This window comes from Nocardiopsis sp. NPDC055551 (genome assembly GCF_053619415.1).
On the sequence record NZ_JBSHJJ010000010.1, the window covers coordinates 114231 to 171901 of the forward strand.

The window sequence follows — 57671 nt, forward strand, 5'->3', positions numbered from 1 at the left end:
TGCCGATATTGCGGACCTTCTCAAGGTCTAGCAATGTCTTAGCCATGAGGCTCGTCCTTCGGTCTGTTCAGGTCCAGCCGCTTTACCAGCGGTAGTGGGCGAAGGCCTTGTTCGACTCGGCCATCTTGTGCGTGTCCTCACGCTTCTTGACGGCCGCACCGAGACCGTTGCTGGCGTCGACGAGCTCGTTCATCAGACGCTCGGTCATGCTCTTCTCACGACGCTGACGCGAGTAGGAGACCAGCCAGCGCAGGGCCAGCGTGGTGGACCGGGAGGCGCGAACCTCGACCGGAACCTGGTAGGTCGCGCCACCGACACGGCGGCTGCGGACCTCAAGCGCGGGCTTGACGTTGTCCAGAGCTCGCTTCAGAACGACGAGCGGGTCCTGACCGGTCTTCTCACGAGCGCCCTCGAGGGCGTCGTAGACGACGCTCTGAGCGATGGAGCGCTTACCGTCGAGCAGCACCTTGTTGATCAGTGCGGTGACGAGCGGCGAGCCGTAAACCGGGTCGGTGATGAGCTGGCGCTTCGGCGCCGGGCCCTTGCGCGGCATGCTTACTTCTCCTTCTTGGCGCCGTAGTGACTACGGGCCTGCTTGCGGCCCCGGACACCCTGGGTGTCGAGCGAACCGCGGACAATTCGGTAGCGGACACCCGGCAGGTCCTTCACACGACCACCGCGAACAAGCACGATGCTGTGTTCCTGAAGGTTGTGACCAATGCCGGGGATGTAGGCCGTGACCTCGATGCCGCTGCTCAGCTTGACGCGAGCGACCTTACGCAGAGCGGAGTTCGGCTTCTTGGGCGTAGTGGTGTAGACACGCGTGCACACACCACGACGCTGCGGACTCCCCTTCAGCGCCGGGGTCTTGTTCTTTGCGACCTTGTCCTGTCGGCCCTTGCGGACCAGCTGCTGGATGGTGGGCACCGCGTCTCCGTCTTCCTCGTGACCTACGCCGGTTCTCGTAGCCGATATCGCTATTGACCTGCTGAATTTCCCGAAACTCCCCGACCCCCGCAGTCGGGCGTGTCGACCTCGTTCCCGAACACGGGAACGGAAGCACACCCGGCCATGAGGCCGATTCGCAGGAGAGGGGTTCACATGCGCCGCGCGCCTCGTATCCGTCCCGTAAAAGGACTGGGGGCACCGCGCACATGTGTGACCCGTCGACTCACGGGCACAATCACACAGGCTACCGCTACCAGACCAGGCGGTCAAAACGGTGTGCGAGTTAGCGAGAACAAACGGAACCGGTTCTCGCGTAGCCGTGGGTCACCCCTAGTCTACGCGCTCTCCGACTCGTTTCGCCCCAGGTTTCCCCTGGAATGTGGCTGGAGGGCCCTCACAAGAGAACGGCCGCTTCCGGAGGGCCCATTCTCCCCCCGAAAGCGGCCGTCTGGCTACAGAATCACCAAGATCGCGACGGAGATCACCGTCACCACGATGCCGGCCACCGCGAATACGGTGCCGGTCGTGATCAGACCGAGTCCATCGAGGGTCCCCCGCGACCCCCGGATCTCCTTCTTGGCCCTGGGTCCCGTGACGAACAACGCGAGGATCGCGGTGATCACACCGAGGAACGGGATCAGCGAGGCGACGCCCAGCCACAGGGTCCGCATCGCACCCGGATCGGTGTCGGCCAGGAAGTCGACGCTCTCGTAACCGGGATAGGAGTCGCCGGCCTCTCCCCCGAGGGGGCGGTCCTCGAAGCCCGGGAAGTCCTCAACGATCCGGTCACGGCGGCGACGGCTCGACCTCGGACGTTCGGTCATCCCGTAGTCGGCGGGGGTGAAGCCGTCCTCGTACTCGGGATCCCCCTCTTCGGCGACCTGTTCCTCCGCGGCCTCGTACCGGGGCTCCGGGCCGTCGTCCGGAGCCTCGCTCCAGGCGTCGGCGGGGCCCTGCGGGTGGGACCCGAAGGGTGACGCCAGGTCGGAGGGGAGCCCGGCCACGGGCGGGGTGGGGCGGTCGTCGAAACCGAGCTCGTCCCGAACCCGATCGTCGTAACCCTGGTCACCGTAGGCGCGGTCCTCGTAGGCGCGGTCCTCGTAGGCCCGGTCGCCGAAGCCCTGCTCCGGGTACCCCGGCTCCCGATGGCCCTGGTCGATGTACCCCTGGTCCGCGTATCCACGGTCGTAGTAGGCGGGTTCGTCGTAGCCGCCGATGTTCCTGTCACCGCCCGCGGGCGCCTCCGGAGCACGGTCGATCGAACGCGCGCCGGCCGTCCCGTAGTCGTCGAGGCCACGACCGTCGAACCCGAGTTCGTCGTGGGGCATCGCGGGTCCGGTACCGGTCCCGTACCCCGACGGTTCCTCGTCGTAGGCGGGCGAGCCGAACATCCGGGTGGCGTTGTCGGCGCCCCGGCTCCAGGAGGGTTCCTCGACCGGGTCCGGGCCGTATCCCCCCGGTTCCTCGGTCTCCCTGGCCTTGGCCCGCGACTGCATGTTCGCGATCGCGGCGAGCGGGTCCTCGGATGAGGGCACCGCCGCGGACAGTGCTCCGGTATCGGGGCCGTTGTCCCCTTCGGTACCGACCTCGTCCAGACCGGTGGGCTCGAATCCGCTCTCGCCACGACGACGCCGCTCGGCGTCCCGGACCACGTCCGGCAACCGCGGGTCGTCGCGGTCGAACGCCCAGGTGTTGCCACTGCCGGTGCCCAGACCCCCGTCGTCTGCGGGCATCGAGTACCTGGAAGGGGCGGAGAGCTCGTCGTAGGGCTCCGTGTACCTCTCGCCGGGCCGCTCCCCCGGCGGCGCCTCCTCGACCGGGGACGCCTCGTGGCGGCGATCCTCCAGGTAGGAGGGAGCGGGGTCGTGCCAACGCTCCGGCTCGGACCCGGCCCAGGGCTCGGCCGCACCGGTGCTCCCTCGATCCGGCACGGGGCTCGGGCCCGGGGTCCAATCGTCCAGACCATCGGTGTCGTACCGGGGCACCGGGTGCTCCGCGGCAGCGGTGTCGGCCGCCCACACGTCCGCGGACCGCGCACCGGGGGTCGCCTCATTCGCCCAGGAGTCCTGGGCGGCAACGGGACCGTTCTCCTCCGATTCCTCGGGCGGCAACGGGACCTGCGCGCTGGCGGCGATGCCCGGATAGCCTCCGGTCCGGCTCTCGCCCTCCTCCGGCTCCCAAGCGGGCTCACGCTCGGGCTCGACGCCCCACGACGGTTCCGCTCCGGGAGGGACCTCGGAGGACACGTTCTCCGGGGGGGAGACCGTGTCCTCGTCGTGCCGGGGCCACGGCGGCTCGGCGGGGTCCCGGGGTTCGGTGGACGGCTCCCAGGACGGCACTCGCGAAGCCGAGGCTCCGGCCGGGATCTCCCCGGTCGGGGCACCCCACTCGGGGTGCGTGTTCGGCACCGAGGGCTCGACCGGCGTCGAGGACGTGTTCGGAGACTCCCAGGCGGGCGGACGCTCACCCGGGATACGTGTCACCGGTTGATAGGCACCACTACCCGCACCCGGGTAGGAGATGCCGGGCGGCCCCTGGGGCTCGGGGCTCACCGCGGGGGGTGTGGGCGGAGCGCCCAGCGCGTCAGGGTAGGGCTCCACCAGGGCCGGACGCGACGTGCTCAGCCCCGAGTACCCGCCGCTGTCGGGAAAGACCGCGGCCGCTTCATTCGGGGCGTCGCCCTCGGGCTCCGCCCCTTCATTGTCCATGGGGTCCTGGTAATCGGACTGTGTTCGGAAACGGTTCTCACTGGGCTTGAACCAGGAGTCCGCGTCCTCTCCGGACGACCGGTTCCCCGGCTCTCCGCCCCCGTTATCGTTCACTTGCCTGCTCTCCCGCCGGCGCCGTGGCGCCCTCTCCCCGTCAACACAGCGGTGTGTCGACCCACAACGACGAAACGGCGGCGGAGCCACCCCCCGTGATGGGGGTGGCCGACCGCCGCCGTCAGCTCAGCCAACGTTCAGTTCGGCTGCTTACCGGTTGTACGGCCCGAAGTCGTACTCCTCCAGCGGCACGGCCTCTCCCGAACCCTGCCCGAAGGTGTACTCACTCGGCTCCTCGTAGCCGGACACCGAGTACATCGAGGCCTTGGCCTCCTCGGTCGGCTCGACCCGAATGTTCCGGTACTGCGGAATGCCCGTACCGGCCGGGATGAGCTTACCGATGATCACGTTCTCCTTGAGGCCGAGCAGTGGGTCGCTCTTGCCGTGGATCGCGTTCTCGGTGAGCACCCGGGTGGTCTCCTGGAAGGAGGCCGCGGACAGCCAGGACTCCGTGGCCAGCGAGGCCTTGGTGATCCCCAGCAGGACCGGACGCCCGGCGGCGGGCTGGCCGCCCTCGGACACCACGCGCCGGTTGATGCGCTCGAACTTGGGCCGCTCGACCATCTCACCGGGCAGCAGCTCGGTGTCGCCGGACTCCAGGATGTTCACTCGCTTGAGCATCTGGCGAACGATGATCTCGATGTGCTTGTCGTGGATGGACACACCCTGCGACTTGTACACCTCCTGGACCTCCGACACGAGGTGCTGCTGCACCGCGCGCGGGCCCTGGATGCGAAGCACCTCGTGCGGGTTGATCGCACCCTGGATGAGCTGCTGACCGACCTTGACGTGGTCTTCGTCGGTCACCAGGAGCTGGGCACGCATCGGGACCGGGTAAGCGATCTCGTCGGTGCCGTCGTCCGGGATGACGACGATCTTGCGGCTCTTCTCGGTGTCATCGATCCGGATCCGGCCCTCCATCTCGGAGATCGGGGCCACACCCTTGGGGATGCGGGCCTCGAAGAGCTCCTGGACACGGGGCAGACCGTGGGTGATGTCCAGACCGGCCGAACCACCCATGTGGAAGGTACGCATGGTCAGCTGGGTACCGGGCTCACCGATGGACTGTGCCGCGATGATACCGATCGCCTCACCGACGTCCACCGGCTTGCCGGTCGCCATGGAGCGGCCGTAGCAGGTGGTGCAGACGCCGATCTTCGCCTCACAGGTCAGCGACGAGCGGATGCGCACCCGGGTGACCCCGGCGGCGACCAGCTTGTCGATGTTCTGCTCGGAGGTGTCGGACAGGGCGGGCAGCACCACGTTGCCGTCGGCGTCCAGCACGTCCTCGGCGAGGGTACGGCCGAAACCGGTGTTCTCGACGTTGTGCTTACGACCGACGACGCCGGCGGCGTTCTTCTCACCGATCTCGTGCCACAGGGAACGGTCGGTGTTGCAGTCCACCTCACGGACGATGACGTCCTGGGCGACGTCCACCAGACGACGGGTCAGGTAACCCGAGTCGGCGGTACGCAGCGCGGTGTCGGCCAGACCCTTGCGCTGACCGTGCGTGGAGATGAAGTACTCCAGAACGGACAGGCCCTCACGGTAGGAGGACTTGATCGGACGCGGGATCGTCTCACCCTTGGTGTTGGAGACCAGACCACGGATACCGGCGATCTGGCGCACCTGCATCGGGTTACCACGCGCACCGGACTGGACCATCATCCACACCGGGTTGTCGGCGGGGAAGTTGTCCTCCATGTTCTTGGCGACCTCGGCGGTCGCCTCGGTCCACAGCTCCGTGAGCTCCTTGCGGCGCTCATCGTCGGTGATCAGACCACGGTCGTACTCGCGCTGCAGCTTGTCGGCCTTGCCGTCGTACCGGGCGAGGATCTCGCCCTTCTGCGGCGGCGCGACGACGTCCTCGATGCCGATGGTCAGACCGGACCGGGTGGCCCAGCGGTAACCGGCGTCCTTGAGGGCGTCCAGGGTCGTGGCGACCTGGACCTTCGGGTAGTTCTCGGCGAGGTCGTTGACCAGCGTCGAGACCTGCTTCTTGCCCACCTGGAAGTTGACGTACGGGTAGTCGACCGGAGTGGCCTCGTTGAAGAGGTACCGACCCAGGGTCGTCTCCAGCACGTACACGTCGCCCTGTTCCCAGCCCTCGGGCGGGGTCCAGTCCTTGGGCGCGGGAGCTCCGTCCGCGATCCGCAGGCGGATCTTCGCCTGCAGGTCGAGGTGGCCCAGGTCGAAGGCCATGATGGCCTCCGACGGCGAGCGGAACGCACGGCCCTCGCCCGCGGCGCCGGCCCTCTCCGTCGTCAGGTAGTACAGACCGATGATCATGTCCTGGGTGGGCATGGTCACGGGCTTGCCGTCGGACGGCTTGAGGATGTTGTTGGTGGCCAGCATCAGCAGCCGCGCCTCGGCCTGGGCCTCGGCGGACAGCGGCAGGTGCACGGCCATCTGGTCACCGTCGAAGTCCGCGTTGAACGCGGTGCACACGAGCGGGTGGATCTGGATGGCCTTGCCCTCGACCAGCTGCGGCTCGAAGGCCTGGATGCCCAGGCGGTGCAGCGTCGGGGCACGGTTGAGCAGAACCGGGTGCTCGGTGATGACCTCTTCGAGGACGTCCCAAACGACCGGGCGGGACCGCTCGACCATGCGCTTGGCGCTCTTGATGTTCTGCGCGTGGTTCAGGTCGACCAGACGCTTCATCACGAACGGCTTGAACAGCTCCAGGGCCATCTGCTTGGGCAGACCGCACTGGTGCAGCTTCAGCTGCGGGCCGACGACGATGACCGAACGGCCGGAGTAGTCGACTCGCTTACCGAGCAGGTTCTGACGGAACCGACCCTGCTTACCCTTCAGCATGTCCGACAGCGACTTGAGCGGACGGTTACCGGGACCGGTGACCGGGCGCCCACGGCGGCCGTTGTCGAACAGCGCGTCGACGGCCTCCTGGAGCATCCGCTTCTCGTTGTTGACGATGATCTCGGGCGCGCCCAGGTCCAGAAGCCGCTTGAGTCGGTTGTTCCGGTTGATGACACGGCGGTACAGGTCGTTGAGGTCGGAGGTCGCGAAGCGGCCACCGTCCAGCTGCACCATCGGACGCAGGTCCGGCGGGATGACCGGGATGCAGTCCAGCACCATGCCCATGGGGCTGTTGGTGGTGTTGAGGAACGCCGAGACGACCTTGAGCCGCTTCAGGGCACGGGCCTTCTTCTGACCCTTGCCGGTACGGATGGTCTCCCGGAGCTTCTCGGCCTCCTCGTCCAGCTCGAAGTTGGACAGGCGGTCCTGGATGGCCTGAGCGCCCATGCCACCACGGAAGTACTTCCCGAAGCGGTCCCGCATCTCGCGGTAGAGCATCTCGTCGCCCTCGAGGTCCTGGACCTTGAGGTTCTTGAACCGGTTCCAGACCTCGTCGAGGCGGTCGATCTCACGCTGGGCGCGGTCGCGCAGCTGGCGCATCTCACGCTCGGCGCCCTCGCGCACCTTGCGACGCGCGTCGCCCTTGGCACCCTGCTCTTCGAGCTCGGCCAGGTCGGTCTCCAGCTTGCGGTGACGCTCCTCCAGGGTGGAGTCGCGACGCTGCTCCAGGTGCTGCTTCTCGACCGAGATCCGAGCCTCTAGCGACTGCAGGTCGCGCTCACGGCCCTCGGTGTCCACCCACGTGACCATGTAGGCGGCGAAGTAGATGATCTTCTCGAGATCCTTCGGCGCCAGGTCCAGCAGGTAGCCCAGGCGAGAGGGCACACCCTTGAAGTACCAGATGTGCGTGACGGGAGCGGCCAGCTCGATGTGGCCCATCCGCTCACGGCGCACCTTGGCGCGGGTCACCTCGACGCCGCAGCGCTCACAGATGATGCCCTTGAAGCGGACACGCTTGTACTTACCGCAGTAGCACTCCCAGTCCCGGGTCGGACCGAAGATCTTCTCGCAGAAGAGTCCGTCCTTCTCGGGCTTGAGGGTCCGGTAGTTGATGGTTTCGGGCTTCTTGACCTCGCCGTGCGACCACTGGCGGATGTCCTCGGCCGTCGCGAGACCGATGCGCAGCTCGTCGAAGAAGTTGACGTCGAGCACTTAATTCGTCCCCTGCTCTCGAAGAATGCGGAAGTTAGACCTCTTCGACACTGCTCGGCTCACGCCTACCCAGGTCGATTCCCAGTTCTTCCGCGGCGCGGAAGACGTCCTCGTCACTGTCCCGCATCTCGATGGACATACCGTCACTGGACAGCACCTCCACGTTCAGACAGAGCGACTGCATCTCCTTGATGAGCACCTTGAAGGACTCAGGGATGCCCGGTTCGGGGATGTTCTCGCCCTTGACGATGGCCTCGTAGACCTTGACGCGGCCCACCACGTCGTCGGACTTGATGGTGAGCAGCTCCTGAAGCGCGTAGGCGGCACCGTAGGCCTCCAGCGCCCAGACCTCCATCTCACCGAAGCGCTGACCACCGAACTGTGCCTTACCACCCAGCGGCTGCTGCGTGATCATGGAGTACGGACCGGTGGAGCGGGCGTGGATCTTGTCGTCCACGAGGTGGTGGAGCTTCAGGATGTACTTGTAACCGACGGAGATCGGCTCGGCGAAGGGTTCGCCGGTGCGGCCGTCGAACAGACGCGCCTTACCGTCGGTGTTGATGAGACGGTTGCCGTCCGCGTTCGGACGGACCGACTTGAGCAGACCGCTGAGCTCGGGGCCCTCCAGGCCGTCGAAGACCGGGGTGGCCACTCGCGAGTTCGGTTCGACCTCCGAGGCGCCGACCGCGTGGAGCGTCTTCTCCCATTCCTCTTCCGTGCCCTCGACGGACCAGCCGTTCTTGGCCAGCCAACCGAGGTGGACCTCAAGGACCTGACCGACGTTCATTCGGCCGGGCACACCGAGCGGGTTGAGGATGATGTCGACGGGAGTGCCGTCCTCCAGGAAGGGCATGTCCTCCTGGGGCAGGATCTTGGCGATGACGCCCTTGTTGCCGTGACGACCGGCGAGCTTGTCACCATCGGTGATCTTGCGCTTCTGGGCGACGTAGACGCGAACCATCTCGTTCACGCCGGGCGCGAGCTCGTCACCGTCCTCGCGGCTGAAGACGCGCACGCCGATGACCTTGCCGGTCTCACCGTGCGGAACCTTCAGGGAGGTGTCGCGGACCTCTCGGGCCTTCTCACCGAAGATCGCGCGCAGCAGGCGCTCCTCCGGGGTCAGCTCGGTCTCACCCTTGGGCGTGACCTTGCCGACGAGGATGTCACCGTCGACGACCTCGGCGCCGATCCGGATGATGCCCCGGTCATCGAGGTCGGCCAGGACCTCCTCGCTGACGTTGGGGATCTCCCGGGTGATCTCCTCCGGGCCCAGCTTGGTGTCACGGGCGTCGACCTCGTGCTCCTCGATGTGGATCGAGGAGAGGACGTCGTCCTGCACCAGACGCTGGGAGAGGATGATGGCGTCCTCGTAGTTGTGCCCCTCCCAGGACATGTACGCCACGAGGAGGTTCTTGCCCAGCGACATCTCGCCCTGGTCCGTGGAGGGACCGTCGGCGAGGACCTGACGCTCCTCGATCCGCTGGCCCTCGTGGACGATGGGGCGCTGGTTGAAGCAGGTGCCCTGGTTGGAGCGCTGGAACTTGCCCATCCGATACGTCTTGCGCGTGCCGTCGTCGGCCATCACGGTGACGTAGTCGGCGGTGACGTCCTCGACCACACCGGCCTTCTCCGCGAGGAGGACCTCGCCGGCGTCGGTGGCGGCGCGGTACTCCATACCGGTGCCGACGAACGGCGACTCGGCGCGCAGCAGCGGCACGGCCTGGCGCTGCATGTTGGAACCCATGAGCGCGCGGTTGGCGTCGTCGTGCTCCAGGAACGGGATCATGGCGGTGGCCACCGACACCATCTGGCGCGGCGACACGTCCATGTAGTCGACCTCGTCGGTGCTGACCTGCTCGAACTCCCCGCCCTTACGACGGACGAGCACACCGGCCTCGGCGAAGCTCCCATCGGCGTTCAACGGGGTGTTGGCCTGCGCGATGACGCACAGGTCCTCCTCGTCGGCGGTGAGGTAGTAGACCTCGTCGGAGACCTTACCGTCGATGACCTTGCGGTACGGGGTCTCCACGAAGCCGAAGGAGTTCACTCGGCCGTAGGCGGCGAGCGAACCGATCAGACCGATGTTGGGACCCTCAGGGGTCTCGATCGGGCACATGCGGCCGTAGTGGGACGGGTGGACGTCTCGGACCTCGAAGCCCGCGCGCTCACGGGAGAGACCGCCCGGACCCAGCGCCGAGAGGCGACGCTTGTGGGTCAGGCCCGCGAGCGGGTTGGTCTGGTCCATGAACTGGGACAGCTGCGAGGTGCCGAAGAACTCCTTGATGGAGGCCACGACGGGACGGATGTTGATCAGGGTCTGCGGCGTGATCGCCTCGACGTCCTGGGTGGTCATCCGCTCGCGGACGACGCGCTCCATACGGGCCAGGCCCAGGCGGACCTGGTTCTGGATGAGCTCGCCGACGGTGCGCAGGCGACGGTTGCCGAAGTGGTCGATGTCGTCGGTCTCGATCGGACGGAGGCCGAGGACGGTCTCCTTCTCGACCTCACCCGCGTGCAGGCGGACGAGGTAGTCGATCGTGGAGACGATGTCCTCTTCGGTGAGGGTCCCCTGCGTGAACTCGGTGTCCAGGCCGAGCTTCTTGTTGATCTTGTAACGACCGACCTTGGCCAGGTCGTAGCGCTTGGGGTTGAAGTACAGGTTCTCCAGCAGCGCCTGAGCCGACTCCTTCGTGGGCGGCTCTCCCGGGCGCAGCTTGCGGTAGATGTCCAGCAGCGCGTCGTCGGTACCCGCGGTGGGGTCCTTCTCCAGGGTGTTGCGGATCGACTCGTACTGGCCGAAACGCTCCAGGATCTGGTCGGTGGTCCAGCCGAGGGCCTTGAGCAGGACGGTGACGCCCTGCTTGCGCTTACGGTCGATGCGAACACCGACGAAGTCGCGCTTGTCGACCTCGAACTCCAGCCAGGCACCACGGGACGGGATGACCTTGCACCCGAACAGGTCCTTGTCGGAGGTCTTGTCGACGGAGGTGTCGAAGTAGACACCCGGGGACCGAACCAGCTGGGACACGACGACGCGCTCGGTGCCGTTGATGATGAAGGTGCCCTTGACGGTCATGAGCGGGAAGTCGCCCATGAACACCGTCTGGCTCTTGATCTCACCGGTGTCGTTGTTGATGAACTCCGCCGTGACGAACATCGGGGCGGAGTAGGTCATGTCCTTGTCCTTGCACTCCTCTTCGGAGTACTTGGGCGGTTCGAACCGGTGGTCACGGAACGAAAGGGACATCGTGCCCGAGAAGTCCTCGATCGGGCTGATCTCCTCGAAGATCTCTTCGAGACCGGACTGCTCCGAAACGTCCTTGCGGCCGGCGGCGCGGGCCGTCTCGCCCCGCGTCTTCCACGTGTCGTTGCCCAGCAGCCAGTCGAACGACTCGGTCTGCAGGGCCAGAAGATTGGGAACCTCAAGGGGTTCCTGGATACGGGCGAAAGAAACGCGGTGCGGACCAAGGGCGTTAGCGGAGGCGTTGCGCGAGGCTGCCAACAGGGGTCCTTCCGAAGGCTTGTGGCGGTTGAAGCGCGCACGCCAGACGATCCGTCACGAGAAGGACCGCCGCAACGCGGTTGAGACGGTCACTTCGAGCGGGAGCGGGCATTGTCGGAGCTTCCGGAGTAACAAACGGAAACGACGAAAAGCCGTTCACCGACACAGGGATCACCAAAGGGCAGCGCAAAAGAGCAGTGTAGCCGAACACTACACCGCTGTCCACTCACGGTCCACGGCGCCACTCACGACACCGGCAGGATCACCCCTGGAGGGCGATCCGTCAAGCCCGGTGGCCGCCGAACGCCACCGCACACGCCCCCGGGGGAAAGGCCCTGGACCATCAGGGTGAAACAGCGCGCCTGCCCTGGCCCCACGGGGGATTGTGAGCCAACGGACACCCGGAAGGATTCCCTCGCCCAAGGCGGGTAAACACTCCCCAACGGGTCCGTCAGGATTCCCGGGACGGGAGATTATCGCGTCCGAGGGACAGTTCGCACACGCGTACCCCTCCGTTCCCGGTTTCCCCTGGTCCGAGGGCCCGGGGACCGCAACAGCTTCGCACACCGAAGTCCCGTGTCCTGGCACGGACACGGCCGCGCCACGACAAAGGGGACGTTCGTTCCCGCTCGACCCGCGTACCGGCCACCCATGGGCCCGGGCCCTTCGACCCCGACCCGAGGATGGACACGGACACGAAAAAACGGCCGCCCCTCCCCGAAGGGAGGAACGGCCGCTCAGCGTAGACCAGCGGGCGTCTGAGGCCCGCGAGGGACTACTTGAGGGTGACGGTGGCGCCGGCGCCCTCAAGGGCCTCCTTGGCCTTGTCGGCGTTCTCCTTGCTGGCAGCCTCCAGCACGGCCTTCGGAGCGTTGTCGACCAGGTCCTTGGCTTCCTTCAGGCCCAGGCTCGTGAGGCCGCGGACCTCCTTGATGACCTGGATCTTCTTGTCGCCGGCGGACTCGAGGACGACGTCGAACTCGGTCTGCTCCTCGGCGGCCTCTTCGGCACCGGCGCCACCGGGGGCGGCGACGGCGACGGCGGCCGGGGCGGCGGCGGTGACGTCGAACTTGTCCTCGAACAGCTTCACGAACTCGGAGAGCTCGAGAAGGGTCATCTCCTCGAACGCGGCAAGCAGGTCATCGTTGCTGAGCTTCGCCATGATGCGATCTCTCTTTCTCTCATGACACGCGCGCCAACGGCACAGCGTGCGAGCCAATGGCCGGGCGCCGTCGGCACCCGCCGTGGTTCAAAAGGTTTAAGCGGCTTCCTCGGTGCGCTTGTCCGCCAGAGCCTGCGCGAGACGCACAGTCTTGGAGGGCAGCGCCTGGAAGACGGCGGCGGCCTGGCCCTGCTTGGCCTTGAGCGCACCGGCCAGCTTCGAGAGGAGAACCTCTCGGGACTCCAGATCGGCCAGCTTGGTGACCTGCTCGGCGTTCATCGACTTGCCGTCGACGACAGCGCCCTTGATCACCAGGGGCGAGTTCGCCTTCGCGAAGTCACGCAGACCCTTGGCGGCCTCGACGACGTCCCCGTGGACGAAGGCGATGGCGGACGGGCCTTCGAGCAGATCGGAGATCTGCTCGTCGACGCCGGCCTCCTTGACCGCGATCTTGGTCAGCGTGTTCTTGACGATGCGAAAACGCGTGCTCTGACCGAGGCTGTGGCGCAGTGCGGAAACCTGCGCGACAGTGAGCCCCCGGTATTCGGTCAGCACTGCGGCGTTCGACTCGCGGAGCTCGTCCGCGAGTTCGGCGACCGCGGCTGCCTTGTCCGGCCTCGCCATGGGACTCCTTCCAACAGTGAACGCTGGTTTTATCCCAAGGACTTCCACGATCGGCGTCAGCACGAGAAAAGCCCCGAACGCAAGGCGCACGGGGCATGTCCGCGTTCTTCCGCCCGTGTGCTCGGCACACGGGACCCGGAACGGGAAAGCTCTGGTGACACCTGCGCGGGCGCCCATCGAGGTGGGTCCTTAGGTCACCCGAGCGGGTGACGACCAGCGGTCTTCGGCAAGACCCAATGCTAACCGACGAATGGGAGTGCTCGACCATCGTTCCCACGCGGAAAGGATGTGATCGCCGGCACCCTCATCACCGTTCGGTGATGATCACGCACCCAACAGGAGAAATGTCCGAAGACACTGGGATCATGAGGCCAACTGGGCGTCCGCACTCATCGAGCGTGCCCACTCCCCCATAGCGAAAGTGATTCTTTCCCATGACGCGCACCCCGGCCCTGCTCTCCGCTGGAGCCTTCTCCCTCGTCCTGATGCTCACGGCATGTGGCAACGACCCCGCAGAGGAGGAGACCACGGTCTCCACCGAGAAGCAGGAGGAGGAAGGCGGCGGGTCCCCCAAGGATCTCCTGGCCCAGGTCTTCGACAGCACCACCGAGATCACCAACTACACCCTCGACATCGACATGACGGCGCCCGACGTGGAAATGGGAATCCTCTACGAGGTGATGAACGATCCGGTGGCCACGCAGGCCACCATGTCCATGCCTCTCATGGGCGAGATGATGTTCGAGCTGATGTCCATGGGCGGTGAACTGCCGGACGGGGTGACCGCCGAAGACCTGAGCACCTACATCGTCATCTTCGAGGAGGGCTCGGACCCCTTGGTCGCCGACACGTACGGTCTCCAAGGGGATGCCCCCTGGATCCGCGGGGACGCGTCCACCATGGAACAGAACCCGAGCGACGCCTTCGACATCGAATCCCTGCCCGACCTCGTCGCCGCGTTCGCCACGCTCGACCAGATCGAGGAGACCGGAACCGAGGAGGTCGGCGGGATCGAGACCACCGTGCTCCAAGGCAGCATGACCGAAGAGGAGATCAACGCCCTCGACGCCGAGCAGAAGCTCGCGGTCATCGAACTCCTCGGCTCGGTCAGCGGCACACTGGACGTCTCCTTGGCGGTCAGCGATGACGGCTTCCCGATGCGCATCGACTTCTCCGACGACCAGGCCGACGTCACGATGGAGTTCTCCGAGATCGGGTCGACCTCCTTCGAGATTCCCGCCGAGGAGCAGATCGGCTGATCCACTCCCCCACCAAGACACGGAACGGCCCCCGTCTCCCGAAGGAGCGGGGGCCGTTCTCATGCTTCACACAAGGCCCGGGAAGGCTTTAGGCGTCGAGCGGGATGCTCGGGCCCATCGTGGTGGAGACCACGGCCTTCTTGATGTAGCGGCCCTTGGCGGCGGACGGCTTGAGGCGGTTCACCTCATCGATCGCGGCCTGGTAGTTCTCGAGCAGCTTGGGCTCGTCGAACGAGGTCTTGCCGATGATGAAGTGCAGGTTCCCGTGGCGGTCCACGCGGAACTCGATCTTGCCGCCCTTGATGTCGGTCACGGCCTTGGCCACGTCCGGGGTGACGGTGCCCGTCTTCGGGTTGGGCATGAGGCCACGGGGGCCCAGGACACGGCCGAGACGACCGACCTTGCCCATGAGGTCCGGGGTGGCCACGACGGCGTCGAAGTCGAGGAAGCCGTTCTGGACCTTCTGGACGAGCTCGTCGTCGCCGACGATGTCGGCGCCGGCGGCCCGAGCCTGCTCGGCACGCTCACCGGTCGCGAAGACCAGGACCCGAGCGGTCTTGCCGGTGCCGTTCGGCAGGTTCACGGTGCCGCGGACCATCTGGTCGGCCTTGCGCGGGTCGACGCCCAGGCGCAGGGCCACCTCGACGGTGGCGTCGAACTTGATGTTGCTGGTCTCCTTGGCCAGCTTCACGGCCTCGGCGGGGCTGTAAAGCCGGTCGCGGTCCACCAGGTTGGCGGCTTTGCGGTGGTTCTTGCTGCGCTTCACTCTGTTCTCCTACGGGAACGTGTGGTCCTTGGGCCGGCGCATGGCCCTGCCACTGTGGTTCTTGCCGTCGAGCAACCCCTGGTCGGGAGCTACTTGACCTCGATGCCCATGGAACGGGCGGTACCGGTGACGATCTTGGTCGCGGCCTCGATGTCGTCGGTGTTGAGGTCGGGCAGCTTGGTCTGCGCGATCTCACGGACCTGGTCGGCGGTGATGGAACCGCTGGTGCTGCGGCCCGGCTCACCGGACGCCTTGTCCATTCCGGCGGCCTTCAGGATCAGCTTGGGCGCCGGAGGCGTCTTGGTGACGAAGCTGAAGGAACGGTCCTCGTAGATGGAGATCTCTACGGGGATGACGTTGCCGCGCTGGGCCTCCGTAGCAGCGTTGTACTGCTTGCAGAAGTCCATGATGTTGACGCCGTGCGGACCGAGAGCGGTACCGACGGGGGGCGCCGGGGTCGCCTGACCGGCGGGCAGCTGCACCTTGACGAGTGCGGCGAGTTTCTTCTTCGGAGGCATATCGGGTCCTTTGCCTGATCTGCGTTGTGTACCGGCCCCTGCCTCCCTGACGGCACGTTCGGGCCGAAGGGCCACGTTCGTGCCGCTGCCGAAGGAGGCTTCCCCGCGCGAGGCGGGGGCCACGGCCCGTCGGGACCGGAAGGGCCGGGCGCGTGTTCGTCGGGCCGCTGGGCCTGCTGTGACACGCGACGGTGGGTCCGCCCTCGTCGAGGGTGGACCCACCAAGTCTACGTCGCCCGGACAGTGCTCCGGGCTGGTCGTGGAATGTACCCCACGACGTCAGATCTTGGCGACCTGGTTGAAGGAGAGTTCCACCGGGGTCTCACGACCGAAGATCGACACGAGCACCTTGAGCTTCTGGGTGTCGCCGTTGATCTCGCTGACGGTGGCGGGCAGGGTCGCGAACGGACCCTCCATGACGGTGACGGATTCTCCGACCTCGTAGGCGACGTCGGAGCGGGCCTCGCCGCCCGCGGTCTTGGCCTGCGGGGAGGATTCCGGCTCCACCTCCGGCTCGGGGGCCAGGAGCTTGGCGACCTCGGTCAGGCTCAGCGGGGCGGGCTTGTTGGACAGGCCCACGAAACCGGTGACGCCCGGGGTGTTGCGAATGGCCGACCAGGACTCGTCGGTCAGGTCCATGCGGACGAGCACGTAGCCGGGCAGGACCTTCTCGGTGACCTGCTGGCGCTTGCCGCTCTTGACCTCGGTGACCTCGTGCTCGGGCACCTCGACCTGGAAGATGTACTCCTCCATGTTGAGGGACTGGGTACGGCTCTCGACGTTCGCCTTGACGCGCTTCTCGTAGCCGGCGTAGGTGTGCACGACGTACCAGTCGCCGGGCAGCAGGACGAGTTCGTTCTTGAACTCCTCGACGGGGTCGAGGCGGGGCAACTCGGGCTCGGCTTCGGCCTCTTCGGCACTCTCGTCGGCTTCAGCGACCTCATCGGCCTCATCGGCGAACCCCGGGACGTCGCCATCGGCGTCCTGGGTCGGCTCGCCCGCCAGGCCGGTCTCTTCCGCCGACGACTGATCCGGCTCCTCTTCGGGGAAGTCGTCAGAGGTCAGTGGGGACTCGGACACGGCTGCTCTTTCTCTCGTCGGATTCGCTAGTGCGTGCGACGCACACCGAACAGGCCGTGCGTCGAACCCAGTTCTGCCAGCTTACGGTCTCTCAGGGCGACGCGGGACCAACGCGCGGACGAGGAAGGGCTTCCAGGGCGGAGTTGACGCGCCCTTGTCCCTGTGAGGATGGGTCGTGCCTTAGACGCTGGGCCGACCGAAGGTGCTGTAGAGCCAGGTGACGGCCTCACCGAAGGCGAAGTCGAGAAGGGAGACGTAGGCCAGGACCAACACGACGAACACCAGAACGACGATGGTGTAAGTGGTCAGTTCCTTGCGCGTGGGCCAGCGGACCTTGCGCAGCTCGTCGACGACCTGCTTGGTGAACGTCACCGGACCGGTACGACGCTTGGGCTCCTTCTCGGGCTTGGCGTCGGCGTCAGTCTGAGTCACCTGGGGTCCTTAGAGTCGCGGGCTGCTTGATTCCCCTGTAGTTCCGTTGCCCTCGCGGCGGGGTGACGACCGTGGTCGCCACCCCGATCCGCGCTCGGACTTGCAGGGCAGGAGGGACTCGAACCCCCAACCGCCGGTTTTGGAGACCGGTGCTCTGCCAATTGAGCCACTGCCCTTAGCGGAAACTGCGTTGCCCACCATAGCCGGTCCTGAGAGTCGTCGCACAACCTCGAAGGTGTGACGCCTGCGTAACGAACCGGCCGACGCGAACGAGTGTACGCCTATCCGAGGCCCACGACCAAACCGGTTCCGCCGGTCCGGACACCCGAGGTGACCTTCCCCGCCCGAGGAAGTGACCTTCCCCCCGACGTCGTGGATGAGCGCATGACACCATGGGAACATGACTGATCGACCCCGTGTCTCTGCACGTATCAGCGCCATTTCCGAGTCCGCCACCCTCGCGGTGGACGCCAAGGCCAAGGCCATGAAGGCCGATGGCCGACCCGTCATCGGATTCGGCGCGGGGGAACCGGACTTCCCGACCCCCGACTACATCGTGGAAGCCGCGGTGGCCGCCGCCCGCGAGCCCCGCTTCCACCGCTACACCCCGGCCGGTGGCCTCCCCGAGCTGAAGAAGGCCATCGCCGAGAAGACCGAGCGCGACTCCGGCTACAAGGTCGATCCGGCCCAGATCCTGGTCACCAACGGTGGCAAGCAGGCCATCTACGAGGCCTTCGCCGCCCTGCTGGACCCGGGCGACGAGGTCATCGTGATCGCCCCGTACTGGACGACCTACCCGGAGTCGATCAAGCTCGCGGGCGGTGTGCCCGTCTACGTCGTCACCGACGAGAGCACCGGCTACCTGGCCTCGATCGAACAGTTGGAGGCGGCCCGCACCGACCGCACCAAGGTGCTGGTGTTCGTGTCCCCGTCCAACCCGACCGGCGCCGTCTACCCGCGCGAGCAGGTCCGCGCCATCGGCCGGTGGGCGAACGAGCAGGGCCTGTGGGTGCTGACCGACGAGATCTACGAGCACCTGGTCTACGGTGACGCCGAGTTCTCGTCGCTGCCCGTCGAGGTTCCCGAGATCGCCGACCGCACCATCATCGTCAACGGGGTCGCCAAGACGTACGCGATGACCGGCTGGCGCGTGGGGTGGATCATCGGTCCCAAGGACGTGGTCAAGGCCGCGAGCAACCTGCAGTCGCACGCCACCTCCAACGTCGCGAACGTGTCGCAGGCCGCCGCCGTGGCCGCCCTCTCCGGCGACCTGACCGCCGTCGACGAGATGCGGAAGGCGTTCGACCGTCGTCGCCGGACCATCGTGCGGATGCTCAACGAGATCGACGGCGTGGTCTGCCCGGAACCCGAGGGCGCGTTCTACGCGTACCCGTCGGTGAAGGGCGTGCTCGGCAAGAAGATCCGCGGCAGGGCCCCGAAGACCTCCACCGAGCTGGCCGAGCTCATCCTGGAGGAGGCCGAGGTCGCGGTGGTCCCGGGTGAGGCCTTCGGCACCCCCGGCTACCTGCGTCTGTCGTACGCGCTCAGCGACGAGGACCTCGTCGAGGGCGTGACCCGCGTGCAGAACCTGCTGGCCGAGGCCGAGTAGCGAACGCGGATGTGACGAGGGAGCCCCGGACCGGGTGGTCCGGGGCTCCCTCGTGTGCGGGGCGGGTCGCGCGGTTGTCGCCGTTCCCGGTGCGCGCGGTGTGATTCATACGGCAGGCTTGGGACATGGAGACACCGACCAGCGCCCGCCGGTTGGACCGGCTGCCCAAGGCCCACCTGCACCTGCACTTCACCGGGTCCATGCGCCACGACACACTCGTGGAGATGGCCGAGCGGCGGGGCGTGCACCTGCCCCAGGCCCTGGCCGAGGAGTGGCCGCCCAAACTGCGGGCCACAGACGAACGCGGCTGGTTCCGCTTCCAGCGCCTGTACGACATCGCCCGTTCGGTCCTACAGCGGCCAGAGGACATGTACCGCCTGTTGCTCGAAGCCGCCGAGGACGAACGGGAGGCCGGTTCGGGCTGGCTGGAGATCCAGGTCGACCCCAGCGGCTACGCTTCCCGCTTCGACGGGCTCACCGCCACCCTGGAACTCATCCTGGACGCGGCCCGCGTCGCCTCGGAGGCCACCGGTGTGGGCATCGGGATCATGGTGGCGGCCAACCGCACCCGGCATCCGTTGGACGCCCGTGCCCTGGCCCGGCTCGCTCGCCAGTACGCGGGCAGGGGCGTGGTCTCGTTCGGGCTCAACAACGACGAGCGCCGCGGTCGCGCGCGCGACTTCGAGGCCGCCTTCCGGATCGCCAAGCGCGCCGGCCTGCTGTCGGCCCCGCACGGTGGCGAGCTGAACGGCCCGCTCAGCGTGCGCGAGTGCCTGGACGAGCTGGACGCCGACCGCATCGGCCACGGGGTCCGGGCCATCGAAGACCCGTATCTGGTGGAGCGGATCGCCACCCAGGAGGTCACCCTGGAGGTGTGCCCGACCTCCAACGTGGGTCTGGGCGTGGTGGAGAAGGTGGACCACCTGCCGCTGCGCAGGCTCTACGACGCGGGGGTGCCGATCGCCCTGGGCACCGACGACCCCCTGTTGTTCGGCCCCCGTCTACTGGAGCAGTACCGGATCGCCCGCGAGGTGTTCGGGTTCGGCGACCCCGAGCTCGCCGATCTGGCCCGCATGTCGATCCGTGGTTCGGGCGCCCCGGACTCGTTGAAGAAGGAGATGCTCTCGGGCGTGGACGACTGGCTGGCGGCTCCGCCCGCCGTTTAGCTCCCCTGGTTCCTCCGCCGGCGCTTGGGCCCATGGCCGAGGTCAGGCGAGGAGGGCCCAAGCGCCCTGGGCGAGCATGGCGGCGCCGGCGACGAAGAACAGCACCGCGGCGCCGATCCTGATCGCCCTCTCGGGCAGCTTCTTGCCGAGGACGGCGCCGATGGCGATCGCGATCCCGTCGGCGGCGACCATGCCGACCGTGGAGCCGATCCACACCGGGAGCCAGTGGTGCTGGGTGCCGACGGTGATGGTGGCGAGCATGGTCTTGTCCCCGAGTTCGGCGACGAAGAAGATCAGGGCCACGGTCATGAAGGCGGAGCGGATCCGGCGGGAGGCGGCGCGTTCCTCGTCCTTGGCGGTCATCTCGTCGCCGCGCAGGGTCCACAGACCGAAGAAGAGGAAGGCCAGACCGGCGGCGAGGGTGAGCCAGTCGGTGGGCAGGGTCGCACCGAGGACCTCCGCGATGAAGACGCTGCCCAGGTGGACCACGGCGGTGGCGGCGGTGATGCCGAGGATGACCGTGAGGACGCGGTGGCGCGAGGCCAGGGACATCGCGACCAACTGGGTCTTGTCACCCATTTCCGCGATGAAGATGGCCACCGTGCTGAAACCGAGAGCGGCGAGAAAAGCCGACATGCTACTCCAACTGTCCTGGTTGGGCAGAAGGAGGCGGAGAACGCCCCTTCAACCCGGTCGATTCCTACCGGGTCAAAGGTCTCGTCCGCCCGCCTGAGCTGGGCTCACGCGGCCGGGACGGAAGGTCCAGTATGTCGACCGCGCGCATTGGGGACTACTCCCCTTCGACACGGCCGACATTACCAGCGGCTTTTTTTATCGGCAATTCGTTGATTCAGCGAATTGTTCAATTCGGCGAGGTGGAAAAGTGAGTTGGGAACGCCCAACTCCTTTCTTCGGAGCGTCGCTCCAGGCCGTATCGGGCGCGGTGCCGGACCTACAGGCTCACACCGACCATGACCGGCTCGTTGACCAGGCGCACCCCGAAGGCGGCCTCGACCCCGGCGCGCACCTCGCGGGCCAGGTCGAGCAGGTCGGCCGTGCTCGCACCACCGGGGTTGGTCAGGGCGAGGGTGTGCTTGCCGGAGATCCGCGCGGGACCGTCGCCGTAGCCCTTGGTGAATCCGGCCCGGTCGATCAGCCAGGCGGCGGAGAGCTTCACGTTGCCCTCGTCGTCGGGGTGCCCGGGGATCTCGGCGTCCGATCCCAGGCGTTCGAGGGCGCGCTCACGGAAGGCCGCGTACCGTTCCGGCGACAGGATCGGGTTGGTGAAGAACGAACCGGCGCTGCGGGTGTCCGGGTCGGCCGGGTCCAGCACCATGCCCTTGCCCCGACGCAGACCCAGGACGACCTCCCTGGCCTTCTCCAGCGGCACCCGCTCCCCCGCTTCGACGCCCATGGTGCGGGCGACCTCGGCGTAGCGCACGGGACGGCTGAGCGGTCCGCGACGCAGTTCGAAGACCACCTCGCACACCACGTAGCGGTCGTGGCCCTTGAAGGAACTGTCCCGGTAGGTGAACCCGCAGTCGGCGTTGGACATGGTCACCAGGTCACCGGTGGCGCGGTCCAGGACCAGCACCTCACGGATGGTCTGGCCGACGTCCTGGCCGTAGGCGCCGACGTTCTGGATGGGGGTGGAGCCGACCCGACCGGGGATGCCGGAGAGGAACTCGATGCCGTTGAGGCCCTCGGCGACGGCCCGTTCGACCAGGGGGTCCCAGTCCACGCCCGCGTCCGCGCGCAGCAGGACGACGGTCTCACCGGTCTCCGGGTCGGTCCCGGCCTCGGTCAGGGTGACCCCCTGGGAGGCGACCAGGATCACGGTTCCGGGGAAGCCGTCGTCGGCGATCACCAGGTTGCTGCCGCCGCCCAGGACGAGCACCCGTTCACCGGCCCGCTCCGCGTCGGTGACCAGGCGGACCAGTTCGTCGGTCGTGGCTGCGGGGTGAAAGGCCTTGGCTGGACCACCCAGACCGAGCGTGGTGTGGTCGGCGAGCATCGTGGACACGGGCGTGGTACCTCTTCGTTCTCTGGAGGGTCAGGCGAGACGGACGACGGCGGTGGCCTTGGCGAGGACCTTGGCGCCACCGGACCGGGCGGTCAGCGCAACGGTGACGGTTCCGTCGTCGTTCTTGGACTTGACCTTGCCGCCGACGGTGATCTCGGCGCCGTCATCGTCGTCGGGGACGACCACGGGCGCGGAGAAGCGTACCGAGTAGTCGACGACGCCGCCGGGGTCCCCCGCCCAGTCGGTGATGACCCGACCGGCCTCGGCCATGGTGAACATGCCGTGCGCGATCACGTCGGGCAGGCCGACGGACTTGGCGAAGCGTTCGTTCCAGTGAATGAGGTTGAAGTCACCGGAGGCACCGGCGTAGCGGACCAGGTCCAGGCGGCGGACCGGGAAGGTCCGCTCCGGCAGCAGCGCGCCGGTCTCGACCTCGTCGTACTTGAGCCTGCTCATCCTCGTGTCCCCGCTTCCTAGGATCCCCGGACGACGAGCATCATGCCCGCCGTCACCACGTGTTCGCCGTCGGCCGCCGTGGCCACCGTCTCCAGGGTGAGCAGCTCGTTGCCGCCCAGGGCCTTGATGTCGGTGATGCGGGTGACGGTGTTCAGGACGTCACCGGCGTACAGCGGGCGCTCGTAGTGGAAGCTCTGGTCGCCGTGGACGACCCGGGAGAAATCGACGCCCAGGTCGGGGTCGGCGATGGCCAGCGCGGAACCGGCCATGCCCAGGATCACCGGGAAGGTGGGCGGGGCGATGACGTCGGGGTGGCCCATGGCCTTCGCGGACTCGCGGTCCAGGTAGACCGGGTTGAGGTCGTTGATGGCCTCGGCGAACTCGCGGATCTTGCCGCGGGTCACCTCGTAGGTCTCGGGGGCGGGGTACTCCCGGCCGAGGTGGTCAGGGTTGATCGCCACGCTCTGCCTCTCGGATGTGGAAACGTCGGGGCTCGGCCGCCGTCGCGGAGAGGACCCCTGGACAACGAACAGCCCGGTGAGCGATTGGCTCACCGGGCTGGAGTCTACGAGAAGCTGTCGTTCCCTGCCTGGGACGACGACCCTCTTGCGGGACCTAGCGGGTCTCGCGGTGGTCGTTGTGCTTGCGGCAGTTCGGGCAGAACTTCTTGATCGTCAGACGGTCGGGGGTGTTCCGACGGTTCTTGCGCGTGATGTAGTTCCGGTGATTGCACTCCTGGCAGGCCAGGGTGATCTTCGGCCTCACGTCTGTGGCAGCCACTTCGGAGTGCCTTTCTCGCTGGAGACATTACCTTGACGCAGTGAAAAACTGCTGAGACCCACGACGACCCCTGAGTTTGACGCTCAGGGGTCAGTGGGTTGGTAGCGGGGGCCGGACTTGAACCGACGACACAGCGATTATGAGCCGCTTGCTCTACCGACTGAGCTACCCCGCCCCGATCAGACAACAAAGACATCCTATCGTGGATGTCTCCTGTTTCGGCCGGCGAAGTTCCACCGGCCGCCCACCTGAGTGGACCGGAACCTCATCAAGTGGTGGAGCCCCTTTACGGAATCGAACCGTAGACCTTCTCCTTACCATGGAGACGCTCTGCCGACTGAGCTAAAGGGGCGCGCTGTGGGACTTTCTCTCGTCCGCCCCGGGGGTGTTGCCCCCTTGCGCTGGTCATGACTATACAGGGATTGAGGGGTGGTCTGCCAAATCGAAGGCCCGGGACCCCTCCCCTCGGCTTGCCCGAGGCCGCACCTGGATCACGTAACCCCTGGTCAGATCAGGTTTCTCGGGTTTCCCGAGAGCCTGTTCCAAGCCTCGAAAAACGGCCCGAATGTGACGCCGTGCACGCGCGCGAGGGGCCCCGGCGCCCCTCAGGCACCGTTCTCGGCGAGCCAGACGTTGGACATGGCGTCGCGGTTGATCGTGCGGATGTCCGCGGCCAGCCCCAGTCGGCGCAGTGCGTCCGACAGTCGGGTGTCGTGGGTGAAGACGATGAGCTGCCGGTGTCGGCCCACCTCGGCCAGAACGGAGGCGAGCCCCTCCACGGTCTCGGTGTCCATGGCCTGGACCGGGTCGTCCAGCAGCAGGAACCCGAACGGGTTGCCCTCGACGAGGGTGCGCGGCAGGCAGATGGACAGCGCCAGTGCCTGGAACTCGCCCTGGCTGAGCAGCCCGGGCGCGCTGGTCTGGTCCTCCACCCCGTCGACGGACACGTCCACCTCGACCCTGCGACGGGCCCCACGGCCGATGAGCCGCATGCCCTGCAGGTCGATGTGGCGTTCCTGGCGCAACCGGAACCAGACCTGTTCGGCCTGGGCCGCGACCGGACCGAGCCGTTCGGCGCGCACCGTTCGGGCGTACTCGGTGAGCTGTCCGAGCGCGGCCTCCGCGTACGAGAGGGACTCGCTCGCCTTGATGGCGTCCTGGGCGTCGTCCAACCATGCGGAGAGCCGTTCGGCGAGGTCCGACCACCCGTCGGTGGGGTCCTCCAGGCGTTCGGACGCGTCCCGGCGCGCGCTGACCGCCGCCGCGCGGAGCCTGCGGCCCACGTCCTCGATGTGATCGGCGAGTTCGGCGAGGTCCTCGATGTCGGAACCGGACTCCCACAGCGACCACAGCTGACCGAGTTCGCTCTCCGGAGGGAGCCATCCGGGCATCGGGGAGAGTAGGAACCGGGCCTGGTCGCGGGCGACGTCGGCGCGTTCGTAGGCGGCCGAGGTGATCGCGGCCTGGGGGCGTAGCGCGCGCAGTTGGGCGTTGGCGCGCCGCACCCAGTCGGCCCCCAGCGCCCCGGTGGTGGCGCAGGTGGGGCAGGTGGTCTCGGTGGGATGGCGCTTGTGGTGTTCCAGCGCCTGTTCGAGGAGCTCGACCACCCCGTGGGCGTGGTCGCCCTTGGTACCGGCCGCCATGGCCAGTTCCATGGAGGCGCCCCGCAGCTCGTTGACGACGTCGCTCATGATGGCGCGTTCGGGGACGCTGAGCCGGCGCAGCCTGCGCATGACGACGTGTTGGGACGGGTCGCTGGGGCCGTCGTCGGCGGCCAGTCGACGCAGGGCGTCCAGGTCCATGTCGGGCGCGGAGAGCAGCCGTACGCTCTGGGCCGCCCGAGGGTCGGCGGAGGCGCCGAGCGCCTCCAGGAGCGGCCTCAGGGCGCGCGAGGGATGGTCTCGGCGGCGGACGAGGCCGTCGCAGACCTTGGCGAGGCGACGCTCCGCCTCCGCGAGCCCGGTGATGCCCAGGAGCGCGGTGAGGGTGTCGTAGAGCTCGGCGGCGCGACCGGTGACGGTACGGCCGAGTTCGTCGTAGGACAGGAAGGGCCGGTAGCGGACCAGGTTCTCGCCCCAGTCGAGGGTGCGCAGCGGCGACACCTCGCCGTTGGGGTGCACGACCTCGCCGCGTGCGGAGCGAACGCTCTCACCGGTCCAGCGGCGACTGATCCGGGTGGGTCCGTGGTCCCCCGCGATGTGGATGTCGACGCTGGCCTCTGTGCGCTCGTCGTAGTGCAGGTTGCGCCAACCGTCTCGCCATCCCGTGGGCATGGCGTCCCAACGGGGGTTGCGACCGGTCAGGGCGGCTTCGGCGGCCTCGGCGAAGCTGGACTTGCCGGACCCGTTGCGGCCGACGATCACGGTGAGTCCGGGGCCGGCCGGGAAGGTGAGTTCGGCCGGGCGACCGATGCCGCGGAAACCCTGGACCCGGATGCCGGTGAGGTAGGCGCGACGCATCGAACCGGGCGGCGGACCGCTCGGGGGCTCGGGAACGGCCTCGGGGAAGTGCTCGCCCCGCAGGAGGGCCTCCAGGGCGTCCTCGCCCCACAGGGCGGCGTTGACCCAGGATCGGACCCGTGAGGGCACCCCGGAGCGCGCCAACGCCTCCAGGAGTCCCTTCGTGGTGGGGTCGTCGGCCCCGGGGGCGACCCCCCGGCCGTCCGGTCCTCCGTTCGCGCCCGCCTCGGGTCCCCGAGTCACCTTCGCCACCCCGCTCCGTTTCAGAACCTGCGTCAGCAGACTAGGGCAGGAAAGGATCAAGCCCGCTGGTGATGCCTACAACACGAGGCGTGGATCACACCCCCACCAGTTTCCTCCGGCTGCCGTCCCAGGTGAAGTGCAGGGTCGCGATTCCGGGCACGTTGGGGTCGCGCAGGCATTCGTAGATGTTGAGGCTGGGCACGCTCGCGAAGCAGCCCCAGACCCGTTCGGAGGTCAGCACGAAGTCGAGGTCGAGTTCGACCAAGAGACCGAGGAGCCTGCCGTGGGTGGGTTCGTCGACCTTGGCGAAGGCGTCGTCCAACAGGATCAGGCGAGGCGCCCAGGGCGCCCGGACCGCGAGGGCGTCGAAGTGGGCGGCCGCCCCCGCGAACAGCACCAGGTAGGCGACCACGCGCTGTTCGCCCTGGCTGAGGGCGGTGCGGTGGCCCAGACGGCGTTCGTCACCCGCGGAGTCGGTGACGTACACGGTGAACGTGAACCAGGACCGGTAGTCCAGGGCCGCGCGCAGTTGGGCACCGCCCGTGGCGGTCGGGTCGAGTCGACGGATCGCCTCGATGCAGCGGCGCAGCGCGTCGCGTAGACGGGTGGTCTGGACGCGGGTGCGTTCCTCCGGCGGTGTGGCCAGCAGGGGAACGACCGCCTCGACGTCGGCGCCCGCGTCGGGGGCCAGGCTCCAGTCCAGCCGCACGCCGAGACCGGCGGAGGTGGTGACGTCCTTGAGGACGTCGTTCATGGTGGTGATGAGGGCGCGGGCCTCGTCGATCTGGTGGGACAGGTGTCCGGCGAGCTCCCCGAGCAGGTGGCGTTCGAAGGCCTCCTCCTCCGCGATGGCGACGGCCTCCTCGGCCTTGGTCACGGACGCCGCGACGTGTTCGGCGTAGGCGGTGACGTCGTGGGCCCCGTCCTCGTCATGGACGGTGAGGCGTTTGACACCCCGGGGTTCGGTGAGTTCGGTGCGGGTCTGCGCCCGGCCGACGGAGGTGAGGAGACGCTGTAGGTCCTCACGGCTGCCGAGGATGGCGCTGTCGTCGACCTCGGTGACGTCGGTCTGCGCGGCCAGGCCGGTCTCCAGCCGTTCGACGAAGTCGGCGAGGAGGTCCAGGCGGGTGTCGGGGCCGACGGGTTCGGTGTCGGCTCCGGTCTCCAGGGCGGCCAGGTAGCGGGTCAGCGGGCCGTCGTCGGCGGCGCTGTCCTCCAGCCCGGCGGCGCGCAGCAGGACGGCGTCGGGACGGGTGTCCTCGGTCCCCTTGACCGCCTTGGCCGCGGGGTCGCCGAGGGTGGTGACCGCGCCGACCAGGTTCTCCCCCGTGGCGAGGGCGCGACGGACCTGTTCGGCCCGTTCGATGGTGGCCGCTTCCAGGCGCGCCTCGGCGGCCACCCGGTCATCGCGTGCTTGTTGGGCGCGGCGTTCGAGTTCGGGAAGGCGTTCAGCGGCCTCTTCGGCTCGGGCGCGGACCTGCTCTCGGGCAGCCTCGATCTGGTCGCCGGGCACTCCCCGCGCGCGATCGCCCAGTTCGAACTGGCGGCGCACGGTGATCATGTCGTCGATGGCGCCGGCCCGGGCGTCCTCGGCGGCCAGACGCGCCGATCGGGTGCGGCTCCAGGCCGCGACGTGACGTTCGTGGTCGGCCAGCTGCCAGGCGAGGACTTCGAGGTCGCGCAGGGCCGAGGCGATGAGGACGCGGAGGTGGTCCATGGCCCGCAGGGCGCTGTCGAGTTCGGCGCGCGTGGTGGGCAGACCCTCCGCCCCAGCGGCGTCCTTGAGGCGACGGCGAAGGTCGAGGAGCTCGGTACGGGCGTCGTCGGCGGTGGCTCGGGCGGTGTCGTGCGCGCGACGGGCCGCGGCGACGTCGGTGCGGCCCACGTCGAGGGTGGCCCAGGCCCGGACCAGGGGGGAGGCGTCCGGCAGGTCCCGCGAGACCTCCAGGAGTTCGGAGTAGGAGTGCTCCACCGCCCACCGTCGTTCGCCGGCTTCGGCGAGGAGGGCCTCGGCGATGGCCATGCGGCGGTCGGTGTTGGCGGTCTGACGGTCGCGGGCGCGTTTGCGGGCGGCCTCGCCGATGTACTCCGGTTCGGTCTTGGTGTGTGCTCCGGAGGCCACGCCCAGTCGCCAGCCGCCGGAGAGCGACATGGAGCTGACGGTGGCCACGGAGCTGTCCCGGCGGTGCTTGGCCTCGGTGTCCTCCGCGGAGGCACCGGTCGACTCCGAGCCCAGGGCGATGGAGGCCAGCAGGGCGCGCAGGTTGTCGTTGTCGACGCCACGGTCGGGGACGGCGACCGGTACGAGCACGTCGAAGAGGGTGCGGCCCTTGGCGGGGCGGGCCGGGGTGATCATGAGGTCGCGGGTGGCGGGGTCGTACAGGGTGCCGTCGGAGCGGATCCAACCGGCGAGCAGACCGCTGGCCTCCAGGGCGGCTTCGAGCCCGGCCTGTTCGCGGGTGGTGAGCCCGTTGGCGAAGTCGACGGCGAGGTGGAAGGGGACTCCGTCGGAGTCTGGGCGCGCGTAGGTGGCCCACGCGGGGCGCTCGGGTGCGGCGTCGGCGTTCTTGGCCTTGCGTTCGGCGAGCTCGGCGAGTTCGTCGGCGAGCTGGCCCTCCTCGTTGACGGCCACGTCACGTCGGGCGCGCAGCTCCTCCAGGAGCGGATCCACGGCGGTGTGGGCCAGGCGGGCGACCTTGGCCGGTACGTCGGGGTCCAGCACGCGCAGCGCGTCGGAGATGGGCAGCTCCACGCTGCCCTCCAGCTCGTGGATGGCGTCGCCCAGGGCGTGGGCGTGGCTGGAGTCGCGCAGGCGCGCGGCCCAGGTGCGAACGCCCTCGGCGTAGGCGGCGCTCTGTTCGCGCAGCCCGGTGATGGCGTCCTGTTCCCGGGTGTGGGTGTGTTCGAGGGTGGCCTGGGCGCTCTCCGACTCGCTGGTCAGGGCGACCAGGCGACGGTCCGCGGCGGTCTCGGCGCTGGTCAGGCCGGTGAGGCGGGCGGCCTGGTCGGTGCGGTCGGCCGCGGTGTCGGCGGCGGCGGTGAGCCGGTCGTGCAGCCGGCCCAGGTTCTCGCGCAGGTCGTCGAGGTCGATGCCGTCGACGGGGGCACGTTCCACGGCCTGTTCGAGGCCTTGGATGTCCACCCGGGTGGTGCTCTCGCGGGGTGCGTGCACGGTGGTGCGGGTGTCGGGGACCCGGCCCAGCGCGCGGGGATCCAGGCCGGCGGCCGTGGCGGCGCGACCGGCTTCGGCGTGGGTCTGTCGCAGGACGTCGAGGGCGCGTTCGACGGCGGAGACGTCCTCGCCCAACCGCTCGATCGCGTGGTCCTCGGTGGTGGCGGCGTGTTCGGCGGCGGCCCAGGCCGCCTCCGCGGCACGGATGTAGGCGCCCACGGCCGCGTCGTAGGCGCGACGTTCGTTGGCGGTGGCGGTGGCCGCGTCCTGCTGGGCGGAGGCGAGGGTTCCGTCGTCGGCCTCGGCGGTGTCGCGGGTGCGGCGGGCCTGGTCGCGTTCCTCGGAGATCTGGCTCTCGTCGGAGATGAGCTCGTCGAGTTCGGCGCGCAGCCGGTCGGTCTCGTCCACTCGTCGGTCACGGGCGTCGAGCTGTTCGCGGACCTCGGCGGCCCGGGCGCGCAGGGTGTGGACCAGGTAACCGTGATAGTCGGTGAGGAACTCGGCGATGCCGCCGTCGGCCTCGGTGAGGGCGTTCTTCTCCGCACGGGCCTGTTCGAGGTCGGAGATGTTGCGGGCCACCTCGTCCAGGACCGACTCGTCCATGGGCGGCAGGGCCTCGGAGAGCACGCCGACGAGTTCGCCCGCTTCCAGGCGGTCGCCGATGGTGGGGCGGCGCAGCCGGTAGAGCAGGTGGATGAGGTTGCGATAGCGGACGGAGTCGTCGATGCCGAACAGGGTTCGCATCACCCGTGCCCGGTAGGGGACCGCGCTGGTGAAGCAGTTGTCCGCGCCGATCTCCGAACGCAGCCGGTCCACGGGCTTGGGTCGGCCGTCCACGACCAGGTCCAGGTCGTATCCGACCCGGCGTTCGGTGACGAAGAAGACGCAGCGCGGGTCGGAGTCGCCCACGGCGAGGACGGCCGCGCCCAGGGTGAGGTAACGGGGTTCCTCGCCCTCGGGTTCGGGTTCCGCGATGGGTTCGGCCTGCGCCGCGAGCAGGGCGGAGGCGGAGTTGGGTCCGGTGGTGTGGGCGGCGGCGTCCAGGCCGCGGTCCCCGCGCGCGGTGGTGAACTCCACCCACAGGTAGCCCAGGCGGGTGGCGGGGCCGGGGGTCGCGTCGCCGTCGTCGGAGGTGCCGTCGACGAGGTCCTCGGGGCCACCGAGCAGGTCCGGACCGGTCTCCTCCTCGATCGGGACACGGCCCGCGCGGGGGTCGTCGGACATCAGCCAACGCAGGCTCGTCCGGTTGGTGCCGGTGGTGTCCAGACGTCGCACGTCCCCGTCCAACAGGAACGGCAGCAGCATCTCCAGGGCCTTGGACTTGCCGGCGCCGTTGCGGCCGCGCAGCAGCAGCCGCCCCTCGGCGAAGTCCAGGACGTGGTCGTCGTACTGCCAGACGTTCCGGATGCCCGCGCGTTCGAGGCGGTAACGGGGGGTGGGGGCGGGGTCAGCCGGAGGCTTCCCGTGGGCCTGGCTCGTCTCCTGTGTCACCACTGGTCGCGCTCACCTTCTCGTTCGCCACCGCTTGCAGCACGGACGCCACCCGGTCGAGGTCGCTACGGGGGTCGTCCCGAGGCTCGGGCTCCTGTCGACCGGAACCGCGCGGTTGTTCTGGGTGTGTCCGGTCTTCGGGATGTGTCCGGCTGTCTTCGCCATTGTCCTGGATCCGGGGGACGCGATGGTCCACTTCCGCGCCGTACCTCGCGGCGATGGCCGTCAGTCTTCGGGCACCGGGTTCGCCCCGGAGCAGTCCGAGCCCGGTGAGAAGTTCCAGGACGAGGGCGAAGAGGCGTTCGGGCTCGGGGATCTCCGGCCCGGCGGTGCGCGCCCACTCCGCGCGCACCGGTGCGTCGGCGCCACCGAGCGCGTCCAGCGCGACCTGGAGTTCTCGCTCGGGGATGGGAACGGACGTGGTCGGGCGGCCGGGGTTCAACAGACCGGAGAGGTGGCGGACCAGGGCCAGCGCGGTGTGTCCGACCGGGTCGTCGGAGGGGAAGCGCGGGCGGGCCATCGCCTCGTCGGGCATGACCAGGGCCACACCCTCGGCGCGGATCTCGGTGTCGCAGCCCAACAGGTTGCCCAGGGCGGACGCGGCGCGCCACTGGTGGGCGGCGAGCAGGTCGCGCTGCCGGTCGGAGAGCTCCTCTCGGTGCACGACGGCGGTCTCGGCGAGCAGGCGTCGCAGGGCGACCTCTCCCGCCTGGTCACTCTCGGGCTCGGGGTCGACCGCCTCGGCGAGGAAGGTGTCGGCGTCCGTGCCGGCCCGGGGCAGGTGCGCGGTGACCGTGCGCAGGGCCTCGGTGTCGGGGTCGAGTTCGGCGTCCATCGCGGCGTCGGCCTGGTGGGCTCCGATGGTGCCGGAGGCCTCGGTGAGCGCGCCGAGGTCGACCAGGTGGAGCAGGGCGGCGCAGTAGGCGCGGCGTTCGCCCAGGCCACGGGCGGGATCGGCGTCGATGCCCGCCTCATGGGCGGTCGCGCGCACGGTGGCGGCGAGGGAGCGCACGCTGACGGGTCCGTCGTGCTCGACCAGGACCGCGAGCGTCAGGGCGAGGTAGGTCAGGGCCCGGGGGGTGAGTCGGGAACCGTCCGCGCGGGTGATCGGTCCGGTGACCTCGTCGACGAGCCCGCGTTTGCCCAGGCGGGCGTGGTCGTCGGCGACGGTGAGCCGGTAGCCGAGCACGCGTTGGAAGCGCTGGACCAGCCACTCGTTGTGCGAGCGCACCAGGGAGAACTCGGCCGGGTGCGCGGCACGGGTGAGCAACGGGTGGGCCATGAGGGCGCGCGCGGCGGCCTGGCGTTCCCCGATGAGGGCGGCGTCTTCGCTGTAGGCGTTCGTCTCCATCACCCCCACCTCCGCGTCCAGGGTGTTTGCGTGGTGATCCCGATGGGACCGGTGTTCTGGGAGTCCGGGTCCGGCCCGGGGAGGCTATCGGTGTCGGTCGGCTCCTCGACAGGGGCCTGTGCGGTGTCCTCCTCCGGAGCCGCGAAGGCCGGGGGCACGGCGTGCGGTGTTCCGGTGGGCGGAGTTTCCGCGGGGGGCGGTTCGAACGGGACCGGTTCCACCGGTTCGGGGGTGTCCGAAACAGGTTCCGGAGGGGTGGTCGGGGTCCGGGCGACCGGATGTTCCGGCGGGTCGGGTGTGACGGCGCGGTCGGCGGGGACGTCGATGAAGTGCTGACCGTAGGGGGTCACGCACAGGCGCAGCCCCTCCAGGCTCAGGTCGCCGCCCTCGCCCCGGGCGGTGACCTCGGCTCCCGGCGCCGCGATGACGTGCAGGCGCAGGCCGAACTCCAGGTCACCGGCGGAGGTGGGACGCCGGGAGGCGTCGCCCGAACCCAGAGCGGCGGTGAGGAGCTCCATGAGGACCTCCATGCCGGCGCCGGACAGGTCCAGACGGGCGTCGTCGCCGGTGGGCTCGGCCAGCAGGGAGCGGATCTGGTCGGCGCCCGCGCGGCGCCAGTGCGCCGAGGACTCGGCGGCGTCCCGAAGGCGGGCCTGTTGGGCGCGGTGGTCCCGGACCGGTTCGGGAGGGCGGGCACCGGGGTGCTCGGTGATGGTGCTGCGGTCGGGTTCCCCCTGCCACCAGCTGGTGGTCGCCGCGACGCTGTCGTCGACGCGTCCTTCCAGGTGACGGGCGGGGTGGAGGGCGAAGGCCGCGGTCGCCAAGGCTTCGGCGCGGTCCGGTTCCGCCTCCTCGAACCAGCCGGCCAGACGCAGCAAGGCGGCGCGTCCGTGCCGTGGCACCGGCCGATCGCCGTTGCCCCGTCCGTCGTCCGCGCGGTCGTTCGTCCACTGGTTGAGTCCCACAACTCAGCAGACTAGAGACCTCTCGGGCCCGCCACGCCCGGTTCGGCTCCCTCCGCCCTCGGTGAGATTCCCTGACACCCGTTCTGAACAGGTGTTTTGTCCCAACTGTGGCGTTTGTAAGGATTCTACGAAGAGCCGGGGAACTCTTCGACGTCACCTCATCCCTGGACGCCTACTGCGGGACCCCGAGCCGGCCCTCGTCCGCCTGGTCGAAGGCCTCACGGGTCTCTTCGGGCATGTCGTCGTCGTAGTCGGTGATCGTGTACGTGGAGAAGTACATGGTGCCGTCGACGTCGACGGGATCGCCGAGTTCCACGTCCACGTCGTAGGGGTCGTCCTGGCACCCCTGGTCCATGCACCAGGTGCCCAGGACCTCGCCCTCTCCGCGGGCTCGACCCTCATCCCACTCGTCCCACTCCATGTCGGTGAAGGTGGTGAACTCGGTGGCCACGTACTCCGTGGGTCGCTGCTCGTCGAACCCGGCCTCGTCGCCGTAGAAGTTGAGGACCTGGACGTCCCCCTGGGTCGCCGCCTCACCCTCTTCGTCACGCTGGTCGTCGTCACGATCGTCGTGGTCGTCGTGCTCGTCGCGGTCACGTTCGTCGTCACCGTTGCCGTCCTCGGCCGGAACGTCGTCCCGGTCCGGCTCGTCCTGGTCGCCACAGGCGGAGAGCGCCAGTGCCAGGACCGCGCCGATCAGTAGTGCACGCTTCATGTCGCCTCCTGGGTCTCAAGTCCCCATCATCCCGGTGTGAACGCGAAAGGCCCCCCGGCACACGCCGGGGGGCCTTCCAACAACCCTGTTCCGTCATCGGGACCGGATCGGACCCGTCGGACTCGGGCTACTAGTAGTAGCCGTTGCCCTTGTCGCCCTCGTGACCCTTGTGGTCCTCGTGGCCTTCGTCACCCTCATCGTCACGGTCGTGTTCGATGTTGGTGCTCGTCGGGCCGTTGACGCAGTCACCGGCGGTCTGCGGCGACAGGATCGGCACGTTGGCGCCGACCAGGCCGACGGCCAGCTCGGTGTTGCACAGCTGGACCGGAACCAACTGCAGGTTCTGGTTGAACTGCTGGTCGCCACCGTGCGAGGCGAAGGCCGGCGCGGTCGCGAGCATCGCACCCATGGCGATACCGGCGATGGCGGTGGCGGCGGTGAACTTGCGCAGCATCTACGGACCCCTAGTCGATGTTGGTGCTGATGGGGCCGTTGACGCAGTCGCCCGTGGTCTGCGGCGACAGGATCGGCGCGTTGACACCGGCGAGGAGTCCGACGGCCAGCTCGGTGTTGCACAGCTGGACCGGGACGGCCTGCAGGTTCTGGTTGTACTGCTGGTCGCCACCGTGAGAGGCAGACGCCGGAGCGGCGGCGAGCATGGCGCCGAAGGCGATACCGGCGATGGCGGTGGCGGCGGTGAACTTACGCATTCTGGGAACTCTCCTAGTCGATGTTGGTGCTGATGGGACCGTTGACGCAGTCGCCCGTGGTCTGCGGCGACAGGATCGGCACGTTCACACCGACCAGGCCCACGGCGGCGCTGGTGTTGCACAGCTGGACCGGGACGGCCTGCAGGTTCTGGTTGTACTGCTGGTCGCCACCGTGCGAGGCGGACGCCGGAGTGGCGGCCAGAATGGCGGAGAAAGCGGCACCAGCGACGAGGCCGGCAACGCCGAGCTTACGCAGCATTGAATTACCTTTCGGAAGAATTTGGGATAGCGTATCGGTCGGACCGATTGCCGGAACTAGCTGATGTTGGTGCCGATGGGGCCGTTCACGCAGTCGCCCGTGGTCTGCGGCGACAGGATCGGCACGGTGACGGCGACCAGACCGACGCTGCCGGTCAGGTTGCAGGACTGAACCGGAACCAGCTGCAGATTCTGGTTGAACTGCTGGTCACCACCGTGCGAGGCGTGCGCGGGAGCTCCCATGAGGAGCGCGCCCATCGCGGCACCGGCGACCAGGCCAGCAGCGGTCAGCTTCTTGATCATGTTTCCCCCGAGAAATCATGCGAGGCATTGACAGAAAAAGACGCAGGCGCTTCTTGCACCTGTGTCGCGGTGGACTGTGGCAATCATTATCCGGCCCCGCTTTTTTGTCAACGCCGAAACTCGGAAGTCATTTTGTCCATATTGCCGGATCAATTCTTTTCGTCAGGCAACCCAAATACGACAATGCGCTGATTTATCAGCCCAGCCGAGCCGCTCCGCCATCCCACGAAAATCACTCAGGGTGATCACTCTGTGGCCCTGGCGTAACACCTTCGCGACCACCCGAATCCCCCGAGCACCACGGCGGTCGCGGCGAACAGGCCCGAAACCACGACGCGTCGTCGCCTCATACCGCCGGCCCTGATCCATCGGCTCTCGACAGTGGTCGCGTGGTCGAGTCGGCGAGCACGCCGCGATGCGCCTGGGAGTCGATGTGGTCGCGCCGCCCCTCGGGGCACCCTCCCGCGAGGCGGTCCTGGGGGGCAGGGAACGCGAAAGGCCCCGGTGGCCAGCGTTTCCGCTGTTCACCGGGGCCTTCCCCAGGGTGGCAGGTGAAGGATTCGAACCTTCGAAGGCTAAGCCGACGGATTTACAGTCCGCTCCCATTGGCCGCTCGGGCAACCTGCCTGGGCTGCGGCGACGTGTGTGTCGCTGCGCATGAATGACAATAGCGGATGATCGGCCCCAACCTGAAATCGGATCCTGAGGCGCGTCCCCCACCAGCGGCTTCGGGTGTGCGCGGCGGGGCGCGGCTAAGCTCTGAAGCCGGCCCGCACCGGGCCGAACAGACGTGCACGGGTATCGCCCGTGACCCACGAGAGCTAGCGGGGTGTGAGAGTACGTGGCCGCCGAATCCAGTTTCGACGTGGTGTCCAAGCTCGACCGTCAGGAGGTCGACAACGCCCTGAACCAGACAGGCAAGGAGCTGGCCCAGCGGTTCGACTTCAAGGGCACCGGGACCACCATCGCCTGGCAGGGTGAGAACGGCATCGAGATCAAGAGCAGCGCCGAGGAACGCGCCACGGCCGCCCTGGAGGTCTTCAAGGAGAAGCTGATCAAGCGCAAGATCTCCCTGAAGGTCCTGGACGCCGTCGAGGAGCCCAAGCCCTCGGGCAAGGAGTACCGCCTCCCGGTGAACCTCAAGGAGGGGATCACCACCGAGGACGCCAAGAAGATCTCCAAGCTCATCCGCGACGAGGGACCCAAGGGTGTCAAGGCGCAGATCCAGGGCGAGGAACTTCGGGTCAGCGCCAAGAAGAAGGACGACCTCCAGAACGTCATGACGCTCATCAAGGAGAAGGACTTCGACCTGGCCCTCCAGTTCGTCAACTACCGCTGACGCACCGACGTTCGACGGCCGCCCGCCATCGGCGGGCGGCCGTCGTCGTGTTCAGCCCAGGTCCCACTTGCGGCGCAGCTCGCGCAGGCGTCGGATCCGCTCGGCGATCGGTGGGTGCGCCGAGAACAACCGGCCCACCGGCCCGGGAAACGGGTTGGTCGTCATCAGGTGCGCCGTGGCCAACAGCACCCGCTCCCGTGGCAGCGGGTGGGCCCGGTTGCCGGACTCCAGCTTGCGCAGCGCGTCGGCGAGCCCCAACGGGTCCCCGGTGAGTTCGGCGGCGTGCTCGTCGGCACGGAACTCTCGGGCCCGTCCCACGCCGCAGTAGACGACCACGCCCGCGAGCGGCGCCAGCACGGCCAGCATCAGCCCTCCCAGGAGGTTGGGCATGTCCGTCTCCTCGGACTCCCCCAACGGCAGCAGGAAGGTCACGAGGGTGAGCGCGGTGATGAGGGTGGTCAAGGTCGCCGCGACCGAGCTGAGCAGTGTGTCGTGCGAGCGGATGTGCGCCAACTCGTGGGCGATCACGCCGCGCAGCTCACGTTCGTCGAGGACGCGCAGCAACCCGGTCGTGCAGCACAGGGACGCCCGGCGCGGACTGCCCCCGGTGGCGAAGGCGTTGGGCGTGCGCACCGGCGCCAGGTACAACTTCGGCATCGGCTGCTTGGCGGCCGTGGCCAGTTCCCGAACGATCCGATACAGCTCCGGGCGCTCGATCTCGCTGACCGGTCGGGCCCGCATCGCCCGCAACGCCAGGGATTCCCCGAACAGGTAGACGAGGATCCCCGCGCACAGCACCAGGGCGATCGCGATCTGGACGCCCTTCTGGGCACCGCAGAACCAGCCGACCACGACGATGAGCGCCGAGGCTCCGGCGAACAGGCCGACCGCGCGGACCGCGTTGACGTGCACGCGCCCTCCCTTCCGGTGTTCGCCGGTGTCCGGCTTTTGATGCGTACATGGTGACAAACGTGCGGGTCGGCGTCTCGCGTTCCCCATGTGACCGGTCGGTGTCGCGGTCCGCGCCATCAGCGCGCGAACACGGGCCGAACGGGCGTGTGTGACAATCGCCACCCGCCCGGCCTCCGACCGGCATCGACGACCTATAGTGCGAACGTGGTCCTCGTCACTACGCGCACCGAGGGGACGGAAGAACTCCGTCCTCGTGGTGGGTGGTGGGCCGTGTCGTCGAAGGTCGGCAGCCACGCGCGATCCGGCCGCGGTACCCGCACCGCACACGCCGCACCGGGTTGGCGCACCCGGCGCGTGTGGGGGCCACGACCGAAGTCCCCGCCCCCGACCATGGCATCCGGCCCGCGACGGTGCGGTCCGGCCGGGGGTGGAACACCCGAGCGCCGCCGCCTCCACGACCGGCGGCTCACCGAGGAGGTCGTCGATCTCAGTGGCCAAACAGATCGAACAGCTCGACCGCGTCATCATCCGCTTCGCCGGCGACTCCGGCGACGGCATGCAGTTGACCGGTGACCGATTCACCCAGGAGACCGCGTCGTTCGGCAACGACCTGTCGACCCTGCCGAACTTCCCGGCGGAGATCCGCGCTCCGGCCGGCACCCTTCCCGGTGTCTCCAGCTTCCAGTTGCACTTCGCCGACCACGACATCGTGACCCCGGGGGACGCCCCGGACGTATTGGTGGCGATGAACCCGGCCGCGCTCAAGGCCAACCTCGGCGACGTGCCCAAGGGCGCCACCATCATCGTCAACACCGACGAGTTCACCAAGCGCAGTCTGACCAAGGTCGGCTACGTCTCCGACCCGCTCACCGACGGGACCCTCGACGGGTTCAAGGTGAGCGCGGTGGGGCTGACCTCGATGACGGTGGCGGCCCTGGCCGATTCCGACATCTCCAAGAAGGACGCCCAGCGCGCGAAGAACATGTTCGCCCTGGGTTTGTTGTCCTGGATGTACAACCGCCCGACGGAGGGGACGACCTCGTTCCTGAAGTCGAAGTTCGCGAGCAAGCCGGACATCCTCGACGCCAACCTCAAGGCCTTCCGGGCGGGGTGGAACTTCGGGGAGACCACGGAGGACTTCGCGGTCTCCTACGAGATCAAACCGGCTCGGCTGCCCTCGGGTACCTACCGCAACATCACCGGGAACCTGGCCACGGCCTACGGGCTCATCGCCGGGTCCAAGCGTTCCGGGCTCCCCCTGTTCCTGGGCTCCTACCCGATCACCCCGGCCTCGGACATCCTGCACGAGTTGTCCAAGCACAAGCGGTTCGGGGTGCGCACCTTCCAGGCCGAGGACGAGATCGCGGGGGTGGGCGCGGCCCTGGGCGCCTCCTTCGGCGGATCGCTCGGTGTGACCACCACCTCCGGGCCCGGCATGGTGCTCAAGCAGGAGACCGTGGGGTTGGCCGTGATGACGGAACTCCCCCTGCTCATCGTGGACGTGCAGCGGGCCGGCCCGAGCACCGGCATGCCCACCAAGACCGAGCAGACCGACCTGTTGATGGCCATGTACGGGCGCAACGGCGAGTCCCCCGTCCCGGTGGTGGCGCCCTCCTCCCCCGCGGACTGCTTCGACGCGGCGATCGAGGCCACCCGGCTGGCGGTGAAATACCGCACGCCGGTGGTGGTGCTCTCCGACGGCTACCTCGCCAACGGCTCCGAGCCGTGGCGACTGCCGGACGTGGCGGACCTTCCGGTCATCGAACCGGACCTGGCCACCGAACCGAACGGTCCGGACGGCACCTACCTGCCCTACCTGCGCGACGAGGACACCCTGGCCCGCCCGTGGGCGGTTCCGGGCACGGCCGGGTTGGAACACCGCATCGGCGGCATCGAGAAGCACGCCCAGAGCGGCGACATCTCCTACACCCCCGGCAACCACGACCTCATGGTCCGCACCCGGCAGGCCAAGATCGACGCCATCGTGCGGGATATCCCCGAACTGGAGGTGTCCGATCCCACCGGGGACGCGGAGGTGCTCGTGTTGGGCTGGGGCGGCACCTACGGGTCCATCACCGCCGGGGTGCGACGGGTACGGCGGGCGGGCGGCAGTGTGGCCCAGGCCCACCTGCGCCACCTCAACCCGTTCCCCGCGAACCTGGGCGAGGTGCTCGGGCGCTACGAGCGCGTGGTGGTGCCCGAGATCAACCTGGGCCAGCTGGCGCTGCTGCTGCGCGGCCGCTTCCTGGTCGACGTCATCGGTTACAACAAGGTCCGTGGTCTTCCCTTCAAGGCGGAGGAGCTCGCGGGTGTGCTGCAGGAGGTCATCGACCGTGACTGAGAATCCGAACGGAACCGGGCACGTTCACGACGAGGACGGCCTCGCCGGACTGCGACTGGTGCCCAAGACCGACGCCCCGTACAAGATGAAGGACTTCAAGTCCGACCAGGAGGTGCGCTGGTGCCCGGGCTGCGGTGACTACGCGATCCTGGCCGCGTTCCAATCGTTCCTGCCGCAGCTGGGGGTGCCGCGGGAGAACATCGTGATGGTGTCCGGGATCGGCTGCTCCTCTCGGTTCCCGTACTACCTGAGCACGTACGGCGTGCACTCGATCCACGGGCGCGCCCCGGCGATCGCGACGGGGTTGGCCACGAGCCGACCGGACCTGTCGGTGTGGGTGATCACCGGCGACGGCGACGGGCTGTCGATCGGCGGCAACCACCTCATCCACGCGCTGCGTCGCAACGTCAACATCAACATCCTCCTGTTCAACAACCGCATCTACGGGCTCACCAAGGGCCAGTACTCCCCCACCTCCGAGGCCGGGAAGATCACCAAATCCTCACCGGTGGGGTCGTTGGACCACCCGTTCAATCCGCTGTCGTTGGCGCTGGGCGCGGAGGCGGGGTTCGTGGCCCGGACCGTGGACTCGGACCGCAAGCACCTGACGTCGGTGCTGCGGGCCGCCGCCGACCATCCCGGCGCTTCGTTCGTGGAGATCTACCAGAACTGCCCGATCTTCAACGACGACGCCTTCGAGCCGTTGAAGGACGCGTCCTCGCGGGACCTGAGACTGCTGCGGATGGAGCACGGTGAGCCGCTGCGGTTGGGGCCGGATCGCGGTGTGGTCGCGGGCGAGTTCGGTGGCCTGGAGGTCGTCGACGTGGCCGAGGTCGGTGAGGAGCGGTTGATCCGCCACGACGCGCACCGGGAGGACCCGGGTTACGCGTTCGCGCTGTCGAGGCTGGACCGGCCTGCCTTCGAACACGTGCCGATCGGGGTGTTCCGGGACGTGCGCCGGCCCACCTACGACGATCTGTTGAACGAGCAGATCGAGGACGCGCGGTCCGAACGCGGCGACGGTGAGTTGGCCGCGTTGCTGGCCGGCGGCGACACCTGGACCGTGGACTAGTGGGATAGGGGCCCGGCGGTCGCCCGATCACGAGGCCGATCGTCAGGTCGCTCCGGATATTCCCCCGGACGTCGTCGAGAAGTTCACAGGCGACGTCCGGGGCGGCCCTCGGTCCACCGCGGGTGAAGGCAATACGCTGCCCCCATGCGAATCGTCATCGTCGGAGGACACGGGAAGATCGCGCTGCGACTGGCCAGGCAGTTGGCCGACCGCGGCGACACCCCCGTGGGCCTCATCCGCAACCCCGACCATTCCCAGGACATCGTCGACGCCGGGGCCGAGCCGGTCGTGATCGACCTGGAGCAGGCCACCGTGACCGAGCTGACCGAGAAGATCATGGGCGCCGACGCCGTGGTGTTCGCGGCCGGCGCCGGACCGGGCAGCGGCGCGGAGCGCAAGGAGACCGTCGACCACAAGGCGGCGGTGCTGACCGCCGACGCCGCCGCCCTCGCCGGGGTGCGTCGCCTGGTCCAGGTGTCGGCGATCAACGTGGACAAGCCGGTTCCGGAGGACACCGGTGAGGTCTGGAAGGCGTATGTGGCGGCGAAGAAGGCCGCCGACGACGACCTCCGTCAGCGCGACCTCGACCTGGACTGGACGATCCTGCGCCCCGGAGGTCTGACCGACGACGCCGGAACCGGTCGGGTGGACCTGGGTGAGGAGGTCGAGCGCGACACGGTGACCCGTGACGACGTCGCCGCCGTGATCGTCGCACTTTTGGACGAACCAGGAACCGTCGGCCGGGTTCTCAACCTGGTGAACGGTGAGACACCCGTCGTCGAAGCCGTCCGCGCCGCCGCCGGCTGATCCTTGACCGCGTATCGCGGGGGCGGGGATCCGTTCGGTCTCTGTGGCCAGATGCACCTATAGAAGGCATGATGGTTTCGGAGCCCGGCGGAATCCCGCCACGGTGGACGCGGACGACCGGGAACGCCCCGACGGGTGAATCAGCTCCGCAGAGCAGATGGGTACGGTTTTCATGAGCGTCACACAGGTCGTCAGGGATAGCACGGTCGTCGAACACGCCAAGGTCGCCGCGCAGCAGAAGCGCCGGATGTTCATCATCCAGCTGGACGTCAACGCCTACGACGAGGCTTCGAGCAAGCTGCGTCCTGGGCTGACCCGCATCCTTGAGGGGATCGAGGAGGCCGGCTGGCGTCTGGACCTGATCACCCCGAGCGAGAACGGGGAGTCCCAGGCCGCCCGCCTGTTCATCTTCCGCCCCGACGCCGAGGCGCTGAAGGCGAAGGAGTCGGCGCAGGCCGAGGCCCAGCAGCCGCAACAACCCCAGCATCCGCAGGACGGGACGGGGCAGCAGGTCGCCTACCCGCAGCACCCCACGGGTGCGCAGCAGCCGGACCCGTACGCGGGTTACGGCCAGGGTTACGGTCAGCAGCCGCAGCAGTACCCGGGCTACGACCAGCAGCAATACCCCGGATACGGGCAGCAGCAGCCGGGCTACGGGCAACAGCCCGGCTACGGCCAGCAGTACCCGGGTTACGGCCAGCAGGGCTGGTAGTCCCACCAGGTCCTCGGGCCCGTACGGCGGATCCGCCGTACGGGCCTTTTTGTGCGTTCCATGCGCTTCGCACCCCCGCGCCGTGTCCGACATGACCCTCTATGAGCGGACAGCCACGGATTCCGATGCATTCGCCAGAAGCCTGTTCTAGTCGTGCTTTCGGTTGTGTAACGCACTGGTGGTTCCATGCGGTGACATGTCGGTCATACCGCCTGGGAAGCCGAGGAAACTCTGGGGAAACTCTGGAATCTTCGCGGAAACTACTTCAGGCATGCATCCGGCTACGCTAAGTTAATTACGGCGGCCGCAGCCAACCCGTTTTAGTACTTCCGAAAGGTGACTCACATGTCCCGTATCGCCAAGCTTTCCGGATTCGTCCTGGCCACCGGCCTCGCCTTCGCCGCCTTCACCGGCACCGCCGCGGCCGACAACAACGCCGACGTCCAGAACATCACCATCCCGATCTGTCTGGACGTCCTGAAGGCCTCCGGCGTCAGCGCCAGCGGCTGCAACGTCGTCGACTGGGACGCCACCTCGGGCATCGCGGTCGGCGACTGATCACCCGGTAGTCATCCGGGTCGGCTTCATCCGGCCACCGTCACCACCTGTACACAGCGAACCGCAAAGGAACACTCACCATGAAGCGCATCACCGCCGTCTCCGGTCTCATCCTCGCCACCGGCCTCGCCCTGGGCGCCATGTCCGGCACCGCCGCGGCCGACAACAACGCCGACATCCAGAACATCACGGTGCCCGTCTGCGCCGACGTCATCAGCTTCGCGGGCTTCAGCTCCGAGGGCTGCAACGTCATCGACAACGACTTCAACTCCGGCATCAGCGTCATGGACTAGTAGTCCACGCTCCTCCGGCGACGACGCGGGGCACGGCGAATCCATCGCCGTGCCCCGCGTTCTGTTCCCTCACCGCCCCGCGCACGCGGAACCGGTTCAGCCCTTGCAGGGCCCCTCGGGACTCCAGGTGTCCGGGTCGGTCACCAGGCGCGCGTGCGACGCGGTGTCGTAACGGGAGGTGCCGTACCGCAGCTTGGCGCGCTCGGTCCCCTCCGGCAGCAGCCCCGCGCGGCCCAGCGCCAGGCACGAGCCCGGGTTGTCGAGTCGGTGTCCCGCCTCCACCCGGAACAGGCCCAGCCGGTCGAACGCGAAGCGCGAGGCCAATCTCGCCCCGGCCGTCGCGACCCCTCGTCCCTGTTCCGCCGGGTGCGTCCAGAAGGACAACCAGCCCAGCTCGTGTCGGCGGCTGGTCACCGAGATCTGCACGTGCCCCAACGCCTTGTCCCGGTCATCCACCACGGCGAACCCGTGGACGTCGCTCTTCCCGGCCAGTTCGGTCCGGTACTCGATCCACTCTCGGGCCTGGTCCGGGGTTCGGGGGAGGTCGCCGGGCTCCTGCCAGACCAGTTCCTCCCAGGCGAAGGCCTCCAGCAGTCGGTCGACGTCCCCTCGGTTCCACTCACGCAGTCGGTACAACGACGCTTCCCCTCCTCGAATCCACCGACCGCGCCGACCTGGAGCGCGTTCCGCGTCGGTCGGGGGTCACCGTTCGGTCCCTCTCCGCGGTCTGAGAGGCGTTTCGGAGAATATCGGACGGGGACGTGTCACGGACCGCGCACGGTGGTACGTCTTCCCTGTCATGACGACGACAGAGGTCTTCGAAGAGCATCGCTCCCTGTTGAACGGGGTCGCCTACCGGGTCCTGGGCAGCGCCAACGACGCCGAGGACGTGGTCCAGGAGGCCTGGCTGCGCTGGTCCGGGGTCGATCCCACCGAGGTCGACGACCCGCGTGCCTACCTGGTCACCGTGGTCTCGCGGGTGGCCATCGACCGGTTGCGGCGGGCCGGTTCCCGACGTGAGTCCTACGTGGGCGAGTGGCTTCCCGAACCGGTCAGCGACCTGCCCGACGGCGCCGAACGGGCCGAACTCGCCGACTCGGTGGAGTTCGCCCTGATGGTGGTGTTGGAGACGCTGAGTCCGTTGGAACGTGCCGTGTTCGTCCTGCACGAGGCCTTCCAACTGCCCTACGCCCAGATCGCGCAGGTCATCGGGCGGGGTGAGGCCACCACCCGACAGTTGGCCAAACGCGCCCGCGACCACGTGCGGGATCGCCGACCCCGATTCGAGGCCGACCGGGCCGAACGACGGCGGATCACCGAACGCTTCCTCCGGGCCTGCCTGGAAGGGGACCTGGACGGGCTCAAGGGCCTGCTCGCCGACGACGCCACCCTGGTGAGCGACAGCGGTGGCAAGGCCAGGGCTCCCCTACGGGTACTGCGCAGCGCGCACAAGGTGGGTCGCTTCCTCGCGGCCGTCACCGAGGAGCGCAACGCCACCCGGTTCCTCGCCTCGGTCGGCGTCGAGGGCATGGACGCCCTGGACATCAGGGTCACCGAGGTCAACGGCGGTCCGGGGGTGCTGATCTCGGCGGCCGGGGACGCGGTGCTCATGATCTCCCTGGACGTCTTCGAAGGGCGGGTCCAGCACGTGTATCTGTTGGTCAACCCCGACAAGTTGTCACGTTTGAGCGTGGTCGACCCGTCCTAGGGACATGGAACTCAACGTTGTGGGCGGTGGCCTCGCCGGACTGACCGCGGCCATCGCCGGCGCCGAGAGAGGCGCCACGGTCACCCTGTACGAATCCCACGCCACGCTGGGCGGACGGGCCCGCTCCACCGAGCCCCCGTACGTGGCCAACGACGGACCGCACGTCCTGTACTCGGACGGGGCGCCCTACGTCTGGTTGGAGCGACGCGGCCTGGTCCCACCGTCGAAGGCTCTGCCGTTGAGGGCCGCGCTCGGAACCCGGTGGCGGTACCGGGAGCGGATCGGCGGCCCTCCGAGCGGGGTGCTCCGGGCCGCGGCCCGCCGGCGGCTACGTGCCCCGGACGACGTGGACTTCGGCACCTGGGGCACCGAGCACCTGGGCGCGGAGTCGGCCCGAGCCGTCGGCAACATGATGGGGGTCGTGCTCTTCCACGCCGAGCCGGAGCGCCTGTCGGCCGCCTTCGTCTGGGACCGGTTCCAACGTGTCACCACCCCGGGATGGCCCGCGCCCCGGTACCTGATCGGGGGCTGGGGCTCCTGGGTGGAACACCTGTCCGCGCGCGCCCGGGAGATGGGCGTGCGGATCGAGACGCGGAGTCGGGTGGACGCCCCTCCGCAGGGCCCGACCGTCGTGGCCACGTCCTTGGACGCGGCGCGCACCCTGTTGGGGGACGACACGCTGCGTTGGGAGGGCGGACACACCCTGATGGTGGACCTGGGGCTGACACGGCGCCACGGCGATCCGTTCCTGGTGTTCGACTCCGACGAGTGCGGTTTCCTGGAGCGCTACACCGTCGTCGACCCCACGCTCGCACCCGAGGGTGAGGACCTGGTCCAGGCACAGCTTCCGATCCGCCCGGGTGAGGGCCGCGCGCAGACGAACGCCCGGCTGGAGGTCCTGCTCGACACCGCACTGCCCGAGTGGCGGGAGAGGCTGACGTGGCGGCGCGACCAGGTGGCGCGGGGGCGCACCGGGGCGCTGGACCTGCCGGGCACCACCTGGCGGGACCGTCCCGCCATCGACCGGGGTGAGGGCGTGTACCTGGCCGGGGACCAGGTCGCCGCACCGGGTCTGCTGGGTGAGGTGGCGGTGACCAGCGCGGTACGGGCCGCGGAGCTGGCCACCGCTCGGCACTCGCGTGCCGTCACCGACTCCCGGTGAACCCGGCCCGGGGCCCGGCGGTGTCCGGTCAGCCCCGGGCCGGGACGTGGGAGACGGCCTCCACGTTGTTGCCGTCGGGGTCGCGGACGAAGGCGCCGTAGTAGTGCTCGTGGTACTCGGGCCACTCCTTCGGTTCGTGCAGGACCTCCGCCCCGACCTCGACGGCGGCGGCGAAGAAGGCGTCGACGGTGGCCCGGTCGGCCGCGGTGAACGCGATGTGGGACTCGCGCGGGGGGCCGTCCGTCTCGCTGGGCGAGATCCAGAACGCGGGGTCGTCGGAGCCGTAGCCGATGACCTCCCCGAACTGGAGCATGCGGCGGTGTCCCAGGGGCGCGAGGACGGCGTCGTAGAAGGAGGCGGCGGCGGTCGGGTCGGCGACCTGGATTCCGAGGTGATCCAACATGCCCCGAGCGTGACACCCATCACTGACATTCCTCGATGGGACACGTCCCTCCGAAGCACACCACCCCGGTTCGACCGACCCGAATCCGTCCTGTGGAAACCCGCCGGTAACCCAGGGTGACGCTGAATACTGGTCTCTCAGAGGGAGGCCCATGAACGACCTGAAGAACACGCCGGACAACGAACGGCGGTATGAACTGGTCGACGAGAGGCTTGACGTGTCGCCCGTGCCCAAGCCTTTGCACACACGAGTGAGTTACCGTCTGGGTTTCCTTCTCGGCATCCATGCTCCCGAGGATCTGGAGATCGGGGACGGCCCCGGCATCACCCTCAACGGAGACCCGGGTAAGCACCGGCCTTCGGCCAGGAACCGCCGGAGGAGGGTTACTACACCGTTCCCCCGCTCTTGGCCGTGGAGATCTTCTCCCCCGAAAGCGTGCTCCGCGACAACCACACGAAACGGTACGAGTACGCCGTGTTCGGGATCCCCTCCTACTGGATCATCAACCGTTCCTCAGCAGAGTGCAGGGGTGACATCTGATGCCGCCCCTGGTCCTGCGCGCGTCCCGAACGGTGTTGGATGCGCTGGTCCTCCGCGTTCTCCTTCCCCAAGGTCTGGGTGCGCGCATCGTGTGCGCGCTCCGTGACCGGGTGGCGGATTCCCTCACCCCCACGAGCGCCCGGTCCGGCCTGGACGGTCCGAGGCCCACACTCATCACTCTGGTGGGTGCGGGGCGGTGCCGTCCGACGCCGGATCGGGTGCCCTTGGGCGCGTCGCCCGATCGCGATGCTCGCCGCATCGTGCCGGGACGTCTTCCTCTTGGCGGTGGTGGTGGGTTTTTGCCAGTGCTGGGCACCCCACCTGGAGGTGTAGGCCGCGTCCACGGCGATGACCGTGATCGCGGTGGCATCGGCCATCGAGGTCAGCCGGGCACGCAGCCTGGCCGTGGGCATACCGGAGATGACCTGCCGGAACCGCTTCTTTCGGCCGTGCCTCTCCCGACTCTTGGAGGTGGTGAAGTCCAGATCTTCGACCGCGATCGTCTTCACACCACAACCGTGCGCCCAGCGCAACAACCGGGTCAGCGCGTGGCGCACCTGGGCGTCACGATGGGAAGCGCTGCCGGACAACTCGTAGTCGAACCGGCGCGGGTCACCGATGGGGTTGCCGTGCACATCCAAACGCCAGGCGGCCAGATGATCGGCGTTCATATCCACCCCGATCACCCCCTCGGTGAGGGCGGACCGAAGAGGGACCCACGATGGCGCCACGATCTGCCAGGACGCGGTCACATACCAGCGCCCACGCTCCACATCCAGGTGCACCCGGTAGGCCACCGCCCGATTCGCCGCCACCCGCTCGGCCCACTCCCGGCCACGGTGCGCGAAAACCGCCGTGCCCGAGAGCACATATCGGCCGTGCGGGGCGTTCGCCCATTCCTTGAGCGGGGTCGGGAGTTTGATCGACACCTCTCCCTGCGGGGTGATGCGGATCGTCTCGTTGCCGAACCGCTTCCCCGTTTCCCCGTTGGCTTGGAGGAACCAGCGGGCCGCTTGCCACCGCTCACGCCAGGCGGTCTCGGTGAGCTGAGCCGCATCGAGGTGATGACGGCTACGGGACAGACTCTTACCGCCACGCACCACGCGCACCAAGCCAGCCTCGAAGTCGGCCCGAACCGTGGCGAGCCGGTCTTGCAGGGTGGCCAGGCGTCGGGACTTGGCGTGCCACTCCTGCTTGGATCGGTAGCCGCCTGGCCTCTTCCTGGTGCCCTTGGCCCCGACCGGCGACGACAACCGGGACCGGACCATCGCGGCCCCGGCTTCCAAAGAACGCAGGTGCGCGGCTTGTCCGCGTCGGGCCAGTGCCCGCTGGTCGTGGGTGGCCTTGGTGATCGCCCCCGCCCACCGGGAGGAGCACTCCGGGGTCAGTCGGCGTTTACGCTCCGCCCACGTGTGGCTGTCATGGTCCAGGCCATCAGCACAGCGGGCTTTGAGATCGGCAGCGGCCAACGAACCCAGATGGGAACCGACCAGCCGCAGCACCTTCTCATCCTGAAGGGTCAGGCACTTGAGGCGGGTGCGCACGGCCACACCGGTGGGCCCCGGAACCGGATAGGGGGCCGCGATCGACCGCAAACCCCGCTGATCGGTGCCCACCACCCGCTCCTCACCCCCTGACTGCGTTCGATCCCCGTGCTCGAACACGACGCTAGCCGCGCCCCGGGGCGGGTGTGGCACGAACCGGAAAACTCCTCCGCCCGGGGGTGAGGGTGCGTACCGCTCGAATCCGGCTCCGGTGCCCTTCACGACAGGAGTGGTTCGATGAGTTCACTCATGGACGTCCACGCACACTCATATGACCGCGCACACGAATAGATGAGAATCCCCATCCGGAGAAGCCCGGCATCGTGGAGTTCCGTCTGGAGGACGGTGGCTACCAGGAGATCGGTCAGAGTCAGGGTGAGGAACTCTTCGAGACCGACTCCCCCTTTCCCATGAGACTCATCCCGCACTGGCTCGTGGCGAGTGGCCCATGGCGGGAACGCATCGGCGGGGCGCCCCCGACCGAGTGACCCGGTGGCGGCGTCGGGGAGGCACGTTCGGGGTCAGGCGACCCAGCGGTAGAGGTGTTCGGGACGGCCGGCGGAACCGTAGCGCATGCGCAGTTCCGCCCGACCATCGGCGCACAGGTGCTCAAGGTAGCGGCGGGCCGTCACCCGGGACACCCCGGAACGCTCGGCCACCTCCGCGGCGGACAGCTCTCCCTCTGCCTCGCGCAGCACACCCGCGACCAGGTCGACGGTGGCCGCGGTCAGGCCCTTGGGCAGGGAACGGGCCGCGGGCGGACGCAACAGTCCGAACAACCGGTCCACGTCCTGCTGGGTGGCCTCCCCTTGGGCCTGCATCTGCCGCCGGGCCACCGCGAACCGTTCGAGCTGGTCGCGCAGGGCGCTGAGCGGAAAGGGTTTGAGCAGGTAGTGAACGGCACCGCCGTGCACCGCCGAGCGGACCTGGGCGATGTCGCGAACGGCGGTGATCATCAGGAAGTCGGGTTGGGGCGTGCCCGGTTCGCCGGCCGATCGCAGGGCGCGCATGACCGAGATCCCCGAGCCGTCGGGCAGGTGCAGGTCCAGCAGGACCAGGTCCGGACGGTGTCCGCGTACCTGGGCCAGGGCCGCGGCGGCGGTGTGAGCCACCCCGACCACGGTGAACTCGGGCACCGACTCCACCAGCTCCTGGTGGTTACGGGCCACCCGCACGTCGTCGTCGACGACCAGGACACGGATCACCCGGCCACCCCCGTCGGCGTGGCGACCGGCAGGCAGGCGGTGAAGACCGCGCCCTCCTCCGCGTCGGGTGCCTCCATCTCGATGCTTCCCCCTCTGCTCTCACAGACCTGCTTGACCAGGGCCAGGCCCAGACCCCTGCTTCCACCGTCCCGGGACGCCTTGGTGGTGAACCCGAATCGGAAGATCTCCTCGGCGACGTCGTCCGCGACCCCGTGCCCGGAGTCGATCACCCGGATCTCCAGTAGGTCGTGCGACAGGTCACTGTCGGCGGATCGGTGCAGTCGCACCAGGACCTCGACCCATCCGCCATGAGCGACCGCGTCCAGGGCATTGTCCACCAGGTTGCCGAGGATGAGCAGCGCGTCGGATCGTAGTTCGCCCTGGAGGCACTCGGGGACACTCGTCATCGGGGACAGGCCGAGGTCGACCCCCATCTCGGAGGCCTGCGCCGACTTGGCCAGGGTGAGGGCGGCGAGCGCCGGGTCGCGCACGTGTTCGGCGACGCCGCTCGTGGTGCGGGTATGGGTGGCGGTGAGGTCGGCCAGGTAGTCGCGGGCCTCCTCGTGGGCGCCCAACTCCAGCATGCCCGCGACGGTGTGCACCCGGTTGGCGAACTCGTGGGTCTGGGCCCGCAACCCTCGGGTGACGGTGCGGGCTCCGTCGAGTTCTCCGGTGAGTCGGTTCACCTCGGTGCGGTCCCGGAGGGTGACCACCGCCCCGGACTCGACGCCGCGAATGCGCACCGGCATGCGGTTGGCGACCAGGACACGGTCACCGGCCAGCAGGATGAGGTCTCCTCCCGGATCGACTCCGGAGACGATGTCGCGGGCCCGTTCGGGCAGGTCGAGTTCGTCCAGGTGCCGGCCTTCGGCGTCCTCGGGCAGGTCGAGCATGGCGCGGGCGGGCGGATTCACCAGGACCACCCGGTCGTTGGTGTCGACGGCGAGGACACCCTCGCGCACGGCGTGCAGGAGCGCCTCTCGGCTTTCGAGCAGCGCGGTGATGTCGGCGGGTTCGAGCCCGTGCGTCTTGGCGCGCAGCCGGCGAGACAGCGCCCAGGAACCGACCACGCCCACGGCGAGGAGGAGCACGGTCGTGGCGAGGATGGCGGGGATGGCGGCGCGTGCGTCCCCGGCCGCGCTGGAGGTGAGGATTCCCAGCGACACGTAGCCGATGACGTCTCCCCGCGCGTCACCGCCGCTGATCGATCCGCCTTCGGAGAAGACGGGAACCTTGGCGCGGACCGTGCGGCCCTGGGTTCCGTCCTGGACCCCGGTCCACTCCACGCCCCGAGCCGCGGGGCCGGGCGGGGTGGAGACCGTCCGACCTATGAGGTCCTTGTTCGGGTGGGTGTGGCGGGTTCCGTCGGGGGTGGCGAGGACCACGAAGTCCGCGCCGGTGGCCGCGGCGACACGGTCGGCGAGGGGGTCCAGTTCGGCGCTGGGGTCGGCCCCCTGCATGCCCTCGACCACCGCGGGCATGACGGCCACGGATCGGGCCACGGAGAGGACGCGTTCGGCGTACTGGCGGTCGGTCGCCCGGTCGGCCTGGAGCATCCAGAGCACTCCGACCCCGGTGAGCGCCACCGCCAACAGGCACACGTAGCCGATGAACAGGGATCCGGTGAGCGTGAGCCGGCTTCGTGCGGGCGGTGAGGTCATGGGTACTCCAGTGGCCGGGGAGCGCGGGTGGTCCGGCCGAAGGCGCAGGTCGTCGAGGGACGTAACGCGCTTCACGAACAATACGACCAATATGACGCCAGTTTTAACAAAACCCTCATCTCTCCGTGCCGCGGGTCACACTGTGTCCTGGATCTCCCCTGCGTCTGCGCACCGGGGGACGTGCACAGACGATCAAGGAAGGAGAGGACCCATGCGCAATAGTGGCGTGGTGCTCCGCCTGGTGGGTGGGCTGTGCGCCCTCCTGCTGGTCGGGACGGCGCTGTACGACGTTCGCCAGAGCGCGGCCTCCGGTGACGGTGCCCAGGAGAAACTCCTGCTCATCGCGCCTGCCGGACCCGGCGGCGGCTGGGACACCTTGGCCCGCGAGATGCAGAACGGGTTGCGCGACGAGGACCTGCGGTTCAACGTCGAGGTCCGCAACGCCGAGGGCGCCGGCGGCACCATCGGTCTGGCCCAGACCGCGAACCGCGAGGGTCAGGACAACGTGTTGACCATGACCGGTCTCGGCATGGTGGGAGCGGTGGAGACCACCGGGTCGCCGTACACGATGGCCGACTCCACCCCCATCGCCCAGCTGGCCTCGGAGTACCTCGCGATCGTCGTCCCGCGGGACTCCCCCTACGAGACCCTCGACGACCTCGCCGAGGACTGGCGCGAGCGCCCGGGCACCCTGCCCGTGGCGGGCGGCTCCATGGGCGGCGTCGATCAGATCTTCGCCGCGCAGGTCGCGCAGTCCCTGGACATCTCCCCGGGCGAGATCAACTACCTGCCCTACTCGGGCGGCGGCGAGACCCTGACCTCCCTGCTCTCCGGCACCTCGGAGATCGGGTTCGGCACCCTGGGCGACTTCAGCGACCAGATCGAGGACGACGGTCCGCTACGCGCGCTGGCGGTCTCCTCACCCGAACGTCTGGACGGGGTGGACATCCCCACCATGACCGAGCTCGGCTATGACCTGGAGATGTCGAACTGGCGCGGGGTCATCGCCCCGCCCGGGTTGACCGAGGAGGAGACCGAAGCGCTGGAGGAGCTGGTGCGGGAGCTGCTGGCGTCGGACTCCTGGGCCGACACCCTCGAACGCAACCGGTGGACCGACACCTACCAGGACCGCGAGGAGTTCGAGGAGTTCCTGGACGAGGAGATCGCCCTGACCCAGGAGACCGTGGAGGAGCTGGGACTGTGAGCGCCAACGGAACAGAAGAGAAGAACACGGCGGGCGACGACCCGGCCGAGACCACCGACGGCACCATGTCCCCTCGAACCACGGACGCCGTCCAGGCCCCGGAGACGGAAACGAACACCGGGAGCGAGGCGGTGGCCTCTGCCCCGGACCCCGAGAACACCGTGTGGAGGGGACCGTCGGCGTGGGTCGTGCCCGCGCTGACCGCGATCCTGGGCCTGGTGGCCGTGTGGGGCGCGGTCACCATCGAGGCCCCGCCCAACGCCACCCGTCCCGGCCCGGGCGCCTTCCCCGGCGCGGTGGGCGGGCTGCTACTGATCGCCGCCGTGTGCATGAGCGTGGTGAACCTGCGCAACCTGGGCAGCGGGAAGGGCGCTTCCCCACTGGCCTGGTTCGAGAGCCGACCGGTTCTGCTGGTCCTCGCCGGCCTGGTGGTGCACACCGCCCTGCTGGAACTCGTGGGCTGGCTGCTCGCCGGCGCCCTGTTGTTCTGGGTCGTCGCCTACGCGTTCGGCGCACGCGCCTATCTGCGTGACGCGATCGTGGCGCTGTCGATGTCGGCCGCCGTGCAGGTCGGTTTCTCGCTCGGGCTCGGGCTCAACCTGCCGGGCGGCTTCCTGGAATTGGTGCTGTGATGGACACTTTGATCAACCTGATGGACGGGTTGGCCGCGGCGCTGACCCCGCAGAACCTCATGTGGGCCTTCCTCGGCGTGCTGTTGGGCACCGCCGTGGGCGTCCTTCCGGGCATGGGCTCGGCGATGGCGGTGGCCCTGCTGCTGCCGGTGACCTTCCGGCTCGACCCGACCAGCGCCTTCATCCTGTTCGCCGGTGTGTACTACGGCGGCATGTTCGGTGGCGCCACCACGTCGATCCTGCTGAACACGCCTGGACAGGCGTCGTCGATCGCCACCACCTACGAGGGCCACAAGATGGCGCTCAACGGCAGGGCTGCGCAGGCACTGGGCACGGCGGTGATCGGTTCGTTCGTGGCGAGTGTCATCGGCACGCTCGTCGTGGCGCTGTTCGCGCCGGTCATGGTGGAGTTCGCGCTCAACTTCGGTCCCGGCGAGTACTTCGCCCTGACCGTGTTCTCGTTCGTGGCGGTGGCCGCGGTGGTGTCGGGTTCGGTGCTGCGCGGTGTGACGTCGCTGCTCATCGGTCTGGCCATCGGCATGGTGGGCATCGACGCCCAGAGCGGCACGGCCAGGTTCGACTTCGGTGCCGCCGGTCTGATGGACGGCATCGACATCGTCATCGTGACCGTGGGTCTGCTGGCCCTGGGCGAGGTGCTGTACATCGCGGCGCGTGGCAAGTCCGCGCCGAACTTCGCGGCGATCCGCACCGGGCGTCCGTGGCTGGGCCGCAAGGACCTGCGCCGCTCCTGGAAGCCGTGGCTGCGCGGCACCGCGCTGGGCAGCGCCTTCGGTCCGATCCCCGGCAGTGGCGCGGAGATCCCCACGTTCCTTTCGCTGGGCCTGGAGCGCAAGCTCGCCGCGCGGCGCGCGCGCCGCAAGGGTGAGGAGGACGAGTTCGGGCAGGGCGCCATCGAAGGTGTGGCCGGCCCGGAGTCGGCCAACAACTCCAGCGCCGCGGGCACCATGGTGCCGCTGCTCGGGTTGGGTCTGCCCACGTCGGCGACGGCCGCGATCATGTTGGCGGCGTTCCAGCAGTACGGGTTGCAGCCGGGGCCGGTGCTCTTCGAGCGCAACGCCGACCTGGTGTGGACGCTGCTGGCGTCGCTGCTCATCGGCAGCGTCCTGCTGCTGGTGATCAACCTGCCGTTCGCTCCGCTGTGGGCCAAGCTGCTGAAGCTGCCCAAGCCGTACCTGTACGCGGGCATCACGCTGTTCTCGGTGCTGGCCGTGTACGCGATCAACACCTCGGTGACGCACCTGGTGATGCTGCTGGCGGTCGCGGTGCTGGGTCTGGTCATGCGGACGTTCGGGGTCCCGGTGGCGCCGGCGCTCATCGGCGTGGTGCTGGGCCCGATCGCGGAGACGGAGTTCCGTCGTGCGTTGGCCGCTTCCTCGGGCGACCCGTCGATCCTGGTGAGCAGTGGCATCTCGATCGGCCTGTACGTGCTGGTACTGGTCGCGGCGGTACTGCCGCTGATCGCGTCCCTGCGTCGACGTCGCGCCGCCGCCCGTGCCGCGGAGGTCGAGGAGCCGGCCGAGCGGGTCTGACCCCTCACACCATCCCCTTCGTGGCCCCCGGTGTCCGTCCGCCGGGGGCCACCGTCGTTCAGACGTCGGATGGAGTTCGCCGCCGGTCATGGGGACGTGGGGTCGGGCCCCGGGGTTTTGTCATTCCCGTGAGGAGTCCCGGGTCAGACGATGGTGCGCACGAGCGGGACGCGTTGGGCGATGGCCACCAGGATCAGGCTGATCACCGCGGTGGCCACGGCGTACCCGGCCGCCGCGAACAGCGCCAGGTAACCCTCGGGCATGCCGCCCAGGTCGCGCAGCGTGTACATCACCATGACGTGTACGAGGTAGACCCCGAAGCTCAGCCCGGAGACCACGCGAACGACGTTCTTGGTGGCCAGGGCCGCCGGGTTCTCCGCCACCGCCAGGCGCTCGCCGGCGGCGCGCAGCGTCAGGTAGGCGCCGATTCCGGCGACGATCATCGGCGGGGACAGGAAGGCGTAGAAGTACTCGCCTCCAGCGCCCCACTCCCCCTCCACCTGGGCCGCGATCCCCGCGCCCAGGGCGGTGCCGGCCACGCCCAGGGTGAGCGCGGCGATCCCGAAGCGGGTGGTGCGAGGGCTGTTCTCGGTGGTCAGCAGCAGCCACCCCACCAGGTAGTAGCCGAGGAACGGCAGGAAGCGGGTGGCGGCGCTCACTCCGCCCGCCCCGTCGATCAGGGACAGCAGCTGGTCGAAGACGCCCACCCCGAACGATGCTCCGGCGAACCACCACAGCGCGGTGCGCGAACTGTGCGCGACCACCGTCCGGAAGAACGGGGTGAACAGGTAGAGGCCGGCGATGACGTACAGGAAGTACAGGTGGATCGAGGGGGCTCCCGACGCGGCCTGTGTCGCGGCGTCGGGTGTGCCCAGGTCGTCACGCCAGTGCTGCCAGACCAGGTAGATGGCGGTCCAGGCCACCAGCGGGATGCCGATCTTGGCCCATCTTTTGCGATAGAAGGTACCCACGCCCTCCTCGCGCGGGCGCAGCAACAGGGCACCGCTGATCATCACGAACACCGCGACGCACCAGCGTGTGCCCGCGTCCAGGAGGTTGGCGGACCACCATGTGTAGCCGCCGAGTTCGGCGTAGACCGTACTCACCAGTGGTGAGTAGGCGTGCACGCCGATGACCGCCGCCATCGCGGCCACACGGGCGAACCCCATCCACGAAGTGGACGAGGAGGACTGTGAGGGCGCCTGTCTACCGGCGGGGGCTGTCTCTACTCGCACACACTACCGATACCATTTCGTTATACGTGGAATCAACCCGAATAGGCTCGAGATACGTCACCCGCAGGCCAAGGTACACCGCCTGACCTGGTCGTCGACACCCTCTGTGAATTCTTCGATCACCGCCCCGACACACCGCCGAATCGGGGCGCCGGCGTGCCGCCTCAGTACTCGGAAAGCAGGTGGGTTCCGTCATTGGCCCGGAGGAAGGGACCTCCGTCGGTCAGGGCGTCGGTGATGCGGGAGTCAGTCCGGCACCGGAAAGCGATAGTCGAAAACGGCCATATCAGCACGGATCAGAAATCGCGCTGCCGCATCGGTTCCGCCCGCGCGGCCTCACATCCGGGCCCTGAGCACGTCCACCTCACAGCCCGGTTCGAAGGGGTCGAAGCCGTGCTCGCTCAGCCAGCGAACTATCAGCAGGCTTCGCAACGACCACCACGCGTGGATCACGTCGAGGTCGATGTCGGCGCCATAGCCGGCGATGACGTCGTCGAGGTGCTCCTCTTGTCCGAGCGTGAAGGTCGCGAGGTCGTACAGGGCGTCACCCCGGCCCGCCTCGGACCAGTCGATGATGCCCGTGACCTCGTCGCCGTCGACGAAGACGTGTGCGATCTGTAGGTCGCCGTGCGTGAACGCCGGGGTCCACGGCCGGAGCGCGGCATCGGCGACCTGGCGATTGCGGGTGACCAGGTCGGCGGGCAGGACACCGTTCGTCACGAGCAGCTCGCACTCCTTGTCGAGTTCCGCCGCCAGCGCGACGATGCTCCGACCGGCCCGTCCCAGCCGGGAGGGCGGCGGCGCGTCGTGCAGCTTCCGGATGGCGGCGCCCGCCGCCGCCCACGCCGCCGGCGACCCGGTCGACGGCCCACCAAGGCGCCCGAGCGTCGTCCCCGCGAGTGCGGCGGTCGCGAGCACGTGCGGCTTGCGCCACAGGACCTCGGGGGTAGGAACCGGCGCCAGGGACATCACCTCGAACTCGGCGTCGACGCGCGCCTGATCGGAGTCGACCTTCAGGAACACGTCGCCGACGCGCAGAGTCGCACGTTCGGAATGGGCGACGACGACTTCGACCTCATCCATGGGAGACCAGTATCCCCGGGACGATCGCCGACGTCGCCGGGTTTTTCGCCTGGGATCACGCGGTTGACCGCGTCCCACCGGCGGCCTCGTGCACGCCGACCATCATTCGAACCCGTGGAGGGGAGCGCCAGAACGCGAAAAGGCCGGAGTGGGTGTTCCACTCCGGCCTTCGTCGCTCGGGCTCTGGATCAGTCGTCCGCGGTGGCCACACCGATGGGGCAGCTGGCGCCGGTTCCGCCGATGCCGCAGTAACCGTTGGGGTTCTTGGCGTCGGACAGATACTGCTGGTGGTAGTCCTCGGCGAAGTAGAACGTCTTCAGCGGGGCGATCTCGGTGGTGATCGCACCGTAGCCGGACCGGGACAGGGCGGGCTGGAAGGCGTCGCGGGTGGCCTCGGCGGCCTTCTGCTGGGCCTCGGAGTGGAAGTAGATCGCCGACCGGTACTGGCTGCCGACGTCGTTGCCCTGGCGCAGACCCTGTGTCGGGTCGTGGCCCTCCCAGAAGATCTTGAGGATCTCCTCGTAGGAGATCAGCTTCGGGTCGAAGACCACGCGCACGGCCTCGGTGTGACCGGTCAGCCCAGAGCACACCTCTTCGTAGGTGGGGTTGGGCGTGTACCCGCCGGCGTAGCCCACGGCGGTGGTGATGACGCCGCGTTCGGCACCCAATCGCCAGAACACGCGCTCGGCGCCCCAGAAACAGCCCATGCCCAGATCGGCGACCTCACTGCCCTGCGGGTAGGGCGGGGTCAGCGAGGTGCCCAGGACCGTGTGACCGAAGGGCGGCTCGATCGGTGTGTCCCGGCCCGGAAGGGCGCGGGCGGGTTCGACCATGGTGGCGTTTCTACCGAACATGTCCCCAGCCTAT

The 57671-nt window shown here is 68.6% G+C and carries 52 protein-coding genes and 4 tRNA genes (1 of these 56 only partly in view); 17 read left to right on the forward strand and 39 right to left on the reverse strand.

Going from position 1 to position 57671, the window contains the following annotated elements; all coding sequences use genetic code 11:
• The 8 genes from fusA to rplJ all read right to left on the reverse strand — a co-directional run.
• On the reverse strand, positions 1-46 hold the start of the coding sequence (gene fusA / locus ACWGSK_RS18925; RefSeq protein WP_358506790.1) for an elongation factor G. 2066 nt of this gene lie to the left of the window's left edge; 46 of the gene's 2112 nt are visible here — the first part of the coding sequence; it begins with the start codon at positions 44-46; its stop codon lies off the left edge, out of view.
• A gap of 36 nt (positions 47-82) precedes the next feature.
• Entirely contained in the window at positions 83-553 is a 471-nt protein-coding gene (gene rpsG, locus ACWGSK_RS18930) for a 30S ribosomal protein S7 (protein WP_067597751.1), read from the reverse strand.
• Positions 554-555: 2 nt separating this feature from the next.
• On the reverse strand, positions 556-927 hold the full coding sequence (gene rpsL / locus ACWGSK_RS18935) for a 30S ribosomal protein S12 (protein ID WP_014912437.1): 372 nt from the start codon (positions 925-927) through the stop codon (positions 556-558).
• A 473-nt stretch (positions 928-1400) separates the two neighbouring features.
• Positions 1401-3656: a hypothetical protein gene (locus ACWGSK_RS18940; RefSeq protein ID WP_452456352.1), complete on the reverse strand. Its 2256-nt coding sequence runs from the start codon at positions 3654-3656 to the stop codon at positions 1401-1403.
• Between the two features lie 264 nt (positions 3657-3920).
• Positions 3921-7799, reverse strand: a complete 3879-nt coding sequence (locus ACWGSK_RS18945; protein WP_358506794.1) for a DNA-directed RNA polymerase subunit beta' — start codon at positions 7797-7799, stop codon at positions 3921-3923.
• A 34-nt stretch (positions 7800-7833) separates the two neighbouring features.
• Positions 7834-11301, reverse strand: a complete 3468-nt coding sequence (gene rpoB, locus ACWGSK_RS18950) for a DNA-directed RNA polymerase subunit beta (protein ID WP_358506796.1) — start codon at positions 11299-11301, stop codon at positions 7834-7836.
• Between the two features lie 775 nt (positions 11302-12076).
• A complete protein-coding gene (rplL, locus tag ACWGSK_RS18955; RefSeq protein ID WP_358506798.1) occupies positions 12077-12463 on the reverse strand; it encodes a 50S ribosomal protein L7/L12 in 387 nt (128 codons plus the stop codon).
• A 96-nt stretch (positions 12464-12559) separates the two neighbouring features.
• Positions 12560-13087 carry a 50S ribosomal protein L10 gene (gene rplJ, locus ACWGSK_RS18960; protein WP_358506800.1) on the reverse strand — a complete coding sequence of 176 codons (528 nt, stop codon included), beginning with the start codon at positions 13085-13087 and terminating at the stop codon, positions 12560-12562.
• Positions 13088-13521: 434 nt separating this feature from the next.
• Here rplJ and ACWGSK_RS18965 point away from each other — a divergent pair, with 434 nt between their 5' ends.
• Positions 13522-14346 (forward strand): hypothetical protein, encoded by an 825-nt coding sequence (locus ACWGSK_RS18965; RefSeq protein WP_358506802.1) that lies wholly within the window; start codon positions 13522-13524, stop codon positions 14344-14346.
• 88 nt (positions 14347-14434) lie between these two features.
• Here ACWGSK_RS18965 and rplA read toward each other — a convergent pair whose 3' ends face one another.
• From rplA to ACWGSK_RS18990, 5 genes are all read right to left on the reverse strand, one after another.
• Positions 14435-15112 carry a 50S ribosomal protein L1 gene (gene rplA / locus ACWGSK_RS18970; protein ID WP_358506804.1) on the reverse strand — a complete coding sequence of 226 codons (678 nt, stop codon included), beginning with the start codon at positions 15110-15112 and terminating at the stop codon, positions 14435-14437.
• An 89-nt stretch (positions 15113-15201) separates the two neighbouring features.
• On the reverse strand, positions 15202-15630 hold the full coding sequence (gene rplK, locus ACWGSK_RS18975) for a 50S ribosomal protein L11 (protein ID WP_358506806.1): 429 nt from the start codon (positions 15628-15630) through the stop codon (positions 15202-15204).
• Between the two features lie 279 nt (positions 15631-15909).
• Positions 15910-16710 carry a transcription termination/antitermination protein NusG gene (gene nusG / locus ACWGSK_RS18980; RefSeq protein WP_358506808.1) on the reverse strand — a complete coding sequence of 267 codons (801 nt, stop codon included), beginning with the start codon at positions 16708-16710 and terminating at the stop codon, positions 15910-15912.
• Positions 16711-16890: 180 nt separating this feature from the next.
• Positions 16891-17142: a preprotein translocase subunit SecE gene (gene secE, locus ACWGSK_RS18985; RefSeq protein ID WP_358506810.1), complete on the reverse strand. Its 252-nt coding sequence runs from the start codon at positions 17140-17142 to the stop codon at positions 16891-16893.
• 103 nt (positions 17143-17245) lie between these two features.
• A tRNA-Trp gene (locus tag ACWGSK_RS18990) sits at positions 17246-17318 on the reverse strand.
• Positions 17319-17542: 224 nt separating this feature from the next.
• On the opposite strand from ACWGSK_RS18990, the gene ACWGSK_RS18995 reads away from it, so the two are divergent.
• Positions 17543-18751 carry a pyridoxal phosphate-dependent aminotransferase gene (locus ACWGSK_RS18995; RefSeq protein ID WP_358506812.1) on the forward strand — a complete coding sequence of 403 codons (1209 nt, stop codon included), beginning with the start codon at positions 17543-17545 and terminating at the stop codon, positions 18749-18751.
• Positions 18752-18876: 125 nt separating this feature from the next.
• Entirely contained in the window at positions 18877-19917 is a 1041-nt protein-coding gene (locus ACWGSK_RS19000) for an adenosine deaminase (protein WP_452456353.1), read from the forward strand.
• A 42-nt stretch (positions 19918-19959) separates the two neighbouring features.
• On the opposite strand, the gene ACWGSK_RS19005 is transcribed toward ACWGSK_RS19000, so the two are convergent.
• The 17 genes from ACWGSK_RS19005 to ACWGSK_RS19085 all read right to left on the reverse strand — a co-directional run bounded on the left by ACWGSK_RS19005 (position 19960) and on the right by ACWGSK_RS19085 (position 35470).
• The gene (locus ACWGSK_RS19005; RefSeq protein WP_358506815.1) at positions 19960-20553 is read right to left on the reverse strand and encodes a TMEM165/GDT1 family protein; all 594 of its coding nucleotides are present in this window, start codon (positions 20551-20553) and stop codon (positions 19960-19962) included.
• A gap of 316 nt (positions 20554-20869) precedes the next feature.
• On the reverse strand, positions 20870-21931 hold the full coding sequence (locus ACWGSK_RS19010) for a UDP-N-acetylmuramate dehydrogenase (protein ID WP_452456395.1): 1062 nt from the start codon (positions 21929-21931) through the stop codon (positions 20870-20872).
• A 39-nt stretch (positions 21932-21970) separates the two neighbouring features.
• Complete coding sequence (locus ACWGSK_RS19015; protein ID WP_358506817.1) at positions 21971-22396, reverse strand: MaoC family dehydratase; 426 nt, start codon at positions 22394-22396, stop codon at positions 21971-21973.
• A 17-nt stretch (positions 22397-22413) separates the two neighbouring features.
• The gene (locus ACWGSK_RS19020) at positions 22414-22857 is read right to left on the reverse strand and encodes a MaoC family dehydratase N-terminal domain-containing protein (RefSeq protein WP_452456354.1); all 444 of its coding nucleotides are present in this window, start codon (positions 22855-22857) and stop codon (positions 22414-22416) included.
• 154 nt (positions 22858-23011) lie between these two features.
• A complete protein-coding gene (rpmG, locus tag ACWGSK_RS19025) occupies positions 23012-23176 on the reverse strand; it encodes a 50S ribosomal protein L33 (protein ID WP_026117477.1) in 165 nt (54 codons plus the stop codon).
• A 99-nt stretch (positions 23177-23275) separates the two neighbouring features.
• A tRNA-Met gene (locus tag ACWGSK_RS19030) sits at positions 23276-23351 on the reverse strand.
• Between the two features lie 101 nt (positions 23352-23452).
• Positions 23453-23528: transfer RNA gene (locus ACWGSK_RS19035), tRNA-Thr, on the reverse strand.
• Between the two features lie 253 nt (positions 23529-23781).
• Entirely contained in the window at positions 23782-25887 is a 2106-nt protein-coding gene (locus ACWGSK_RS19040; protein ID WP_358506819.1) for an AAA family ATPase, read from the reverse strand.
• 85 nt (positions 25888-25972) lie between these two features.
• On the reverse strand, positions 25973-30544 hold the full coding sequence (locus ACWGSK_RS19045) for a TIGR02680 family protein (protein WP_358506821.1): 4572 nt from the start codon (positions 30542-30544) through the stop codon (positions 25973-25975).
• Positions 30498-31892 (reverse strand): TIGR02678 family protein, encoded by a 1395-nt coding sequence (locus ACWGSK_RS19050; protein WP_358506823.1) that lies wholly within the window; start codon positions 31890-31892, stop codon positions 30498-30500. Before ACWGSK_RS19050 ends, ACWGSK_RS19045 begins: the two co-directional genes overlap by 47 nt.
• Positions 31892-32857, reverse strand: coding sequence for a DUF2397 family protein (locus ACWGSK_RS19055; protein ID WP_358506825.1), 966 nt, complete (start codon positions 32855-32857; stop codon positions 31892-31894). The genes ACWGSK_RS19050 and ACWGSK_RS19055 overlap by 1 nt, the downstream gene beginning before the upstream one ends.
• A 172-nt stretch (positions 32858-33029) precedes the next feature.
• Positions 33030-33572 (reverse strand): hypothetical protein, encoded by a 543-nt coding sequence (locus ACWGSK_RS19060; protein WP_452456355.1) that lies wholly within the window; start codon positions 33570-33572, stop codon positions 33030-33032.
• A gap of 130 nt (positions 33573-33702) precedes the next feature.
• Positions 33703-34026, reverse strand: coding sequence for a hypothetical protein (locus ACWGSK_RS19065; protein ID WP_358506829.1), 324 nt, complete (start codon positions 34024-34026; stop codon positions 33703-33705).
• Between the two features lie 10 nt (positions 34027-34036).
• Positions 34037-34282, reverse strand: coding sequence for a hypothetical protein (locus tag ACWGSK_RS19070; protein ID WP_358506831.1), 246 nt, complete (start codon positions 34280-34282; stop codon positions 34037-34039).
• Positions 34283-34295: 13 nt separating this feature from the next.
• Positions 34296-34541 (reverse strand): hypothetical protein, encoded by a 246-nt coding sequence (locus ACWGSK_RS19075; RefSeq protein WP_358506833.1) that lies wholly within the window; start codon positions 34539-34541, stop codon positions 34296-34298.
• 56 nt (positions 34542-34597) lie between these two features.
• On the reverse strand, positions 34598-34843 hold the full coding sequence (locus ACWGSK_RS19080; RefSeq protein ID WP_358506834.1) for a hypothetical protein: 246 nt from the start codon (positions 34841-34843) through the stop codon (positions 34598-34600).
• A gap of 545 nt (positions 34844-35388) precedes the next feature.
• Positions 35389-35470: transfer RNA gene (locus ACWGSK_RS19085), tRNA-Tyr, on the reverse strand.
• A 214-nt stretch (positions 35471-35684) separates the two neighbouring features.
• On the opposite strand from ACWGSK_RS19085, the gene ACWGSK_RS19090 reads away from it, so the two are divergent.
• Entirely contained in the window at positions 35685-36182 is a 498-nt protein-coding gene (locus tag ACWGSK_RS19090) for a YajQ family cyclic di-GMP-binding protein (RefSeq protein ID WP_358506836.1), read from the forward strand.
• 51 nt (positions 36183-36233) lie between these two features.
• Here ACWGSK_RS19090 and ACWGSK_RS19095 read toward each other — a convergent pair whose 3' ends face one another.
• Positions 36234-37094 carry a M48 family metalloprotease gene (locus ACWGSK_RS19095; RefSeq protein WP_358507646.1) on the reverse strand — a complete coding sequence of 287 codons (861 nt, stop codon included), beginning with the start codon at positions 37092-37094 and terminating at the stop codon, positions 36234-36236.
• Positions 37095-37584: 490 nt separating this feature from the next.
• Between ACWGSK_RS19095 and ACWGSK_RS19100 the strand changes: the two genes are divergently transcribed.
• The 6 genes from ACWGSK_RS19100 (at position 37585) to ACWGSK_RS19125 (ending at position 42877) form a co-directional block, all read left to right on the forward strand.
• Positions 37585-39435, forward strand: coding sequence for a 2-oxoacid:acceptor oxidoreductase subunit alpha (locus ACWGSK_RS19100; protein ID WP_452456356.1), 1851 nt, complete (start codon positions 37585-37587; stop codon positions 39433-39435).
• The gene (locus tag ACWGSK_RS19105; protein WP_358507649.1) at positions 39428-40507 is read left to right on the forward strand and encodes a 2-oxoacid:ferredoxin oxidoreductase subunit beta; all 1080 of its coding nucleotides are present in this window, start codon (positions 39428-39430) and stop codon (positions 40505-40507) included. Before ACWGSK_RS19100 ends, ACWGSK_RS19105 begins: the two co-directional genes overlap by 8 nt.
• Before the next feature lie 144 nt (positions 40508-40651).
• Positions 40652-41314, forward strand: coding sequence for an NAD(P)H-binding protein (locus ACWGSK_RS19110; protein ID WP_358507651.1), 663 nt, complete (start codon positions 40652-40654; stop codon positions 41312-41314).
• A gap of 172 nt (positions 41315-41486) precedes the next feature.
• The gene (locus ACWGSK_RS19115; protein WP_452456357.1) at positions 41487-42026 is read left to right on the forward strand and encodes a hypothetical protein; all 540 of its coding nucleotides are present in this window, start codon (positions 41487-41489) and stop codon (positions 42024-42026) included.
• A gap of 345 nt (positions 42027-42371) precedes the next feature.
• A complete protein-coding gene (locus ACWGSK_RS19120; protein ID WP_452456358.1) occupies positions 42372-42584 on the forward strand; it encodes a hypothetical protein in 213 nt (70 codons plus the stop codon).
• 80 nt (positions 42585-42664) lie between these two features.
• A complete protein-coding gene (locus tag ACWGSK_RS19125; protein ID WP_358507656.1) occupies positions 42665-42877 on the forward strand; it encodes a hypothetical protein in 213 nt (70 codons plus the stop codon).
• Positions 42878-42973: 96 nt separating this feature from the next.
• Here ACWGSK_RS19125 and ACWGSK_RS19130 read toward each other — a convergent pair whose 3' ends face one another.
• Complete coding sequence (locus tag ACWGSK_RS19130; protein WP_452456359.1) at positions 42974-43513, reverse strand: GNAT family N-acetyltransferase; 540 nt, start codon at positions 43511-43513, stop codon at positions 42974-42976.
• Between the two features lie 163 nt (positions 43514-43676).
• On the opposite strand from ACWGSK_RS19130, the gene sigJ reads away from it, so the two are divergent.
• Entirely contained in the window at positions 43677-44585 is a 909-nt protein-coding gene (gene sigJ / locus ACWGSK_RS19135; protein WP_358507659.1) for an RNA polymerase sigma factor SigJ, read from the forward strand.
• A gap of 4 nt (positions 44586-44589) precedes the next feature.
• A complete protein-coding gene (locus ACWGSK_RS19140) occupies positions 44590-45747 on the forward strand; it encodes an NAD(P)-binding protein (RefSeq protein ID WP_452456360.1) in 1158 nt (385 codons plus the stop codon).
• Positions 45748-45775: 28 nt separating this feature from the next.
• Here ACWGSK_RS19140 and ACWGSK_RS19145 read toward each other — a convergent pair whose 3' ends face one another.
• Positions 45776-46150, reverse strand: coding sequence for a VOC family protein (locus ACWGSK_RS19145; RefSeq protein ID WP_452456361.1), 375 nt, complete (start codon positions 46148-46150; stop codon positions 45776-45778).
• A 435-nt stretch (positions 46151-46585) separates the two neighbouring features.
• Here ACWGSK_RS19145 and ACWGSK_RS19150 point away from each other — a divergent pair, with 435 nt between their 5' ends.
• Positions 46586-46690 carry a hypothetical protein gene (locus ACWGSK_RS19150; protein ID WP_358507806.1) on the forward strand — a complete coding sequence of 35 codons (105 nt, stop codon included), beginning with the start codon at positions 46586-46588 and terminating at the stop codon, positions 46688-46690.
• Here the strand turns inward: ACWGSK_RS19150 and ACWGSK_RS19155 are convergent.
• Positions 46642-48306 carry an IS200/IS605 family accessory protein TnpB-related protein gene (locus ACWGSK_RS19155; protein WP_452456362.1) on the reverse strand — a complete coding sequence of 555 codons (1665 nt, stop codon included), beginning with the start codon at positions 48304-48306 and terminating at the stop codon, positions 46642-46644. The two genes, ACWGSK_RS19150 and ACWGSK_RS19155, sit on opposite strands and share 49 nt — an antisense overlap.
• Positions 48307-48557: 251 nt before the next feature.
• Here ACWGSK_RS19155 and ACWGSK_RS19160 point away from each other — a divergent pair, with 251 nt between their 5' ends.
• Positions 48558-48722, forward strand: coding sequence for a hypothetical protein (locus tag ACWGSK_RS19160; RefSeq protein ID WP_358507666.1), 165 nt, complete (start codon positions 48558-48560; stop codon positions 48720-48722).
• A gap of 33 nt (positions 48723-48755) precedes the next feature.
• On the opposite strand, the gene ACWGSK_RS19165 is transcribed toward ACWGSK_RS19160, so the two are convergent.
• Both ACWGSK_RS19165 and ACWGSK_RS19170 read right to left on the reverse strand, forming a co-directional pair.
• Positions 48756-49439 (reverse strand): response regulator, encoded by a 684-nt coding sequence (locus tag ACWGSK_RS19165; protein ID WP_358507667.1) that lies wholly within the window; start codon positions 49437-49439, stop codon positions 48756-48758.
• A complete protein-coding gene (locus ACWGSK_RS19170) occupies positions 49436-51100 on the reverse strand; it encodes a sensor histidine kinase (RefSeq protein WP_358507669.1) in 1665 nt (554 codons plus the stop codon). Before ACWGSK_RS19170 ends, ACWGSK_RS19165 begins: the two co-directional genes overlap by 4 nt.
• A gap of 211 nt (positions 51101-51311) precedes the next feature.
• Between ACWGSK_RS19170 and ACWGSK_RS19175 the strand changes: the two genes are divergently transcribed.
• The 3 genes from ACWGSK_RS19175 (at position 51312) to ACWGSK_RS19185 (ending at position 54486) form a co-directional block, all read left to right on the forward strand.
• Positions 51312-52304, forward strand: a complete 993-nt coding sequence (locus ACWGSK_RS19175) for a Bug family tripartite tricarboxylate transporter substrate binding protein (protein ID WP_452456363.1) — start codon at positions 51312-51314, stop codon at positions 52302-52304.
• Between the two features lie 65 nt (positions 52305-52369).
• Complete coding sequence (locus ACWGSK_RS19180) at positions 52370-52936, forward strand: tripartite tricarboxylate transporter TctB family protein (protein WP_358507808.1); 567 nt, start codon at positions 52370-52372, stop codon at positions 52934-52936.
• Entirely contained in the window at positions 52936-54486 is a 1551-nt protein-coding gene (locus ACWGSK_RS19185) for a tripartite tricarboxylate transporter permease (protein WP_358507673.1), read from the forward strand. Before ACWGSK_RS19180 ends, ACWGSK_RS19185 begins: the two co-directional genes overlap by 1 nt.
• Before the next feature lie 143 nt (positions 54487-54629).
• Here ACWGSK_RS19185 and ACWGSK_RS19190 read toward each other — a convergent pair whose 3' ends face one another.
• The 3 genes from ACWGSK_RS19190 to msrA form a co-directional block, all read right to left on the reverse strand.
• A complete protein-coding gene (locus ACWGSK_RS19190) occupies positions 54630-55655 on the reverse strand; it encodes an acyltransferase (protein WP_358507675.1) in 1026 nt (341 codons plus the stop codon).
• Between the two features lie 402 nt (positions 55656-56057).
• Positions 56058-56804, reverse strand: coding sequence for a phosphotransferase family protein (locus tag ACWGSK_RS19195; RefSeq protein ID WP_358507677.1), 747 nt, complete (start codon positions 56802-56804; stop codon positions 56058-56060).
• A 188-nt stretch (positions 56805-56992) separates the two neighbouring features.
• Entirely contained in the window at positions 56993-57658 is a 666-nt protein-coding gene (gene msrA / locus ACWGSK_RS19200; protein WP_358507679.1) for a peptide-methionine (S)-S-oxide reductase MsrA, read from the reverse strand.
• Positions 57659-57671 lie beyond the last annotated feature (13 nt).

Excerpts from the sequence above, each read along its gene's own strand:
- rpsG (WP_067597751.1), bottom strand. The coding sequence starts at position 553 with ATGCCGCGCAAGGGCCCGGCGCCGAAGCGCCAGCTCATCACCGACCCG.
- ACWGSK_RS18940 (WP_452456352.1), bottom strand. The coding sequence starts at position 3,656 with ATGGACAATGAAGGGGCGGAGCCCGAGGGCGACGCCCCGAATGAAGCG.
- rplL (WP_358506798.1), bottom strand. The coding sequence starts at position 12,463 with ATGGCGAAGCTCAGCAACGATGACCTGCTTGCCGCGTTCGAGGAGATG.
- rplJ (WP_358506800.1), bottom strand. The coding sequence starts at position 13,087 with ATGGCGAGGCCGGACAAGGCAGCCGCGGTCGCCGAACTCGCGGACGAG.
- ACWGSK_RS18965 (WP_358506802.1), top strand. The coding sequence starts at position 13,522 with ATGACGCGCACCCCGGCCCTGCTCTCCGCTGGAGCCTTCTCCCTCGTC.
- rplK (WP_358506806.1), bottom strand. The coding sequence starts at position 15,630 with ATGCCTCCGAAGAAGAAACTCGCCGCACTCGTCAAGGTGCAGCTGCCC.
- ACWGSK_RS18995 (WP_358506812.1), top strand. The coding sequence starts at position 17,543 with ATGACTGATCGACCCCGTGTCTCTGCACGTATCAGCGCCATTTCCGAG.
- ACWGSK_RS19000 (WP_452456353.1), top strand. The coding sequence starts at position 18,877 with ATGGAGACACCGACCAGCGCCCGCCGGTTGGACCGGCTGCCCAAGGCC.
- ACWGSK_RS19005 (WP_358506815.1), bottom strand. The coding sequence starts at position 20,553 with ATGTCGGCTTTTCTCGCCGCTCTCGGTTTCAGCACGGTGGCCATCTTC.
- ACWGSK_RS19010 (WP_452456395.1), bottom strand. The coding sequence starts at position 21,931 with ATGCTCGCCGACCACACCACGCTCGGTCTGGGTGGTCCAGCCAAGGCC.
- ACWGSK_RS19015 (WP_358506817.1), bottom strand. The coding sequence starts at position 22,396 with ATGAGCAGGCTCAAGTACGACGAGGTCGAGACCGGCGCGCTGCTGCCG.
- ACWGSK_RS19050 (WP_358506823.1), bottom strand. The coding sequence starts at position 31,892 with ATGGAGACGAACGCCTACAGCGAAGACGCCGCCCTCATCGGGGAACGC.
- ACWGSK_RS19060 (WP_452456355.1), bottom strand. The coding sequence starts at position 33,572 with ATGAAGCGTGCACTACTGATCGGCGCGGTCCTGGCACTGGCGCTCTCC.
- ACWGSK_RS19065 (WP_358506829.1), bottom strand. The coding sequence starts at position 34,026 with ATGCTGCGCAAGTTCACCGCCGCCACCGCCATCGCCGGTATCGCCATG.
- ACWGSK_RS19070 (WP_358506831.1), bottom strand. The coding sequence starts at position 34,282 with ATGCGTAAGTTCACCGCCGCCACCGCCATCGCCGGTATCGCCTTCGGC.
- ACWGSK_RS19075 (WP_358506833.1), bottom strand. The coding sequence starts at position 34,541 with ATGCTGCGTAAGCTCGGCGTTGCCGGCCTCGTCGCTGGTGCCGCTTTC.
- ACWGSK_RS19080 (WP_358506834.1), bottom strand. The coding sequence starts at position 34,843 with ATGATCAAGAAGCTGACCGCTGCTGGCCTGGTCGCCGGTGCCGCGATG.
- ACWGSK_RS19110 (WP_358507651.1), top strand. The coding sequence starts at position 40,652 with ATGCGAATCGTCATCGTCGGAGGACACGGGAAGATCGCGCTGCGACTG.
- ACWGSK_RS19115 (WP_452456357.1), top strand. The coding sequence starts at position 41,487 with ATGAGCGTCACACAGGTCGTCAGGGATAGCACGGTCGTCGAACACGCC.
- ACWGSK_RS19120 (WP_452456358.1), top strand. The coding sequence starts at position 42,372 with ATGTCCCGTATCGCCAAGCTTTCCGGATTCGTCCTGGCCACCGGCCTC.
- ACWGSK_RS19125 (WP_358507656.1), top strand. The coding sequence starts at position 42,665 with ATGAAGCGCATCACCGCCGTCTCCGGTCTCATCCTCGCCACCGGCCTC.
- sigJ (WP_358507659.1), top strand. The coding sequence starts at position 43,677 with ATGACGACGACAGAGGTCTTCGAAGAGCATCGCTCCCTGTTGAACGGG.
- ACWGSK_RS19140 (WP_452456360.1), top strand. The coding sequence starts at position 44,590 with ATGGAACTCAACGTTGTGGGCGGTGGCCTCGCCGGACTGACCGCGGCC.
- ACWGSK_RS19145 (WP_452456361.1), bottom strand. The coding sequence starts at position 46,150 with ATGTTGGATCACCTCGGAATCCAGGTCGCCGACCCGACCGCCGCCGCC.
- ACWGSK_RS19170 (WP_358507669.1), bottom strand. The coding sequence starts at position 51,100 with ATGACCTCACCGCCCGCACGAAGCCGGCTCACGCTCACCGGATCCCTG.
- ACWGSK_RS19175 (WP_452456363.1), top strand. The coding sequence starts at position 51,312 with ATGCGCAATAGTGGCGTGGTGCTCCGCCTGGTGGGTGGGCTGTGCGCC.
- ACWGSK_RS19180 (WP_358507808.1), top strand. The coding sequence starts at position 52,370 with ATGTCCCCTCGAACCACGGACGCCGTCCAGGCCCCGGAGACGGAAACG.
- ACWGSK_RS19185 (WP_358507673.1), top strand. The coding sequence starts at position 52,936 with ATGGACACTTTGATCAACCTGATGGACGGGTTGGCCGCGGCGCTGACC.
- ACWGSK_RS19190 (WP_358507675.1), bottom strand. The coding sequence starts at position 55,655 with ATGGGGTTCGCCCGTGTGGCCGCGATGGCGGCGGTCATCGGCGTGCAC.
- ACWGSK_RS19195 (WP_358507677.1), bottom strand. The coding sequence starts at position 56,804 with ATGGATGAGGTCGAAGTCGTCGTCGCCCATTCCGAACGTGCGACTCTG.
- msrA (WP_358507679.1), bottom strand. The coding sequence starts at position 57,658 with ATGTTCGGTAGAAACGCCACCATGGTCGAACCCGCCCGCGCCCTTCCG.